The 54,843-nt window shown below is 71.6% G+C and carries 58 protein-coding genes and 1 riboswitch (1 of these 59 only partly in view); of the genes, 30 read left to right on the top strand and 28 right to left on the bottom strand.

Going from position 1 to position 54,843, the window contains the following annotated elements:
- The 3 genes in view from rsgA to ABZV94_RS11285 are tightly spaced (at most 28 nt apart) and all read right to left on the bottom strand, a layout consistent with a single transcriptional unit that may run on beyond the window.
- Positions 1-201 carry the 5' portion of a ribosome small subunit-dependent GTPase A gene (rsgA, locus tag ABZV94_RS11295; RefSeq protein ID WP_356339636.1) on the bottom strand. It extends 843 nt beyond the left edge of the window, so only the first 201 of its 1,044 coding nucleotides appear in the window; the start codon lies at positions 199-201; the stop codon falls past the left edge of the window.
- A gap of 9 nt (positions 202-210) precedes the next feature.
- The gene (aroA, locus tag ABZV94_RS11290) at positions 211-1,527 is read right to left on the bottom strand and encodes a 3-phosphoshikimate 1-carboxyvinyltransferase (protein ID WP_356339635.1); all 1,317 of its coding nucleotides are present in this window, start codon (positions 1,525-1,527) and stop codon (positions 211-213) included.
- Between the two features lie 28 nt (positions 1,528-1,555).
- Positions 1,556-2,278: a M50 family metallopeptidase gene (locus ABZV94_RS11285; RefSeq protein WP_356339633.1), complete on the bottom strand. Its 723-nt coding sequence runs from the start codon at positions 2,276-2,278 to the stop codon at positions 1,556-1,558.
- 48 nt (positions 2,279-2,326) lie between these two features.
- Here ABZV94_RS11285 and ABZV94_RS11280 point away from each other — a divergent pair, with 48 nt between their 5' ends.
- The 10 genes from ABZV94_RS11280 (at position 2,327) to ABZV94_RS11235 (ending at position 12,326) form a co-directional block, all read left to right on the top strand.
- Positions 2,327-3,142, top strand: a complete 816-nt coding sequence (locus tag ABZV94_RS11280) for an SOS response-associated peptidase (protein ID WP_356339631.1) — start codon at positions 2,327-2,329, stop codon at positions 3,140-3,142.
- 1 nt (position 3,143) lies between these two features.
- Positions 3,144-3,791: an alpha/beta family hydrolase gene (locus tag ABZV94_RS11275; RefSeq protein WP_356339629.1), complete on the top strand. Its 648-nt coding sequence runs from the start codon at positions 3,144-3,146 to the stop codon at positions 3,789-3,791.
- Positions 3,792-4,046: 255 nt separating this feature from the next.
- Positions 4,047-4,742: an RNA polymerase sigma factor SigR gene (sigR, locus tag ABZV94_RS11270; protein WP_356339627.1), complete on the top strand. Its 696-nt coding sequence runs from the start codon at positions 4,047-4,049 to the stop codon at positions 4,740-4,742.
- Positions 4,739-5,050, top strand: a complete 312-nt coding sequence (gene rsrA, locus ABZV94_RS11265; RefSeq protein WP_356339625.1) for a mycothiol system anti-sigma-R factor — start codon at positions 4,739-4,741, stop codon at positions 5,048-5,050. Before sigR ends, rsrA begins: the two co-directional genes overlap by 4 nt.
- 111 nt (positions 5,051-5,161) lie before the next feature.
- Complete coding sequence (locus ABZV94_RS11260; RefSeq protein WP_356339623.1) at positions 5,162-6,469, top strand: HD-GYP domain-containing protein; 1,308 nt, start codon at positions 5,162-5,164, stop codon at positions 6,467-6,469.
- Positions 6,466-7,749, top strand: coding sequence for a metal-dependent phosphohydrolase (locus ABZV94_RS11255; protein WP_356339621.1), 1,284 nt, complete (start codon positions 6,466-6,468; stop codon positions 7,747-7,749). The genes ABZV94_RS11260 and ABZV94_RS11255 overlap by 4 nt, the downstream gene beginning before the upstream one ends.
- A gap of 99 nt (positions 7,750-7,848) precedes the next feature.
- Complete coding sequence (locus ABZV94_RS11250) at positions 7,849-8,829, top strand: hypothetical protein (protein ID WP_356339620.1); 981 nt, start codon at positions 7,849-7,851, stop codon at positions 8,827-8,829.
- A 65-nt stretch (positions 8,830-8,894) separates the two neighbouring features.
- The gene (gene def, locus ABZV94_RS11245; RefSeq protein WP_356339618.1) at positions 8,895-9,545 is read left to right on the top strand and encodes a peptide deformylase; all 651 of its coding nucleotides are present in this window, start codon (positions 8,895-8,897) and stop codon (positions 9,543-9,545) included.
- Between the two features lie 292 nt (positions 9,546-9,837).
- On the top strand, positions 9,838-10,923 hold the full coding sequence (cyc1, locus tag ABZV94_RS11240) for an epi-isozizaene synthase (protein WP_356339616.1): 1,086 nt from the start codon (positions 9,838-9,840) through the stop codon (positions 10,921-10,923).
- A complete protein-coding gene (locus ABZV94_RS11235) occupies positions 10,920-12,326 on the top strand; it encodes a cytochrome P450 (protein ID WP_356339614.1) in 1,407 nt (468 codons plus the stop codon). Before cyc1 ends, ABZV94_RS11235 begins: the two co-directional genes overlap by 4 nt.
- Before the next feature lie 22 nt (positions 12,327-12,348).
- Here ABZV94_RS11235 and ABZV94_RS11230 read toward each other — a convergent pair whose 3' ends face one another.
- A complete protein-coding gene (locus ABZV94_RS11230) occupies positions 12,349-13,311 on the bottom strand; it encodes a helix-turn-helix domain-containing protein (RefSeq protein ID WP_356339612.1) in 963 nt (320 codons plus the stop codon).
- 92 nt (positions 13,312-13,403) lie between these two features.
- Here ABZV94_RS11230 and ABZV94_RS11225 point away from each other — a divergent pair, with 92 nt between their 5' ends.
- On the top strand, positions 13,404-13,619 hold the full coding sequence (locus ABZV94_RS11225; RefSeq protein ID WP_356339610.1) for a hypothetical protein: 216 nt from the start codon (positions 13,404-13,406) through the stop codon (positions 13,617-13,619).
- Positions 13,620-13,675: 56 nt separating this feature from the next.
- Positions 13,676-14,461 carry a hypothetical protein gene (locus ABZV94_RS11220; protein WP_356339608.1) on the top strand — a complete coding sequence of 262 codons (786 nt, stop codon included), beginning with the start codon at positions 13,676-13,678 and terminating at the stop codon, positions 14,459-14,461.
- A 7-nt stretch (positions 14,462-14,468) separates the two neighbouring features.
- Here the strand turns inward: ABZV94_RS11220 and ABZV94_RS11215 are convergent, their stop codons facing one another.
- The 8 genes from ABZV94_RS11215 to ABZV94_RS11180 all read right to left on the bottom strand — a co-directional run bounded on the left by ABZV94_RS11215 (position 14,469) and on the right by ABZV94_RS11180 (position 23,382).
- The gene (locus ABZV94_RS11215; RefSeq protein WP_356339606.1) at positions 14,469-15,482 is read right to left on the bottom strand and encodes a ribonucleotide-diphosphate reductase subunit beta; all 1,014 of its coding nucleotides are present in this window, start codon (positions 15,480-15,482) and stop codon (positions 14,469-14,471) included.
- The gene (locus tag ABZV94_RS11210; protein WP_356339604.1) at positions 15,482-17,839 is read right to left on the bottom strand and encodes a ribonucleoside-diphosphate reductase subunit alpha; all 2,358 of its coding nucleotides are present in this window, start codon (positions 17,837-17,839) and stop codon (positions 15,482-15,484) included. The genes ABZV94_RS11215 and ABZV94_RS11210 overlap by 1 nt, the downstream gene beginning before the upstream one ends.
- A 123-nt stretch (positions 17,840-17,962) precedes the next feature.
- A riboswitch (cobalamin riboswitch) is annotated at positions 17,963-18,117 on the bottom strand.
- A 22-nt stretch (positions 18,118-18,139) separates the two neighbouring features.
- Positions 18,140-18,646 carry a GNAT family N-acetyltransferase gene (locus tag ABZV94_RS11205; protein WP_356339602.1) on the bottom strand — a complete coding sequence of 169 codons (507 nt, stop codon included), beginning with the start codon at positions 18,644-18,646 and terminating at the stop codon, positions 18,140-18,142.
- Positions 18,647-18,719: 73 nt separating this feature from the next.
- Positions 18,720-20,348 (bottom strand): monocarboxylate uptake permease MctP, encoded by a 1,629-nt coding sequence (mctP, locus tag ABZV94_RS11200; protein ID WP_356339600.1) that lies wholly within the window; start codon positions 20,346-20,348, stop codon positions 18,720-18,722.
- Positions 20,345-20,608 carry a DUF3311 domain-containing protein gene (locus tag ABZV94_RS11195; protein ID WP_356339598.1) on the bottom strand — a complete coding sequence of 88 codons (264 nt, stop codon included), beginning with the start codon at positions 20,606-20,608 and terminating at the stop codon, positions 20,345-20,347. Before ABZV94_RS11195 ends, mctP begins: the two co-directional genes overlap by 4 nt.
- 137 nt (positions 20,609-20,745) lie before the next feature.
- Positions 20,746-21,507, bottom strand: coding sequence for a GntR family transcriptional regulator (locus ABZV94_RS11190; protein WP_356339597.1), 762 nt, complete (start codon positions 21,505-21,507; stop codon positions 20,746-20,748).
- 212 nt (positions 21,508-21,719) lie between these two features.
- A complete protein-coding gene (gene nagB, locus ABZV94_RS11185; RefSeq protein ID WP_356339595.1) occupies positions 21,720-22,505 on the bottom strand; it encodes a glucosamine-6-phosphate deaminase in 786 nt (261 codons plus the stop codon).
- A gap of 124 nt (positions 22,506-22,629) precedes the next feature.
- Positions 22,630-23,382 (bottom strand): SDR family oxidoreductase, encoded by a 753-nt coding sequence (locus ABZV94_RS11180; protein ID WP_356339593.1) that lies wholly within the window; start codon positions 23,380-23,382, stop codon positions 22,630-22,632.
- 93 nt (positions 23,383-23,475) lie between these two features.
- Between ABZV94_RS11180 and ABZV94_RS11175 the strand changes: the two genes are divergently transcribed.
- A complete protein-coding gene (locus tag ABZV94_RS11175; protein ID WP_356339591.1) occupies positions 23,476-24,105 on the top strand; it encodes a TetR/AcrR family transcriptional regulator in 630 nt (209 codons plus the stop codon).
- 325 nt (positions 24,106-24,430) lie between these two features.
- Positions 24,431-25,906: a PAS domain-containing sensor histidine kinase gene (locus ABZV94_RS11170; protein ID WP_356339590.1), complete on the top strand. Its 1,476-nt coding sequence runs from the start codon at positions 24,431-24,433 to the stop codon at positions 25,904-25,906.
- Between the two features lie 191 nt (positions 25,907-26,097).
- Here ABZV94_RS11170 and ABZV94_RS11165 read toward each other — a convergent pair whose 3' ends face one another.
- Positions 26,098-26,355 (bottom strand): WhiB family transcriptional regulator, encoded by a 258-nt coding sequence (locus tag ABZV94_RS11165; RefSeq protein WP_003992873.1) that lies wholly within the window; start codon positions 26,353-26,355, stop codon positions 26,098-26,100.
- A 321-nt stretch (positions 26,356-26,676) separates the two neighbouring features.
- Positions 26,677-27,645 carry a diacylglycerol kinase family protein gene (locus ABZV94_RS11160; RefSeq protein ID WP_356339588.1) on the bottom strand — a complete coding sequence of 323 codons (969 nt, stop codon included), beginning with the start codon at positions 27,643-27,645 and terminating at the stop codon, positions 26,677-26,679.
- A 136-nt stretch (positions 27,646-27,781) separates the two neighbouring features.
- On the opposite strand from ABZV94_RS11160, the gene ABZV94_RS11155 reads away from it, so the two are divergent.
- On the top strand, positions 27,782-28,252 hold the full coding sequence (locus ABZV94_RS11155; RefSeq protein ID WP_356339586.1) for a hypothetical protein: 471 nt from the start codon (positions 27,782-27,784) through the stop codon (positions 28,250-28,252).
- A 57-nt stretch (positions 28,253-28,309) separates the two neighbouring features.
- On the opposite strand, the gene ABZV94_RS11150 is transcribed toward ABZV94_RS11155, so the two are convergent.
- The 3 genes from ABZV94_RS11150 to ABZV94_RS11140 form a co-directional block, all read right to left on the bottom strand.
- A complete protein-coding gene (locus ABZV94_RS11150) occupies positions 28,310-29,419 on the bottom strand; it encodes an RNA polymerase sigma factor SigF (RefSeq protein WP_356339584.1) in 1,110 nt (369 codons plus the stop codon).
- 17 nt (positions 29,420-29,436) lie between these two features.
- Complete coding sequence (locus ABZV94_RS11145; protein WP_009190566.1) at positions 29,437-29,853, bottom strand: anti-sigma regulatory factor; 417 nt, start codon at positions 29,851-29,853, stop codon at positions 29,437-29,439.
- 377 nt (positions 29,854-30,230) lie between these two features.
- Positions 30,231-30,491, bottom strand: a complete 261-nt coding sequence (locus ABZV94_RS11140; RefSeq protein ID WP_356339582.1) for a UBP-type zinc finger domain-containing protein — start codon at positions 30,489-30,491, stop codon at positions 30,231-30,233.
- Between the two features lie 61 nt (positions 30,492-30,552).
- Between ABZV94_RS11140 and ABZV94_RS11135 the strand changes: the two genes are divergently transcribed.
- On the top strand, positions 30,553-32,136 hold the full coding sequence (locus tag ABZV94_RS11135) for a Na+/H+ antiporter (protein ID WP_356339580.1): 1,584 nt from the start codon (positions 30,553-30,555) through the stop codon (positions 32,134-32,136).
- On the opposite strand, the gene ABZV94_RS11130 is transcribed toward ABZV94_RS11135, so the two are convergent.
- Positions 32,133-33,053: a pyridoxal-phosphate dependent enzyme gene (locus tag ABZV94_RS11130; RefSeq protein WP_356339578.1), complete on the bottom strand. Its 921-nt coding sequence runs from the start codon at positions 33,051-33,053 to the stop codon at positions 32,133-32,135. The two genes, ABZV94_RS11135 and ABZV94_RS11130, sit on opposite strands and share 4 nt — an antisense overlap.
- 91 nt (positions 33,054-33,144) lie before the next feature.
- Entirely contained in the window at positions 33,145-33,777 is a 633-nt protein-coding gene (locus ABZV94_RS11125; RefSeq protein WP_356339576.1) for an N-acetylmuramoyl-L-alanine amidase, read from the bottom strand.
- 298 nt (positions 33,778-34,075) lie between these two features.
- Here ABZV94_RS11125 and ABZV94_RS11120 point away from each other — a divergent pair, with 298 nt between their 5' ends.
- The 4 genes from ABZV94_RS11120 to ABZV94_RS11105 all read left to right on the top strand — a co-directional run bounded on the left by ABZV94_RS11120 (position 34,076) and on the right by ABZV94_RS11105 (position 37,620).
- On the top strand, positions 34,076-35,482 hold the full coding sequence (locus ABZV94_RS11120) for a family 2B encapsulin nanocompartment shell protein (RefSeq protein ID WP_356339574.1): 1,407 nt from the start codon (positions 34,076-34,078) through the stop codon (positions 35,480-35,482).
- A 112-nt stretch (positions 35,483-35,594) separates the two neighbouring features.
- Positions 35,595-36,740, top strand: coding sequence for a family 2 encapsulin nanocompartment cargo protein polyprenyl transferase (locus tag ABZV94_RS11115; RefSeq protein WP_356339572.1), 1,146 nt, complete (start codon positions 35,595-35,597; stop codon positions 36,738-36,740).
- A gap of 200 nt (positions 36,741-36,940) precedes the next feature.
- Positions 36,941-37,252: a hypothetical protein gene (locus tag ABZV94_RS11110; protein WP_356339570.1), complete on the top strand. Its 312-nt coding sequence runs from the start codon at positions 36,941-36,943 to the stop codon at positions 37,250-37,252.
- Between the two features lie 35 nt (positions 37,253-37,287).
- A complete protein-coding gene (locus ABZV94_RS11105; RefSeq protein WP_356339568.1) occupies positions 37,288-37,620 on the top strand; it encodes a DUF952 domain-containing protein in 333 nt (110 codons plus the stop codon).
- A 181-nt stretch (positions 37,621-37,801) separates the two neighbouring features.
- Here the strand turns inward: ABZV94_RS11105 and ABZV94_RS11100 are convergent, their stop codons facing one another.
- The 3 genes from ABZV94_RS11100 to sodN all read right to left on the bottom strand — a co-directional run bounded on the left by ABZV94_RS11100 (position 37,802) and on the right by sodN (position 39,225).
- Positions 37,802-38,218 carry a VOC family protein gene (locus tag ABZV94_RS11100; protein ID WP_030657217.1) on the bottom strand — a complete coding sequence of 139 codons (417 nt, stop codon included), beginning with the start codon at positions 38,216-38,218 and terminating at the stop codon, positions 37,802-37,804.
- A 35-nt stretch (positions 38,219-38,253) separates the two neighbouring features.
- A complete protein-coding gene (locus tag ABZV94_RS11095) occupies positions 38,254-38,655 on the bottom strand; it encodes a helix-turn-helix transcriptional regulator (protein WP_356339566.1) in 402 nt (133 codons plus the stop codon).
- 174 nt (positions 38,656-38,829) lie between these two features.
- Positions 38,830-39,225 (bottom strand): superoxide dismutase, Ni, encoded by a 396-nt coding sequence (gene sodN / locus ABZV94_RS11090; RefSeq protein ID WP_014674929.1) that lies wholly within the window; start codon positions 39,223-39,225, stop codon positions 38,830-38,832.
- 145 nt (positions 39,226-39,370) lie between these two features.
- On the opposite strand from sodN, the gene sodX reads away from it, so the two are divergent.
- On the top strand, positions 39,371-39,805 hold the full coding sequence (gene sodX, locus ABZV94_RS11085) for a nickel-type superoxide dismutase maturation protease (protein ID WP_356339667.1): 435 nt from the start codon (positions 39,371-39,373) through the stop codon (positions 39,803-39,805).
- Here the strand turns inward: sodX and ABZV94_RS11080 are convergent.
- The gene (locus ABZV94_RS11080; protein WP_356339564.1) at positions 39,709-40,338 is read right to left on the bottom strand and encodes a CGNR zinc finger domain-containing protein; all 630 of its coding nucleotides are present in this window, start codon (positions 40,336-40,338) and stop codon (positions 39,709-39,711) included. The genes sodX and ABZV94_RS11080 overlap by 97 nt on opposite strands.
- Positions 40,339-40,438: 100 nt before the next feature.
- Between ABZV94_RS11080 and ABZV94_RS11075 the strand changes: the two genes are divergently transcribed.
- Positions 40,439-41,197, top strand: coding sequence for a class I SAM-dependent methyltransferase (locus ABZV94_RS11075; protein WP_356339562.1), 759 nt, complete (start codon positions 40,439-40,441; stop codon positions 41,195-41,197).
- 104 nt (positions 41,198-41,301) lie between these two features.
- Here ABZV94_RS11075 and ABZV94_RS11070 read toward each other — a convergent pair whose 3' ends face one another.
- Genes ABZV94_RS11070 through ABZV94_RS11060 form a run of 3 tightly spaced genes read right to left on the bottom strand, consistent with a single transcriptional unit; the run spans position 41,302 to position 44,034 of the window.
- Positions 41,302-42,054: an amino acid ABC transporter ATP-binding protein gene (locus tag ABZV94_RS11070; protein WP_356339665.1), complete on the bottom strand. Its 753-nt coding sequence runs from the start codon at positions 42,052-42,054 to the stop codon at positions 41,302-41,304.
- 50 nt (positions 42,055-42,104) lie between these two features.
- On the bottom strand, positions 42,105-43,037 hold the full coding sequence (locus ABZV94_RS11065; RefSeq protein ID WP_356118263.1) for an amino acid ABC transporter permease: 933 nt from the start codon (positions 43,035-43,037) through the stop codon (positions 42,105-42,107).
- 37 nt (positions 43,038-43,074) lie between these two features.
- On the bottom strand, positions 43,075-44,034 hold the full coding sequence (locus ABZV94_RS11060; protein WP_356339560.1) for an ABC transporter substrate-binding protein: 960 nt from the start codon (positions 44,032-44,034) through the stop codon (positions 43,075-43,077).
- Between the two features lie 565 nt (positions 44,035-44,599).
- Here ABZV94_RS11060 and ABZV94_RS11055 point away from each other — a divergent pair.
- The 4 genes from ABZV94_RS11055 (at position 44,600) to ABZV94_RS11040 (ending at position 47,963) form a co-directional block, all read left to right on the top strand.
- On the top strand, positions 44,600-45,823 hold the full coding sequence (locus ABZV94_RS11055) for an NADP-dependent malic enzyme (RefSeq protein WP_356339558.1): 1,224 nt from the start codon (positions 44,600-44,602) through the stop codon (positions 45,821-45,823).
- Positions 45,824-46,082: 259 nt separating this feature from the next.
- Complete coding sequence (locus ABZV94_RS11050; protein WP_030992977.1) at positions 46,083-47,048, top strand: quinone oxidoreductase; 966 nt, start codon at positions 46,083-46,085, stop codon at positions 47,046-47,048.
- A gap of 121 nt (positions 47,049-47,169) precedes the next feature.
- Entirely contained in the window at positions 47,170-47,379 is a 210-nt protein-coding gene (locus tag ABZV94_RS11045; RefSeq protein ID WP_014674937.1) for an HTH domain-containing protein, read from the top strand.
- Positions 47,379-47,963: a Clp protease N-terminal domain-containing protein gene (locus tag ABZV94_RS11040; RefSeq protein WP_356339556.1), complete on the top strand. Its 585-nt coding sequence runs from the start codon at positions 47,379-47,381 to the stop codon at positions 47,961-47,963. Before ABZV94_RS11045 ends, ABZV94_RS11040 begins: the two co-directional genes overlap by 1 nt.
- A gap of 81 nt (positions 47,964-48,044) precedes the next feature.
- Here the strand turns inward: ABZV94_RS11040 and ABZV94_RS11035 are convergent, their stop codons facing one another.
- Positions 48,045-49,091, bottom strand: coding sequence for a PadR family transcriptional regulator (locus tag ABZV94_RS11035; protein WP_356339554.1), 1,047 nt, complete (start codon positions 49,089-49,091; stop codon positions 48,045-48,047).
- Between the two features lies 1 nt (position 49,092).
- Positions 49,093-50,067: a DUF4097 family beta strand repeat-containing protein gene (locus ABZV94_RS11030; protein ID WP_356339552.1), complete on the bottom strand. Its 975-nt coding sequence runs from the start codon at positions 50,065-50,067 to the stop codon at positions 49,093-49,095.
- 227 nt (positions 50,068-50,294) lie between these two features.
- On the opposite strand from ABZV94_RS11030, the gene ABZV94_RS11025 reads away from it, so the two are divergent.
- From ABZV94_RS11025 to ABZV94_RS11010, 4 genes are all read left to right on the top strand, one after another.
- Positions 50,295-50,474, top strand: coding sequence for a DUF6104 family protein (locus tag ABZV94_RS11025; protein ID WP_356339550.1), 180 nt, complete (start codon positions 50,295-50,297; stop codon positions 50,472-50,474).
- A gap of 146 nt (positions 50,475-50,620) precedes the next feature.
- Positions 50,621-51,031: a CU044_2847 family protein gene (locus ABZV94_RS11020; protein ID WP_356339548.1), complete on the top strand. Its 411-nt coding sequence runs from the start codon at positions 50,621-50,623 to the stop codon at positions 51,029-51,031.
- A complete protein-coding gene (locus ABZV94_RS11015; protein ID WP_356339546.1) occupies positions 51,028-53,466 on the top strand; it encodes a trypsin-like peptidase domain-containing protein in 2,439 nt (812 codons plus the stop codon). The genes ABZV94_RS11020 and ABZV94_RS11015 overlap by 4 nt, the downstream gene beginning before the upstream one ends.
- A gap of 187 nt (positions 53,467-53,653) precedes the next feature.
- The gene (locus tag ABZV94_RS11010; protein WP_356339544.1) at positions 53,654-54,667 is read left to right on the top strand and encodes a MoxR family ATPase; all 1,014 of its coding nucleotides are present in this window, start codon (positions 53,654-53,656) and stop codon (positions 54,665-54,667) included.
- Positions 54,668-54,843 lie beyond the last annotated feature (176 nt).

Below are 54,843 nucleotides of genomic sequence, written 5' to 3'. Positions count from 1 at the left end.
GCGGCCCAGCTCGCGCGCCTTCATCGCCATCACGATCCGGTCCCCGACCAGGCAGGTCAGCCGCCCCCGGTCGACGGTGAGGACCATGCCCTCGGCCGCGTCCTCGTGCTTGGGCCGGATGTTGGTCCGCGGCCGGTTGCCCTTGCGGTTGGGGCGGCTGCGGATGTCGTCCTCGTCGGTGTGCTTGCCGTAGCGGCGCATGGCGTGTCCCTACTGCCCGAGCATCCCGGTCCACAGCTCGGGGAAGTCCGGCAGGGTCTTCGCCGTCGTCGCCACGTTCTCGATCCGCACGCCCGGCACGGCCAGGCCGATGATCGCACCGGCGGTCGCCATGCGGTGGTCCTCGTAGGTGTGGAAGGTCCCGCCGTGCAGGGCGCGCGGGCGGATGTGCAGGCCGTCGGCCGTCTCCGTGACGTCACCGCCCAGCTCGTTGATCTCCTTGGTGAGCGCGGCCAGCCGGTCCGTCTCGTGCAGCCGCAGATGGGCCACGCCCCGCAGGGTGGACGGGGAGTCGGCGAGCGCGGCCACCGCCGCGATGCCGGGGGTCAGCTCGCCCACGTCACCGAGGTCCACGTCGATGCCGTGGATCGTCCCCGAGCCGGTGAACTCCAGGCCGTACTCGGTCAGTTCGCAGGAACCGCCCATCTCGGTGAAGATCTCCCGCAGCCGGTCACCCGGCTGGGTGGTACGGGCCGGCCAGTCCGGGATCACCACCTTGCCGCCGGTGACCAGCGCCGCCGCCAGGAACGGCTGCGCGTTGGACAGGTCGGGCTCGATCGTCAGGTCCCGGCCGAGCAGCGCGCCCGGCGTCACCCGCCACACGTTCGGCTCGCCGCCCGACTCCGGCGTGTCCACCTGGGCGCCGACCGCGCGCAGCATGTCCACCGTCATCCGGATGTGCGGCATCGAGGGCAGGCTGGCGCCGGTGTGGCGGACCTCCACGCCCTGGTTGAAACGGGGGCCCGACAGCAGCAGCGCGGACACGAACTGTGACGAGGAGGAGGCGTCGATCGACACCGGGCCGCCGTCCAGGGCCCCGCCGCCGTGCACGGTCAGCGGCAGCGTGCCCCGGCCGTCGTCGTCGATCCGGGCACCGAGCACCCGCAGCGCGTCGATCACTCCGTTCAGGGGGCGCTCGTACGACCGCGGGTCCCCGTCGAACCGGACCGGGCCGTCGGCCAGCGCGGCCACCGGCGGCAGGAACCGCATCACCGTGCCCGCGTTGCCGACGTCGACCGTGGCCGGGCCGGACAGGCCCGTGGGCAGCACCCGCCATGCCTCGCCGGTGCCGTCCGGGCCCACGCCCTCCTCGATCTCCACGCCCATGGCGCGCAGGGCGCCGGCCATCAGCAGGGTGTCGCGGGACCGCAGCGGGCGGCGCAGCCAGCCGGGCTCGGAGGCCAGGGCCGCGAGGACCAGGGCGCGGTTGGTGACCGACTTGGACCCCGGCACGTGGACCGTCGCGTCGACGGCTCCGCTCGCGTGCGGGGCGGGCCAGAGGGCGGTGGAGGAGGTGTTCGGGGCCATGGGGCCACTTTATAAGGAGGGCCCGGTGTCAACCTTCCAGCAGCCAGCGGCCCCCGCCGATGAGCGAGCACACCGACACCGCGTGGAACAGGAACAGCCACAGGCCCGCCGGCACGTGCGTCAGCCGCGACAACTGGTCCGCGTCGGAGTCCCCGGCCCCCGACCGGGACCGCTTGGCCTGGAGCTCGAACGGCGGCCGTACCCCGCCGGCCAGCAGGAACCACACCACCGCGTACGCGAACGCGGCCTGCACCTGCGGCCCCGTCAGCCAGGACACCAGCAGGAAGGCCCCGCCCGCGAGCAGCACGGTCAGCACGCCGTACGCGTTGCGGATCATCACCAGCATCGCCACCAGCAGGGCGGTGGCCGCCCACAGCAGGACGGTGATGCGCCCGGCGGCCAGCAGCGCGGCCCCGCCGAGGCCCAGCAGGGAGGGGGCCGTGTACCCCGCGGCGGCCGTCAGGATCATGCCCAGTCCGTACGGCTTGCCCCGGCTCACGGTGAGCCCGCTGGTGTCGGAGTGCAGCCGGATCCCGGTGAGCTGCCGGCCGGTGAGCAGGGCCACCAGGCCGTGACCGCCCTCGTGCGCGATGGTGATCGCGTTGCGGGATATCCGCCACACCGGGTGCGGGACGACCACGGCGAGCGCGGCGGCCAGCGTGGCCAGCACCACCCACAGGTCGGGATCGGGCTGGGTTCCGGTGAGCCGGTCCCAGAGGTCGGGCAGCGCGGTGGCGGCGAGGCTGTCCATCGGTCGGAGTGGCTCCCTACTGGTACGGAGTCTGGCAGTGTGGCACGTATGTGCGGACGGTATGCATCGAGTCGTGGGCCCGAGGATCTCGCGGGAATCTTCGAAGTCGAGAAGTGGGAGCCCGAGGAGGGCTTGGAGCCCGACTACAACGTGGCGCCCACCAAGGAGGTCTACGCCGTCCTGGACCGCCCCCTGAAAGACGCGGACTCTCCGCGTCCGGTTCGCCAGCTGCGCACGCTGACGTGGGGACTGGTGCCGTCCTGGGCCAAGACCCCGGAGGGCGGCGCCCGGATGATCAACGCCCGCGCGGAGACCGTGCACGAGAAGCCCGCCTACCGGCGCGCCTTCGCCACCCGCCGCTGCATCCTGCCGGCCGACGGCTACTACGAGTGGGTCACCGGCGCGCAGGAACGCGACCTGGAGGTGGAGGGCAAGAAGAAGCGGCCGCGCAAGCAGCCGTACTTCGTGCTGCCCGCCGACGGCTCGGTGTTCGCGATGGCCGGCCTGTACGAGTTCTGGCGCGACCGGACCCTGCCCGACGACCACCCGCGGGCCTGGTGGGTCACCTGCTCCGTGATCACCACCGAGGCGGAGCAGACCCCGCTGGCCGTGGCCCCCGCCGAGGGCCCGGGCTCGCTCGCCGAGATCCACCCCCGGATGCCGCTGATGCTCACCCCCGACCGCTGGGACGCCTGGCTCGACCCCTCCCGCACCGACCCCGACGACCTGCGCGGGCTGCTCACCCCGCCACCGGCCGGCCTCATGCGCGCCTACCCGGTCTCCACCGCCGTCAGCAACGTCCGCAACAACGGCCCGGAGCTGCTGAAGGAGCTGGACGGACCGGAAGAGGGCACACTCTTCTGACGTGACCCACGTGACGGATGTGACCGCGCAGACGGTCGGTACGGACGCCGGGGACGCCCGGATCACCTGGCACCCGGCGAAGAAGGCACGGCTGGTGCTGGCCGTGAGCCACGGCGCCGGCGGCGGCATCGAGGCCCGCGACCTCCAGGCCCTCGCGGCCGCCCTGCCCGCCGACGGCGTGACCGTCGCCCTCGTCGAGCAGCCCTGGCGGGTCGCCGGCAAGAAGGTCGCCCCCGCGCCGAAGACCCTGGACACCGGGTGGCGGGGCGTGTGGCCCGCGCTCGCGGAACCCGGCCTGCCGGTGATCTCCGGGGGCCGCAGCGCCGGCGCCCGGGTCGCCTGCCGCATGGCGGCCGGGCTCGGCGCCCACGCCGTGCTCGCGCTGAGCTTCCCGCTGCACCCGCCGGGCAAGCCGGAGAAGTCCCGGGCCGAGGAGCTGCTGGGGGCCGGGGTGCCCACGCTGGTCGTCCAGGGCGGCAACGACCCCTTTGGCAGGCCGGCGGAGTTCCCGGAGGGTGACTTCCGGCTCGTCGAGGTGCCGTACGGCGATCACGGATTCGCCGTGCCCAAGCGCGCGGAGATCACCCAGGACCGGGCGCTGGAGATCGTCACCGGCGCGGTACGGGAGTGGATCGCGTCACTCGGGTGACCCGGGAATGCTGGGCGGCGGGCCGCTGTTGAGCCGGACGGAAGTGCCGACGGCTTCGGCACGGACGTCGTAGGAGAGGAAGTCCGCCGCATGGGTTCGACCATCTGCCCGGCCCGCAGCAGCCGCACTGACCTGGACTGGTCCGTGCTGCACGCGGCCAAGACCGCTCCTATTCGAGCGGCGGCAGGCACGGGTCGTGTTCTATCCTCCGAATCGAGTGGGATCGGTTTCGGTCCCGCCCGTGATCTTGAGGAGGTGGGTCCGGTCACCGGTACCGACGCAGGGACCGACAACGGCCAGGCGGAGCTGCCCGAGGGCCAGGGCATCAGCGCGGACGCGTCCGACGAGTCGACCGCGGCGCGCAGCGCGCGCTTCGAACGGGACGCGCTCGAATTCCTCGACCAGATGTACTCGGCCGCGCTGCGCATGACGCGCAACCCGGCCGACGCCGAGGACCTGGTGCAGGAGACGTACGCCAAGGCGTACGCGTCCTTCCACCAGTTCCGCGAGGGCACCAACCTCAAGGCGTGGCTGTACCGCATCCTCACCAACACCTTCATCAACTCCTACCGCAAGAAGCAGCGCGAGCCCCAGCGCTCCGCCGCGGAGGAGATCGAGGACTGGCAGCTCGCCCGTGCCGAGTCGCACATGTCGACCGGCCTGCGCTCCGCCGAGTCGCAGGCGCTCGACCACCTGCCCGACTCGGACGTGAAGGAAGCGCTCCAGGCCATCCCCGAGGAGTTCCGCATCGCCGTGTATCTCGCGGACGTCGAGGGGTTTGCCTACAAGGAGATCGCGGACATCATGGGGACACCCATCGGTACGGTGATGTCCCGGCTGCACCGGGGCCGCCGTCAGCTGCGCGGCATGCTGGAGGACTACGCCCGTGAGCGCGGGCTGGTCCCGGCCGGCGCCGGAGAGTCGAACGAAGCGAAAGGCTCGGGCTCATGAGCTGCGGAGAGCCGCACGAGACGGACTGCAGTGAGGTCCTGGACCACCTGTACGAGTTCCTCGACAGCGAGATGCCGGACGTCGATCGCGACAAGTTCCAGCACCACTTCGAGGAATGCTCGCCGTGCCTGGAGAAGTACGGCCTGGAGCAGGCCGTGAAGAAGCTGGTGAAGCGGTGCTGCGGGCATGACGACGTGCCCGCCGACCTGCGGGCCAAGGTCATGGGGCGGATCGAGCTGATCCGCTCCGGGCAGACCGTGCCGCAGCACGACGTGGCCAAGGCCCCGGCGGCGCAGCAGGAGTCCTGACACGCCGGGGCATATCACCCGAACGTGCTAATCCTCAGGTCATAGGCCCCACACCCCCCGATCCCCGCCCTAGGCTCCGAGCCTGGAGGAGGCACGGTCGGGGAGGGCGTGATGGACGCGGTACCGGCAAGGGCACGCGGCTATGTCACCGCCGTCGCCCTGTCGGCAGCCCTCTGCCTGCTGCCCCTGCCGGAGACGCACACCCCCTGGTGGGCGCTGGCCCTGCTCGCCGCGCTCTACGCGGCCTGCGAGCACGTCGTACGCCACCGCTTCGGCGGCACCTTCTACCCCGTGCTGCTCGCCGGTGCTTTCCTCCTGCCCCCGGCCGCCGCCGCGCTCGTCCCGGTGCCCGCCGCGCTGCTCTCCCCGGTGGAGCACCGGCCCGCCGTGGTCCGGCGCGTGTGGCGGGCCGCGCAGCCGGCGCTGGCCGTGTGGGCCGCGGCCCGGACACACCGCGCGCTCGGCGGCGAGGACGCCGTCGTCGGCGGCTCCGACTTCCCCTCCGCCCTGCTGCCCGCCGGCGCGGCCGTCCTCGCGTTCTGCCTGGTGCTCACCGCGCTCGACGGCGGTCTGCGCGCGGCGGCCGGGCTGGTGCCGCTGCGGCGGGCCTGGCGCGGACTGCTGGCGCGCTCGCTCGCCCCCGTCGCGGTGCACGGACTCGCCGGACTGATGATGGCCGTGCTCTGGCGCAGCCCCTACGGCCCGGTCGCCGCACTCCTCGTGCTGCTGCCGATGGGCGTCTCCTGGTGGGTCTTCGCGCAGTACCACCGCGAACGCGCCGCCCACCAGGCCACCATCCGCGCCCTCGTCCAGGCCGTCGACATCAAGGACGGCTACACCCGCGGCCACAGCGAACGCGTCGGACACGCCTCCGTGCTGATCGCCCGGGAACTCGGCATGGACGACGACCGCGTCGAGGTGCTGCGCTTCGCCGGCATCCTGCACGACGTCGGCAAGCTGGGCGTGCCCACCCGGCTGCTGCGCAAGGAGGGCCCGCTCACCCCGCAGGAGCGGCGGATCATCGAACTGCACCCCGAGTACGGCCACGAGATGGTCCGCGGGATCTCCTTCCTCGGCGAGGCCCGCGCGGCCATCCTCCACCACCACGAACGGCTCGACGGCAGCGGCTACCCGTACGGCCTGGCGGGCAGCCAGATCCCCGAGTGCGCCCGGATCGTCGCCGTCGCCGACGCCTTCGACGCCATGACCTCCACCCGCTGCTACAGCAGGGCCCGCCCGGTCGAGGCCGCCGTGGCGGAACTGGAGCGCTGCGCCGGGGCGCACTTCGACCCCCGCATGGTCGGCGCGCTCGTCCGCGCCCTGCGCCGCTCCGGCTGGCATCCGGCGGTCACCGCCGACGAACCCGGATACGGCACCCCGCCCGCGGAGCGGACCCCCAGCACCGGGGCGCCCCGATGACCGCCCTGCGGCTGATCCACGGCGCCACCGCCCTCGTCGCGGCCGGCTCCCTCGCCGTCACCCTCTGCACCGGCCTGCACGACCGGGGCGTCGCGCTCGCCTTCGGCGTGCTCATAGCCGTCGGCGAACTGACCCGCTGGAGCGACGAGCAGGGGCAGCGGCAGGCCGCGCCCCTCGGCGCCGCCGGCGCCCTGTCCTACGCCCTGCTGGGCGCCGACGCCGGGCGGCCCGGCCAGCACGGCGCCGCCCAGGTCGTCACCGTGGTCCTCGTCGCCACCGTGCTCGGCGCCGTCCCGCACATCTGGTCCGGCCACAGCCCCACCGCCGACCACCTCGCCCGCCGCGTCCTCACCGTGGGCTTCGCCGCGGTCTGCTTCCAACCCCTGTACGGCCAGGGCGTCTTCGCCCACTGGGGCGGCCCCGCCTACGCCCTCCTGCTGCTCACCCTGCTCGCCCTCACCTCCCTGTGCGGCGCGGTCCTGGGCGCCGCGCTCGCCCACTGCCGCACCCGCTGGCCGTTCGGCCCGCTGCTGCGCGAGGAGCTGCGCGGACTGCTCGGCATCGGCTCCGCCATCTGCGCGACCGGCGCGGTGATGGCACTCGCGGTCGCCGTCGTCGGCCTGTGGGCGCTGCCCGTGTTCTGCCTGCCCATGCTGCTCGTCCAGCTCTCCCTGCGCCGGTACGCGGCCGTCCGCGCCACCTACCGGCAGACCATCGCCTCCCTCGCCCGCGCCACCGAGATCGCCGGCTGCACCCCCGCCGGGCACGCCCGCCGCGTCGCCGCGCTCAGCCTCGCCGTCGGCCGGGACCTCGGCCTGACCGGGCCCGAACTGACCGTGCTGGAGTACGCGGCCCTGATGCACGACATCGGCCAGCTCAGCCTGGTCGACCCGGTCCCGGCCGGCGCCACCGCCGGCCTGCCCGCCGCCGAGCAGCGGCGCATCGCCCTGCTCGGCGGGGCCGTCGTCCGGCAGACCGGCGTGGACGCGGCCGTCGCCGTCGTCGTGGAGCGGCAGGCCGACCCCTACCGGGAGCAGCCGCTCGCCGCCCGGATCGTCCGGGCCGTGAACGCCTACGAGGAGAAGACCCGGGACGCCGGTCCCGACGGCCCGCTGCGCGCCCTGGAGGAGCTGCGCCTCGGCACCGCCGGCGACTACGCTCCCGAGGTCGTGGAGTCGCTCGCCCGGGTGCTGGCCAGGCATCCCGGCGTGCGGGAGCGCGTGCCGGTGCGGCGAACGGGACTGTCTGACCCCGCGCCCGGCTGGGTAACCCATGGGTAATGAGCGCCTTTCCCGCGGCACGTGGTTGGATGCGAGGGAGAGGGTGTCCGGGGGCACAAGCCAGCCCACAGCGGGAAATGGAACTGGCAGGCGGGAATCGTGAGGATCTTCGGCAAGGGACGGCACCGGCCCTCCGCCTCCTGGCGGCAGGCCACCGACCGCGCGTTCACACTCATCGGCGACGGCCGGTACGAGGACGCGGGCGAGCTGCTGACACGCGCCGCCGATCTGGAGCCCTGGCTGTCGGAGTCCTGGTTCAACCTCGCCCTGCTGCACAAGTTCCGGCACGACTGGGAGCAGGCGCGCGCGGCCGGGCTGCGCGCGGTCGCCCTGCTCGACCGGGAGACGGGGGCGCCGGACTGGTGGAACGTCGGCATCGCCGCGACCGCCCTTCAGGACTGGCCGCTGGCCCGCCGCGCCTGGCAGGCGTACGGGCTGAAGGTGCCCGGGGGCTCCGCGGCCGCCGCGGAGCCCGTCGGCATGGAGCTGGGCAGTGCGGCCGTGCGGCTCTCCCCGGAGGGGGAGGCCGAGGTGGTCTGGGGCCGCCGGCTGGACCCGGCGCGGATCGAGGTGCTGTCGATCCCGCTGCCGTCGTCCGGGCGGCGCTGGGGCGAGGTCGTGCTGCACGACGGTGTCCCGCACGGCGAGCGCACCACGTCCACCGGGCACTCCTACCCGGTCTTCGACGAGATCGAGCTGTGGGCGCCGTCGCCCGTGCCCACCTGGGTGGTCCTGCTGGAGGCGGCCACCGAGGCGGACCGGGACGCGCTGGAGCAACTGGCCGCGGACGCGGGGTTCGCGGCGGAGGACTGGTCGTCGTCGGTGCGGCTGCTGTGCCGGATGTGCAGCGAGTCGCGCATGCCGTCCGACGAGGGCGACGGAGTGCACCTGGACCCGCACGACCACAGCGAGCCGGGTCACCCCGGGCCGCTCGGGCACCGGACGGACGGGCAGCTGTGGGTGCCGGAGCGGGAGTGCGGCGTCGCGGCCCCGGCCTCGCTCGTGCGGGGGCTGCTCGACGGGTGGGTCGCGGACAGCCCGGACTCGCGGGACTGGCGCGATCTGGAAGAGGTCTGCTGACCAGGCGCCGTACCCTGTATCAGCAACATCTCCCCCCTGTTCTTTGAGGAAGGCGTACGTCGGTCATGGCGCAGCAGGACACCGATCAGCAGCACGCGGGCGTGCTCCCCGTCGACGACGAGGGCTATGTCGTCGACACGGAGGACTGCGAGGAGCGCGAGAGTGCCTGGCGCGAGCGCGGCACCTCCCGGCCGATCACGGTCGTCGGCAATCCGGTGCTGCACAAGGAGTGCAAGGACGTCACCGAGTTCGGCGAGGAGCTGCAGCAGCTGGTCGCCGACATGTTCGCCAGCCAGCGCACCGCCGAGGGCGTGGGCCTGGCCGCCAACCAGATCGGCGTCGACCTGAAGGTCTTCGTCTACGACTGCCAGGACGACGAGGGCGTCCGGCACGTCGGCGTGGTGTGCAACCCGAAGCTGGTCGACCTGCCCGCCGAGAAGCGCCGGCTGGACGACAGCAACGAGGGCTGCCTCTCCGTGCCCACGGCGTACGCGTCGCTCGCCCGGCCCGACTACGCCGAGGTGACCGGCCAGGACGAGCAGGGCAACCCGATCAAGGTCCGCGGCACCGGCTACTTCGCACGCTGTTTGCAGCACGAGACCGACCACCTCTACGGCTACCTGTACATCGACCGGCTGTCGAAGCGGGACCGCAAGGACGCGCTGCGGCAGATGGCGGAGAACGAGCCACGCTACCCCGTGGTCGCCAACGACTGACCAGGGCTGCGCGGTAGGGGCGCCCCGGCCGGGAACCTCCCTGGCCGGGGCGCCTTCGTGCTGCCGTGCTCCGCTCGTTCGTGCGTCGTACAACTGGTCCCCTTCTGGGCGCCTAGTGATCCTTAACCAGTCACGCAAGGGGAGATTCGAGGCAGCTTGGGGTGGTGAATGGAGCAAATCCGTTCCCACGGCGGTCAGTTGTGGTGCTGAATGGAAGTGCGGGATACGCAACGGCGCACGCCCGGCACAACGGGAGGGGTGTGCGCTCCTGGCGGCTGAGAGGGGTTTGTTCGTGCAAGCTTTCCCACACAGCACCACAGCGACGCAGACAGCGGTCGTAGTCCCACCGTCACTGGCACTCCCGGTGATCGAGTCCGCCTTTCCCCGGCAACTGCATCCGTATTGGCCGCGACTCCAGGAGAAGACCCGGCTCTGGCTCCTGGAAAATCGGCTCATGCCGCCGGCCAAGGTCCAGGAATATGCCGACGGCCTGTGCTACACCGACCTCATGGCGGGCTACTACACAGGTGCCGCCGACGAGGTCCTCCAGGCCATAGCCGACTACAGCGCCTGGTTCTTCGTCTGGGACGACCGCCACGACCGCGACATCGTGCACGGCCGGGCGGGCGACTGGCGGCGGCTGCGGTACCGGCTGCACGCGGCTCTGGACGCACCCAGGCACCATCTGGGCCACCCCGACCCGCTGGTGGCGGGCTTCGCGGACAGCGTCCTGCGGCTGTACGGCTTCCTGTCGCCCACCTGGAACCAGCGGTTCGCCCGGCACTTCCACGCGGTGATCGAGGCCTACGACCGTGAATTCCGCAACCGCACCGAGGGATACATACCCGGTGTCGAGGAATACCTCGCCCTGCGCCGGCTCACCTTCGCGCACTGGATATGGACGGACCTCCTCGAACCCAGTGCCGGATACGAACTCCCGGACGCCGTACGGAAAAACCCGGCGTACCGCCGGGCGGCCCTCCTCAGTCAGGAATTCGCCGCCTGGTACAACGACCTCTGCTCGCTGCCGAAGGAAATAGCGGGCGACGAGGTGCACAACCTCGGAATCAGCCTCGTCACCCACGCGGGGCTGACCCTCGAAGAAGCGGTGGACGACGTCCGGCGGCGCGTCGAGGAATGTGTCAGCGAATTCCTCGAAGCCGAGCGGGACGCCTTGCGGTTCGCCCGCGAGATCGACGACGGAACGGTCCGCGGAAAAGAGTTGAGCACCGCAGTCCAGGCCTGCGTCAGCAGTATGCGCAACTGGTTCAGCTCCGTCTACTGGTTCCACCACGAGTCCGGCCGGTACATGGTCGACAGCTGGGACGACCGCTCCACGCCCCCGTACGTCACGAACGAAGCGGCAGGTGAGAAATGACCGTCGAGTCGGTACAGCCCGCGAACGCCGGTACGCCCGGAACCCCCGGGACGCCCGGGAACCCCGAGACGCTCGACCTGCGGGAACCGCCCCTGGCCGGTGGTGCCGTACCGGTCCTCGGGCACGGCCTGAAACTGGTCCGCGACCCGCTCGCCTTCATGTCCCGGCTGCGCGACCACGGAGACGTCGTCCGCCTGAAGCTCGGCCCCAAGACGGTGTACGCCGTGACCACCCCGGCGCTCACCGGGGCGCTGGCCCTCAGCCCCGACTTCAAGATCGACGGCCCGCTGTGGGAGTCCCTCGAAGGCCTGCTCGGCAAGGAGGGCGTGGCCACCGCGAACGGCCCCCGGCACCGCCGGCAGCGGCGCACCATACAGCCCGCCTTCCGGCTCGACGCGATACCCGGCTACGGCCCGATCATGGAGGAGGAGGCGCACGCGCTGACCGACCGCTGGAAACCCGGCGGCACCGTCGACTGCACCTCCGAGTCCTTCCGGGTCGCCGTCCGCATCGCGGCCCGCTGCCTGCTGCGCGGCGACTACATGGACGAGCGCGCGGAACGGCTCAGCGTCGACCTCGCCACCGTCTTCCGCGGTATGTACCGCCGGATGGTGATCCCGCTCGGGCCGCTCTACCGGCTGCCGTTCCCGGCCAACCGAGAATTCAACCAGGCGCTGGCCGATTTGCATCTGCTGGTGGACGAGATCGTCGCCGAGCGGAGGGCATCTGGTCAAAAGCCGGACGATTTGCTGACGGCATTGCTGGAGGCGAAGGACGACAATGGCGACCCCATCGGGGAACAGGAGATCCACGACCAGGTCGTCGCCATACTCACCCCCGGCAGCGAAACAGTCGCGTCCACGATCATGTGGCTGCTCCAGGTCCTCGCCGAACACCCGGAACACGCCGAGAAGGTACGGACCGAGGTCGAATCCGTGACCGGTGGTCGACCGGTCGGATTCGAGCACGTCCGCTCACTCACACACACCAACAATGTCGTCGTCGAGGCCATGCGACTCCGGCCCGCCGTATGGATATTGACGCGGCGCGCGGTGACCGACACCGCGCTCGGCGGCTATCGCATTCCGGCGGGGGCGGACATCGTCTACAGCCCGTACGCCATCCAGCGCGACGCCCGCTCCTACGCCCGGCACCTCGACTTCGACCCCGACCGCTGGCTGCCCGAGCGGGCCAAGGAGGTGCCGAAGTACGCGATGAGCCCGTTCAGCGTGGGCAACCGCAAGTGCCCCAGCGACCACTTCTCCATGACCCAGCTGAGCCTGATCACCGCGGCGATCTCCGCGAAGTACCGCTTCGAGCAGGTCAGCGGGTCCGACGACACCACCCGCGTGGGCATCACCCTCCGCCCGCAGAACCTGCTGCTGCGGGCGATGCCCTGGTAGGCCACCTGGTACCGGCGCGCGCTCAGGCGGCCTGCGGGCCCCGGAACGCGCGCCGGTAGGCGTTCGGGGTCGTCCCCAGCGCCCGGACGAACTGGTGGCGCAGCGCGGCGGCGGTACCGAACCCGGTGCGCCAGGCGATGGCGTCCATGGTCTCGTCCGTGCCCTCCAGCAACTCCTGTGCCAGCAGCACCCGTTGGCGAAGGATCCACCGGTACGGCGTGGTCCCGGTCTCCTGCTGGAAGCGCCGGGCGAAGGTGCGCGGCGCCATATGGGCGCGGGCGGCGAGCTGCTCGACGGTCACCTCCTGGTCGAGGTGGGCCTCCATCCACGCGAGCACCTCCCCGACCGTGTCGCAGGGCGCCTTCGGCAGGGGCCGCTCGATGAACTGCGCCTGCCCGCCGTCCCGGTGCGGGGGCACCACCATCCGGCGGGCGATCTTGTTGGCCACCTCCGGTCCCTGCTCCTTGCGCACGATGTGCAGACAGGCGTCGATCCCGGCGGCGGTGCCGGCGGAGGTGATCACGGGGTCCTCGTCCACGTACAGCACGTCCGGCTCGACCGTGAGCCGCGGATAGCGCCGGGACAACTGCTCGGCGTTGTGCCAGTGCGCCGCGCACCGCCGCCCGTCCAGCAGCCCCGCCGCGGCCAGCACGAACACCCCGGAGCAGACGCTGAGCACCCGGGTGCCCCGGTCCACGGCGCGCCGCAGCGCCGCCAGCAGCTCCGGCGGATACTCGCGCTCCGTATAGGTCTCACCGGCCGGCACGGCGATCAGATCGGCCTCTTCCAGCCGTTCCAGTCCGTGCGGCGTGGACACGGTGAACCCGCAGTGGGTGCTCAGGACGGGCCCCTCCGCCGACACCACGGCGAAGTCGTACACGGGCAGCCCGTCGTCGCTGCGGTCGATGCCGAACACCTCGCACACGACACCCAGCTCGAAGGGATGCACCCCGTCCAGCAGCACGGCCGCCACGTTCTTCAGCATGCTGCCAGTGTGCCTCGACAGTGGCAGGAATTCGAGGCTCTACGGCAGTCCTGCCACTCCCGGTAAGGCGTGTCCGGCGCGACAGTGGTGTCATGAACGGAAACCAGATTGAAGGCCTGATCGGAATGCTCGCCACCCTCGGGATCCTGGTCCTCCTGGTCCTCCCGTCCGTGCTCGGCATCGTGCGCGACCGGCGCATCGACCGCCAGCTCAAGGCGGCCGAGCGGCCGGCGACACCCCGGCCCACCCAGCCGGCGCAGGAGCCCGAGCCCCGCAGGAGGCGCCACGGCGCGGCCCACCCCGCCTGACGAGCCCTGCCCACCCGCTGTGTAACCTCGCCTCCCACACCACAAGGGGAGGGAACATGCGAGGCAGAACGGCCGGGAAGGCCTGGGCCCTGGCGGGCGGGGCCGCGGCCCTGACGCTGCTGACCGCGACGGGCGCCCACGCGGAGGGCAGGGGAGACATCCGCGTCGTGAAGACCGTCGTCAACAAGGGCGGGAACGTGATCGTCGGGACGTCGAAGAAGGTCACGTTCCCCATCGACCTCACGATCAAGGACAACTCCGGCGTGAAGGGGGTGACCGATGCCGGCACTCTCAACACGACCTACGGCTGGGGCTTCTTCGAGTGGACCGGGACGTCCTGCGTGAAGAAGTCGCACACCACGTCGGTGTGCACGGTCACGATGACGGTCGCCCCGGCCTGGATCCGCGACAGCGATGACATGGACAGCAACAAGCTGGCCGGCGTCTGGCAGGTCGACGCCACCGTCAAGGCGAACGACGGCGACTACTGGATCTCCGACCGGATCGCCGAGTACAAGGTCAAGCGGGCCTCGCGACTGACCACGGACGCCTCGCCCGAGCCCGTCGCCAAGGGCGCCAAGCTGACCGTCACCGGCAAGCTGTCCCGGGCGAACTGGGAGGACCTGAAGTACCACGGGTTCGCCGGGCAGAACGTGCAGCTCCAGTTCAAGGCGGACGGCGCCGCCCACTACCGCACGGTGAAGACCGTGCGCACGGGCGACGCCGGAAAGCTCAGCACCAAGGTCACCGCCACCGCTGCGGGCAGCTGGCGCTGGTACTTCCCCGGCACGACGACGACCGCGCGGGTCGTGTCGGCCGGGGACGCGGTGAAACTGAAGTAACGGCCCGTCAGAAGTCCTCGTCCAGGTCGACCGTGCCCTCCACGGCGACCTGGTACGCCGACGGACGGCGCTCGAAGAAGTTCGTCAGCTCCTGGACGCCCTGGAGCTCCATGAAGGAGAAGGGGTTCTCGGAGCCGTACACCGGGGCGAAGCCGAGGCGCGTGAGGCGCTGGTCGGCGACGCACTCCAGGTACTGGCGCATGGACTCGGTGTTCATGCCGGGCAGGCCGTCACCGCACAGGTCGCGGGCGAACTGGAGCTCGGCTTCGACGGCCTCGCGCAGCATGTCGGTGACCTGCTGCTGGAGTTGGTCGTCGAAGAGGTCGGGTTCTTCTTTGCGGACGGTGTCGACGACGTCGAAGGCGAAGCTCATGTGCATGGTCTCGTCGCGGAAGACCCAGTTGGTGCCGGTGGCCAGGCCGTGCAGGAGGCCGCGGCTGCGGAACCAGTAGACGTAGGCGAACGCGCCGTAGAAGAAGAGTCCTTCGATACAGGCGGCGAAGCAGATCAGGTTGAGCAGGAAGCGGCGGCGGTCGGCCCTGGTCTCCAGGCGGTCGATCTTCTCCACCTCGTTGATCCACTTGAAGCAGAACTCTGCCTTCTCGCGGATGGAGGGGATGTTCTCGACGGCGGCGAAGGCGGCGGCGCGGTCGTCGGGGTCGGGGAGGTAGGTGTCCAGGAGGGTCAGGTAGAACTGGACGTGGACGGCCTCCTCGAACAGCTGGCGCGACAGATACAGCCGCGCTTCCGGCGAGTTGATGTGCTTGTAGAGGGTGAGCACGAGGTTGTTCGCCACGATGGAGTCGCCGGTGGCGAAGAACGCCACCAGGCGGCCGATGAGGTGCTGCTCCTCCGGTGTCAGCCTGGCGAGGTCGGCGACGTCGGAGTGGAGGTCGACCTCCTCGACGGTCCAGGTGTTCTTGATGGCGTCCCGGTAGCGTTCGTAGAAGTCGGGGTAGCGCATGGGGCGCAGGGTGAGTTCGAAGCCCGGGTCGAGCAGGTTGGCGTTACGGGTGGTCATTACTGGCAGGCCTCGCAGGACTCGGGGTTTTCCAGGGAGCAGGCGACGGCTTCTTCGGGTGCCGGCTGCTGTACGGGGACGGTGGCTCGGGCGGCGCGGGCGATCCTCGTCGCGGGGCGCGAACGCAGGTAGTACGTGGTCTTCAGGCCCTGCTTCCAGGCGTAGGCGTACATCGAGGAGAGCTTGCCGATGGTGGGCGTCTCCATGAAGAGGTTGAGGGACTGGCCCTGGTCGAGGAAGGGCGTGCGGGCGGCGGCCATGTCGATCAGGCCGCGCTGGGGGATCTCCCAGGCGGTGCGGTACAGCTTGCGCACGTTGTCGGGGATCCAGGGGAAGTCCTGGATCGAGCCGTTGGAGTCGCGCAGGGCCTCGCGGGTGCGGGCGTCCCAGACGCCGAGGTCCTTCAGGTCCTGCACGAGGTAGGAGTTGACCTGGAGGAACTCCCCCGAGAGGGTCTCGCGCTTGAACAGGTTGGACACCTGCGGCTCGATGCACTCGTACACCCCCGCGATCGACGCGATCGTGGCCGTCGGCGCGATCGCGAGCAGCAGCGCGTTGCGCATGCCCGTCTCCGCGATCCGCTCGCGGAGGGCGTCCCAGCGCTCGGGCCAGCTCGGCTCGACGTCGTAGTGGTCGGGGTGGAGGACGCCCCGGGCGGCGCGGGTCTGGTCCCAGGCGGGCAGCGGGCCGTTGCGTTCGGCGAGGTCGGCGGAGGTCTCGTAGGCGGCGAGCATGATCCGCTCGGCGATACGGGTCGACAGGGCCTTGGCCTCGGCCGAGTCGAAGGGGAGGCGGAGTTTGAAGAAGACGTCCTGCAAGCCCATCGCCCCCAGGCCGACCGGGCGCCACCGGGCGTTGGAGCGGCCCGCCTGCTCGGTCGGGTAGAAGTTGATGTCGACCACGCGGTCCAGGAAGGTCACGGCCGTGCGGACCGTCTCGTCCAGCCGCTCCCAGTCGATGTCCCCCGTCGCCGCGTCCACGAACGCGCCGAGGTTGACGGAGCCGAGGTTGCAGACGGCTGTTTCGCCGTCGTTGGTGACCTCCAGGATCTCGGTGCAGAGGTTGGAGGAGTGGATGACGTTGCCGGGCTCGGCGGTCTGGTTGGCGGTGCGGTTGGCGGCGTCCTTGAAGGTCATCCAGCCGTTGCCGGTCTGGGCGAGGGTGCGCATCATCCGGCCGTACAGCTCCCGCGCCGGGATGGTCTTCTTCGCCAGGCCCGCCGCTTCGGCCCTGCGGTAGGCGGCGTCGAACTCCTCGCCCCACAGGTCGACCAGTTCGGGCACGTCGGCGGGGGAGAACAGCGACCACGGCCCGTCGGCGTCGACCCGGCGCATGAACTCGTCCGGGATCCAGTGCGCGAGGTTGAGGTTGTGGGTGCGTCGGGCGTCCTCGCCGGTGTTGTCCCGCAGCTCCAGGAACTCCTCGATGTCGGAGTGCCAGGTCTCCAGGTAGACCGCCGCCGCGCCCTTGCGCCGGCCGCCCTGGTTCACCGCCGCGACCGAGGCGTCCAGGGTCTTCAGGAACGGCACGATCCCGTTGGAGTGCCCGTTCGTCCCCCGGATCAGCGAACCGCGCGAGCGGATGCGCGAGTAGGACAGGCCGATGCCCCCGGCGTGCTTCGACAGCCGGGCGACCTGGTGGTAGCGGTCGTAGATGGAGTCCAGCTCGTCCAGCGGCGAGTCGAGCAGGTAGCAGGACGACATCTGCGGGTGGCGCGTACCGGAGTTGAACAGGGTGGGGGAGGACGGCAGGTAGTCCAGGCGGCTCATCAGGCCGTACAGCGCGGCCACTTCGTCCACGGAGCGGGTCGTGTCGTCCTCGGCGAGACCGCTCGCCACGCGCAGCATGAAGTGCTGCGGGGTTTCCACGACCTTGCGCGTGATCGGGTGACGCAGCAGGTAGCGACTGTGCAGGGTGCGCAGGCCGAAGTAGCCGAACCGGTCGTCCGCCGCACGGTCGACCAGTGCGTCGAGGCGCTCGGCGTGCAGCCGTACGAACTCGGCGGTGCGGTCGGCGATCAGGCCCTCGCGGTGGCCGACCGCGATCGACTCGGTGAAGGACGTCACGCCCTGCGAGGCGGCCTCGTCCCGGATCGCGCGGGTCAGCAGCCGGGCGGCCAGCTTCGAGTACGCGGGGTCCTCGGAGATCAGACCGGCGGCGGCCTCCGTGGCCAGCTCCCGCAGCTCCGCCTCGTCGGCCCGGGCGGACCGGCCGCGCAGCGCGGCGGCGGCGACCCGGCCCGGGTCGGCGTCCGGCAGGTCGGCGGTCAGCTCGGTCAGGGTCCGCAGCAGCGCGGCACCGGGACCGTCGGTCTCCGGCTCGCTGACGGAAGCCGGGTCGGCTGGCGCGATGGTCACGTGGGGCACTCCCTCGCTCGGCACAGGGCCTGGCGGAGGGCAGGGGGCAGCCACGAGCGCGCACGGCGTCGCGTCCACCGGCCCACTCCACGAGGCCCGGACGTCAGAACCACCCGGGCCTGGACGGCCGGGTGCACCGCCGGCAGGTCTTCGGACTCGACAGGCGTGCGGAGGCACGCGAGTACACCGTTGCGGGACAGTTCCGGATTGGCACCGGATTCCCCTGCGACGACAGCGAGGATGAGCATACATCTAGTGCCGGGCTGCCACATCACCCCCAGATGTAGTGTCGGCCCGGTCTCAGAGGGGCAACTCGTACGCGAGGAGGGTGAGGTCGTCCCGGCCCGGCAGGGGATTCCAGTCCCGCTCGGGGGCGCGGACGAAACCGAGGCGGGCGTAGAGGCGGTGGGCGGCGTGCATCGTCCGCTGGGTCGAGAGGACCACGCGGACACAGCCCTCGGTGGCCCGCGCCCGCCCGACGCAGGCCCGCACCAGCGCCTGGCCGGCACCCTGGCCCCGGGCCGCGGGGGCGACCGCGAGCATGCGGATCTCCGCCTCCCCCGGCCCCGCTATGTCGGTCATGGGGCCGCCGGAGCGGGCGAAGGTGACCCCGCCGAGGAGGACGCCGTCGCGGACGGCCACGAGGACGTCCGCGGCGGCGGCCCGCTTGGCCACGTCACGCAGCTCGCCGAGGTACCAGCCGCTCTCGTCGAAGGCGAGCAGGCCGTCGCCGCGGTAGGCCTGGGCGGTGATCTCGCCCAGGTCGCCGTACTCGTCGGGAGCGGCCTTCCGGATCACGAGGTCCATGACGCCGAGTGTGCCGGACGGGTACGACAACGGGCCGCCGGATCCCCTCCGGCGGCCCGTCGAGCGACGCTGCCTAGTGACCGGCGCCCGCGGTCGCCGGCGGCAGTTCCACCTGGACACCGGGGTCGCCGGCGTCCGCCGTGTAGTCCTCCGGCCTCGTCTCGTCGACGCCCTCAGGGGCCTTCACGGCCTTCAGGACGAAGGTGAGGACCACGGTCACCAGGAGGTTCAGGACGAACGCCGTCAGACCGATGTAGCCGATCTCCCCGATGCCGGGGATCTCCTTGGCGTTGCCGCCGAAGTGCTTCTGCGTCGGCGAGGCGATGCCGTAGGCCGCGACCGTGCCGTAGACCATGCCGACCGCCCAGCCGGCGAGCAGCGCCCAGCGGTGGAACCAGCGGGTGAACAGACCGCCGACCAGGGCCGGGAAGGTCTGCAGGATCCAGATGCCGCCCAGCAGCTGGAAGTTGATCGCGACCGTCTTGTCCATGGTGAGGACGAAGACCAGCGCGCCCACCTTCACCAGCAGCGAGACCAGCTTGGAGACGCGGGTCTCCTGCTCCGGCGTCGCGTCGGGCTTGATGAAGTCCTTGTAGATGTTGCGGGTGAACAGGTTCGCCGCCGCGATGGACATGATCGCCGCCGGGACCAGCGCGCCGATACCGATCGCCGCGAACGCCACGCCCGCGAACCAGTCCGGGAACATGTCCTCGAACAGCTGCGGGATGGCCAGCTGGCCGTTGGTGACCTTCACGCCGGCCGCGATCGCCATGAACCCGAGCAGCGCCAGCAGGCCCAGCATGAGGGAGTACAGCGGCAGGATGGTGGTGTTGCGGCGGATCACCTCACGGCTCCTGGCGGACAGGGTCGCGGTGATCGAGTGCGGGTACATGAACAGCGCGAGCGCGGAGCCGAGCGCCAGCGTGGCGTACGTCCACTGGTTCGCCTCCCCCGGCGCCAGCGCCCCGCGCGGCTTGCCGGTGGCCGGATTCACCTGGCTGAACGCCTCACCCGCCTTGGCGAAGATGTCGTCGAACCCGCCCAGCTTGATCGGGATGTAGATGATCGCCACCGCGATGACGATGTAGATCAGGGTGTCCTTGACGAACGCGATCAGCGCCGGGGCACGCAGTCCGGAGGAGTAGGTGTAGGCCGCCAGCACGCCGAAGGCGATGAGCAGCGGCAGGTCCTTCACGAACCAGTTGGTGTTCTCGCCGCCGCCGACGCCCATCACGTCCAGCACCGCCTGGATGCCGACGAGCTGGAGCGCGATGTACGGCATCGTCGCCAGGATGCCGGTCACCGCCACCGCCAGCGACAGGCCCTTCGAGCCGAACCGGCCGCGCACGAAGTCGGAGGTGGTCACGTAGCCGTGCTTGTGCGAGACCGACCACATGCGCGGCAGGAACGTGAAGATCAGCGGGTACACCAGGATCGTGTACGGCACCGCGAAGAACCCGGCCGCGCCCGCCGCGTAGATCGCCGCCGGGACGGCGACGAAGGTGTAGGCCGTGTACAGGTCGCCACCGAGCAGGAACCAGGTGATCCAGGTGCCGAAGGACCGGCCGCCCAGACCCCACTCGTCCAGCGAGTGCTCGTTCTCGGCCCTGCGCCAGCGCGCGGCCAGGAAGCCCATGACCGTGACGGCCAGGAAGAAGAAGATGAAGACGCCGAGCGCGACGCCGTTGACGCCGTCCTTCACTGCGCGGCACCCCCCTTCGTGTCCTTGCGGGAGCGCTGGTCACGCTGCCAGAGCTTGTACGCCAGCATGGTGAGCGCGGTGGAGATCAGCACCCAGAGCATCTGGTACCAGTAGAAGAACGGGATCCCGATGAACGCGGGATCCGTCTTGGCGTACGAGCCGACCCACAGCATCGCCACGAAGGGCGCGACGAGACACAGGGCGATGATCACCCTGGCCGGTGTCACCACCGGTGGTCTCACTTCAGGCGTTTCGGACATGCCACGGCTCCGTCCCCTCGCTGATCACCTGTGTAATGCGCAGGCAATCTAGGTGACGGTGTCGGCGGAGAGGAAGACCTCGTCCGCATATCGGTATATCGATTCAGCGAACGTGCCGGGCTCCGGCCGGCCGGCGCCTAGTCCGCAGGCCGCTTGAGCCGGGCCACGAACTTGTACCGGTCCCCGCGGTACACCGACCGCACCCACTCCACCGGCTTGCCCTCGCGGTCCAGCGAGTGCCGGGAGAGCATCAGCATCGGCAGGCCCACGTCGGTCCCGAGCAGCCCGGCCTCACGCGGCGTGGCCAGGGAGGTCTCGATGGTCTCCTCGGCCTCGGCGAGGTGGACGTCGTAGACCTCGGCGAGCGCGGTGTACAGGGACGTGTACTTCGCCAGCGAGCGCCTGAGGGCCGGGAAGCGCTTGGCCGACAGGTGAGTGGTCTCGATGGCCATCGGCTCGCCGTTGGCCATGCGCAGCCGCTCGATGCGCAGCACCCGCCCGCCGGCCGTGATGTCGAGCAGCTCGGCGAGCCGGTCGTCGGCGGTGACGTACCCGATGTCCAGCAGCTGCGAGGTCGGCTCCAGCCCCTGCGCGCGCATGTCCTCCGTGTAGGAGGTGAGCTGCAGCGCCTGGGAGACCTTGGGCTTGGCCACGAAGGTGCCCTTGCCCTGGATGCGTTCGAGCCGGCCTTCCACGACCAGTTCCTGAAGGGCCTGGCGCACCGTGGTGCGGGAGGTGTCGAACTCGGCGGCCAGCGTGCGCTCGGGCGGGACCGGGGTGCCCGGCGCCTGCGTGTCCGTCATGTCGAGCAGGTGCTTCTTCAAGCGGTAGTACTTCGGCACGCGCGCGGTACGGGTGGTGCCGGCCTCGTTCTCCGCACTGCTGACGTCGGTGCTCATGCTCTGCCTTCCCGGCTCCGAATGCCGAAAGCGACCGACATCCCCATCGGCCACGGCTCACATCGTGGCACGGGTTGTCGTGTCAGCACTCCACCCGCACGCTCCGTGATCTCCTCTATATACCGTTGCGCCCGCTGTTGGTCTAGTCCATCGGGAGGGTGAGCCCGGCGGCCCCGCGCGGCCGGGGCCGCCCCCTGCCGGGCCCCCGGGTTCTAGATCCCCTGCCAGTCCGGCTTGTTGGCGTACGTGTGCCGGAAGTAGTCCGCCAGCTTCAGCTTGGACGCGGCGGCCTCGTCGGCGACCACCGTGGCGTGCGGGTGGAGCTGGAGCGCGGAGGCCGGGCAGACGGCCGCCACCGGGCCCTCGACGGTCGCGGCGACCGCGTCCGCCTTGCCCTCGCCGGTCGCCAGCAGCACCAGGTGGCGGGCTTCCAGGATGGTGCCGATGCCCTGGGTGATGACGTGGTGCGGCACCTGCTCGATGTCACCGTCGAAGAAGCGGGCGTTGTCGATGCGCGTCTGCTCCGTCAGCGTCTTGATCCGGGTGCGCGAGGCGAGCGAGGAGCACGGCTCGTTGAACCCGATGTGCCCGTCGGTCCCGATGCCGAGCAGTTGCAGGTCCACACCGCCGGCCTCGGCGAGCGCCCGGTCGTACGCCTCGCACGCCGCCTGGACGTCCTCGGCGGTGCCGTCCGGACCCATGAACGCCTCCATGCCTATGCCCAGCGGCTCCAGCACCTCGCGGCGCAGTACCGAGCGGTAGGACTCGGGGTGGTTCGCGGGCAGTCCCACGTACTCGTCGAGCTGGGCGATCCGCGCCCGTGAGGCGTCCACCACGCCCGAGCGCACCTTGGCGGCCAGTGCCTGGTAGACGGGCAGCGGGGTGGAGCCGGTGGCCACGCCGAGCAGGGCGTCGGGCTTGCGTCGCAGCAGCTGGGCCATGGCCTCGGCGATCAGCTCGCCGCCCGCCGCGGCGTCCGGAACGATGACAACTTCCACGCTGGGCCTGCCGTTCTGGAGAGGGCTCTGTGCGTCTCTATGTGGTTTAGACCAATCTAACAGAATCGGCCTTCGAGAGCGCGTGGGGCGTGGAAGACGGGCGGGGGCGCGGGGCGGGGATTCCTCAGGTGAGGGAGCCTCCCGTCGCGTCCAGCCAGTGCCCGGTCACCCACCGGCCGTCCTCCGAGACCAGGAAGGCCACCACGTCGGCGATGTCCGCCGGCGCGCCCACCCGGCCCAGGGCCGAGTAGCCCGCCGCCCGCTGCCACGCCTCGTCGCTCGCGCGCAGCCAGGAGGCGTTGACGTCCGTGTCCACGATGCCGGGCGCCACCGAGTTCACCGTGATCCCGCGGGGGCCGAGCACCTTCGACAGGTCCCGGGTGAAGACGTCCAGAGCCGCCTTCGTCATCGAGTACGCCATGAGGTCGGGCATGGCGGCGGTCCGGGAGAGGCCGGACGATATGGTCACCACCCGCCCGCCGTCCCGCAGGCGCTCCGCCCCGAGCCGGGTGAGGAAGAACGGGGCCTTCACGTTCACGGCGAAGAGCCGGTCGTACTCCTCCTCGCCGATCTCCGCGAACGGGTGGGCGGTGCCGATGCCCGCGTTGTGCACGAGGATGTCCAGTCCGTCCGCGTGCCGGTCGAACTCCGCCCACAGCCGCTCGGCGTCCCCGGGCGTCCCCAGCTCCACCCCGAGCGCGAACGCCGAGCCGCCGGCCGCCTCGATCGCCGCGACCGCCTCCTTCGCGGCGGTCTCGTTGCGCCCGTAGTGCACCGCCACCCTCGCCCCGTCGCGTCCCAGCCGTTCGGCGATCGCCCGCCCGATGCCCCGGCTTCCGCCCGTGACCAGTGCCGTCTTCCCCGTGAGCACGCCCATGTCTGCACCTCCGGAATTTCCTAACGGTCGCTACAGAAAGACCGTACCGCACCGTGGCGACAATTTTCTAGGAGGCGCTATAAAATAATCCCCATGACGACGGGCCAGGACACGCGGGCGCAGGGCGGCACGGGCCGGACGCGGGGAAGGCCGCGCTCCTTCGACCGGGCCACCGCCCTGGAGAAGGCGCTGATGGCCTTCTGGGAGCACGGGTACGAGGCCACCTCGGTCTCCGACCTCACCCGGATCATGGGCATCGGAGCGCCCAGTCTCTACGCGGCCTTCGGCGACAAGCGGACCCTCTTCGACGAGGTCGTCCGGGTCTACACCGGCTCGCACGGCGCCTTCACCGACCGCGCCCTCGCCGAGGAGCCCACGGCACGGGCGGGCGTCGCCCGCATGCTCCGCGAGGCCGCCGCCGAGTACACCGACCCCGCCCACCCGCACGGCTGCCTGATCATCCACGCGGCCACCAACTGCACCAGCCCCGAGGTGGAGGCGCTGCTGCGGGACATGCGCAACGCCAACATCGCCACCCTGGAAGCCCGGATCCGGGCGGACGTCGCGGCCGGACTGCTGCCGGCCGGCACCGACGCCGCCGCCCTCGCCCGGTACGCGGGCGCGGTGCTCCAGGGCATGTCCCAGCAGGCCCGCGACGGCGCACGCCGGGAGGAACTGGAAGCACTCGCGGAAATTGCCATGACCATCTGGCCCCACGATTGACCCGAGCGGGCTAGGCTGCGTGGCATCGCGTGCCGGTGCCCCTGGCGGCGCCGACGCCTCCGCCACCATGGACACGCCGTCGTGGTCTAGTCCACAATCGAGAACAACACGCTTCCGTCTTCCCCGCACAGGAAGGCGGATCGAGGAACCGGCGCTCTCTGCCCTGACTGCCCCGGTTCCTCGGCCTTCGGCCGACCGGGACCGCACACCCCACGGCCGATGATGCTCCGGGCTGCGGTGCCGGGAGGGTTGAGGGTCCCTTCCAGGCGCCGCGGCCCGCGGGTGTTTTTCGGCCACTCGGCAGGCCCCGGGTACGCTCGCAGACGTGCCCTCCATGAACGAACTCGTACGCCAGCACACCGCCCTCGACGACTCCGACCTCGAGTGGCTCCACCTGCTGGTCTCGGAGTGGCAGCTGCTCTCCGACCTCTCCTTCGCCGACCTGGTGCTGTGGGTCCCCACCCGGGACGGCACCCGGTACGTCTCGGTCGCCCAGATGCGCCCCAACACCGGCCCGACCTCCTACCAGGACGACATGGTCGGCCACCTGGTGCCGCGCGGCCGGCGGCCCATGCTGGACGCGGCCCTGGACGAGGGCCGGATCGTGCGGGAGGGCGACCCGGAGTGGCGCGAAGAGGTCCCCGTGCGGGTCGAGTCCATCCCCGTACGGCGTGAGGGCCGCGTCCTCGGCGTGATCGCCAGGAACACCAATCTGCTCACCGTGCGCACCCCGAGCCGCCTGGAGCTGACCTACCTCCAGAGCGCCTCCGACCTCGCGCAGATGATCGCGGCCGGTGCCTTCCCCTTCCCGAACCAGCAGGTCGACATGGACGCGTCCCCGCGCGTCGGCGACGGGCTGATCCGGCTCGACGCGGACGGCATCGTCCAGTACGCCTCCCCGAACGCCCTGTCCGCCTACCACCGGCTCGGCCTCGCCGCCGACCTCGTCGGCCACCACCTCGGACAGACCACCGCCGAACTCGCCCCGACCCGGGGGCCGGTGGACGAGGCGCTGGCCAAGGTGGCCAGTGGCTGGGCGCCGCGCGAGTTCGAGATCGAGGCCCACGACGGGGTCATCCAGTTCCGGGCCATCCCGCTCAAACCCAAGGGCACGCGCATCGGTTCGCTCGTGCTGCTCCGGGACGTCACCGAACTGCGGCGGCGCGAGCGCGAGTTGATCACCAAGGACGCCACCATCCGGGAGATCCACCACCGGGTGAAGAACAACCTCCAGACGGTCGCCGCCCTGCTCCGCCTCCAGGCCCGGCGCATCGAGTCCGAGCGCGGCCGGGAGGCCCTGGAGGAGGCGGTCCGCCGGGTCGGCTCCATCGCCATCGTCCATGAGACGCTGTCTCAGAACCTGGACGAGCGCGTGGAGTTCGACGACATCGCCGACCGGGTGCTGGCGATGGTCGCCGAGATCTCGCCGGGCAAGGTGACCGGTCGGCGCAGCGGCCGGTTCGGCATACTCGACGCCGAGGTCGCCACCCCGCTGTCCATGGTGCTCACCGAGGTTCTGCAGAACGCCCTGGAGCACGGCTTCCGTGAGGGCGACACCGGCACGGTCGAGGTCTCCGCGGTGCGTGGCGGCACCACCAAGGAGGCCCGGCTGCTGGTCACCGTCCAGGACGACGGGGTCGGACTGCCCGAGGACTTCGACCCGCACCGCTCCGGCAACCTCGGCCTTCAGATCGTACGGACGCTCGTGGAGGGCGAGTTGGGCGGCTCGTTCGACATGGTGCCGGCACCGGAGCGCGGGACGCGGGTGATCCTCGACATCCCGGTGCGGGCGCAGAAGTGAGCCGGCGGGCCCACCGGGGAGCGGGCACAGCAAAAAGCCCCGGACCGTCGTCGGTCCGAGGCTGATGCTCGTTGCTGCTCTGCTTGTATCGCTAAGCGCATCGGGGGAACTGCGCGCTGCGGCTCGGGGGCGGGAGATGCGTACGTGCTGTGCGCGCCGCCAAGCTCAGGCTGTCAGCAGGGGTGGGTATGTCAGGCGGAGGCCTGACGGGCCCGGTTGCGAGCGGCGCGGCGCTTCATGGCGCGGCGCTCGTCCTCGCTGAGACCACCCCAGACGCCGGAGTCCTGGCCGGACTCGAGCGCCCACTGCAGACACTGCTCGATCACCGGGCAGCGACGGCAGACGGCCTTGGCTTCCTCGATCTGCAGCAGCGCAGGACCGGTGTTGCCGATGGGGAAGAAGAGCTCGGGGTCTTCCTCGCGGCAAACGGCGTTGTGACGCCAGTCCATGGCTGCTACCTCTCCTTGGTATTACGTGCAGGTTGCTTGTGAATGTGAACGCTTTCACGAATCCCTCAACAAGTGAAGGGCCGACCGCCGAGTCTTCACCCGGCGTGGTCCTGTGTTTGAAGAGGGGTTCTGGTGATCAGTGGAGGCCGGTGTTGCGGGCCGTCCCGATCGCCACGTAGAGACTCGCAAACCTCAGCGGCGGATACAACCCCTTCCGGGAAGTTTTTTTGGATTCCTCGGTGTCGACTAGGTCACAGCCGTACTTCCATGGGGTGGACCCTGGCCTAAACGTTCGAGTGAAAGGACTTTCGCCCTTTCCGCTCACACAATCACACGCAGTGCACGGCGTACGCCTGTGAACGTCACGCTCGTACGCAGTCCGAGGTGGTCACCGTCCATCTGAAGGGGCAGAGGCACCTTCGAATGCAAGGTGAACCGGTCCAGATCGTGCAGGGAGACGGCGTGCTTCCCTTGCGGTCCCCGCTCGGGGGACGAAGTGAGCAACTGGGTGCCATACCGGGCAACCGCGGCCGTGGACAGCCGGCTGAGGCCCAGCACGTCGATGCCTGTATCGAACGACGCCTTAGGCGACGTGTACATCGGGCGATTGCCGAGATACGTCCACGGGGACGTGTTCGAGACTATGGCGACGACAAGGTCCTCGATCGGGTCCGCGCCGGGCTGTTCGAGCGTGATCGTGCCGTGCCGGCGGTTCGGCTCGCCGAGGAACTGCCGGACCACCTGACGGACGTAGAGCGCGTGCGTCGACTTCTTCCCGCGCTCGCGCTGCTGCTCGACCCGGCCCACCACGCCCGCGTCGAAGCCGAGCCCGGCGTTGAACGTGAACCAGCGGGCCGGCACCGCCTCGTCCTCGGTACCCGGCGTGCCCGAGGTCAGGCCGAGGCCGACGACCCGCTCGGTGCCGTCGCGCAGCGCGTCCAGCAGCGCTCCGGTGGCCTCGACGGGATCGTTGGGCAGCCCCAGGGCGCGGGCGAAGACGTTCGTGGAGCCGCCGGGGACGACGGCGAGACCGGGGAGGCGGTCCGGGTCGGGGCCGGCGTGCAGGAGGCCGTTGACGACCTCGTTGACGGTGCCGTCGCCGCCGAGCGCCACCACCAGGTCGATGTCGTCGCTCTCGGCCGCCTGCCGGCCGAGGTCGCGAGCGTGGCCGCGGTACTCGGTGGTGACCGCCTCCAGCTTCATCTCGCTCGCCAGCGCGTGGATCAGTACGTCACGTCTGCGGGCACTTGTGGTGGTAGCCGCCGGATTGACCACGAGGAGTGCACGCATGCATGGCAGCGTACCTACTGGGGGGTACCGGGCCCAGACCGAGTTAGGGATCCGGTAAGAGACCGGGGCGTGAGCCTGGACACTCGGGGCCGCGGGCAGCGGCGGCGCGCCGGACGGGGAGGGCTACCCTGCTGAGGTGAGCAGTCAGCAGAATCCCGCCCCGGACACCGCCCAAGCCGCCACGGCCGACGCAGCCGGCCCGGCCGCCGGGCCGCGCCCGCGCCAGCTGACGTACGCGGCGGCGCTGGCCGCGCTGGAGGGCACGGCGCTGGTGGCGGGCGGCCTGTGGGTGCTCGTCCTCGGGCTCACCGGTGCCCCGGACGACCGGCAGCAGGCCGTGACCCTGGGGATCACCCTGGTCGTCCTCGCGCTGCTGCCCCTGCTCGCCGCACGCGGTCTGCTGCTGCGGCGCGGCTGGAGCCGGGGCCCCGCGCTGATCACCCAGCTCATGGCCCTTCCCGTGGCCTACAACCTGCTCCGGGCCGACAGCATCGCCATCCCGGCCGGCATCGTGCTGGGAGTGGTCGCTCTGGTGGCGCTCGTGCTCCTCGTCAACGGCGAGACGACCCGGGCCCTCGGGATCAAGGGACCGGGCCGGGGCGAGTAGGCGCACCGGGCGGGGCCTCTTCGAGGGGAGCCCCGACGAGCGGGGCCCCCGCCCCGCTCACTCCTCCACGAGGAGCTTCTCGCGGAGCTGGGCCAGGGTGCGGGCGAGCAGACGGGAGACGTGCATCTGGGAGATGCCGACCTCCTGCGCGATCTGCGACTGGGTCATGTTCCCGAAGAAGCGCAGCAGCAGGATCCGCTTCTCCCGCGGCGGCAGGTCCTCCAGCAGCGGCTTGAGGGACTCGCGGTACTCCACGCCCTCCAGCGCCTCGTCCTCGGCGCCCAGGGTGTCGGCGACCGCCGGTGACTCGTCGTCCGTGTCGGGGACGTCCAGGGAGAGCGTGGAGTACGCGTTCGCGGACTCCAGGCCCTCCAGGACCTCCTCCTCGGAGATGGCGAGCTTCTCGGCCAGCTCGTGGACCGTCGGGGACCGCCCGTGCAGCTGGGACAGCTCGGCCGTCGCGGTGGTCAGCGCGAGCCGCAGCTCCTGGAGCCGGCGCGGCACGCGGACCGCCCAGCCCTTGTCGCGGAAGTGCCGCTTGATCTCGCCGACGACGGTCGGCGTGGCGTACGTGGAGAACTCCACGCCGCGCTCGGGGTCGAACCGGTCGACGGACTTGATGAGACCGATCGTGGCGACCTGGGTGAGGTCGTCCAGCGGCTCGCCGCGGTTGCGGAACCGGCGTGCCAGGTGCTCCACGAGCGGCAGGTGCATACGGACCAGCTGGTTGCGCAGCTCCGCGTACTCCGTGCTGCCCTGCGGCAGCGTGCGCAGCTCGACGAACATCGCCCGCGCCCCGCTGCGGTCCGGGGCGTCGTGCTGGACGGCCTGCGCGGCCTCCGTGCCCAGCGCGTCGTCCTCGGCGTTTCGCTCGTGCTCGCTCATCGTCCCGCCCGTAGCCCTTCCCCGAGCCCTGGCCCCCGCGCGGACAGTGGGTCCGGCGCCGCCGCGTGCCTTCGGTGGCGTGCCCGTGGCCTCGTCACCGCCGGCCCGCGCGGAGTCGTCCTCCGGGTGCGGTCTGGCCTGCTCGGGGATGCCGTCGATGCCGTCCGCCATGCGCCGGGACCCGTCCCGGGGACCCGCCCCGGAGGTCTCGGCGTCGCCCGACCAGGAGGCACCCCCGTCCCCGGTCGGCAGCTCCCGTGTGCCGCGCTCTTCGTCCCGCACCGGCCCGTCCCCGTTCTTCACGCCGGCCCGGGGCCGGCGCCACGCTGTTTGTAGAGGCTGATCGACACCGTCTTGTCCTCGTCCACGGCGGACGAGACCTTGCCCGCGAGGGCCGACAGCACGGTCCAGGCGAAGGTGTCCCGCGAGGGGGCGTGGCCGTCCGTGGTCGGCGCCGACACCGTGACTTCCAGTGAGTCGTCGACGAGCCGGAAGACGCAGCTGAGGACCGAGCCGGGCACGGCTTGCTGGAGCAGGATCGCGCAGGCCTCGTCGACGGCGATGCGCAGGTCCTCGATCTCGTCCAGGGTGAAGTCCAAGCGGGCCGCGAGACCGGCCGTGGCCGTCCGCAGCACCGACAGGTAGGCACCCGCAGCCGGCAGCCGGACTTCCACGAAGTCCTGGTTCGCCGCGGGTTCGCCTGCGATCTGGGACACCCTCACCTCCATGGTGGTACAAGCTTTACGGGGCCGAGGGTCGCCCCCCGGTGTAACGCGTACGTGGTTCAAGCGGTGACGCTATCGCGCTCCGAACGTTTCTGTCCCCGGGACCCCAACCCCCTGGCGTCACTCACAGTAAAGCTGTGGATACGCTCCGTGTCTAGAGGGTGTGCGGGCCCAAATGGGAAGAGCGCGCGCCGGGTTGACGTACCCAGACGTCAGACGCTCGAACCGTCGTGCGGCAGCCGCCGCATGCAGTGTCACACGAGAACCCGGTCGGACGGGACGCTCTCGCGGAGAACGCTCTCAGGGACGTGCCAGAAGGGCGGTCCGGGACGGTGCCGAAGCGGTCGCGGAAGCGGTCGGGGGAAGGCTCAGACGAGCACGTGGTCCACGAAGCACCACCGCCAGTCCTCGCCGGGTTCGAAGGTCCGCATCACCGGATGACCGGACTCCGCGTGGTGGCCCGTAGCGTGCCGTCCCGGCGAGGAGTCGCAGCAGCCGACGTGGCCGCAGGTGAGGCACAGCCGCAGCTGGACCGGGTTCGTGCCGTCCCGCAGGCACTCCGGACAGGTCTCGTCGAGCGGCTCCGGTTCCGGGTGCGGCAGCGCGTCGGCGTGCGTGCACTGTTTCATGATTGCCAGATTACGACGGTTGTGCGGGTTGCCGCGCGAAAGACGAGGGTGGGCGAGGACCATGGACGTGATGCCCCTGCTGTTGCTGGTGGCGGGCAGTGCGGCGGTGGCCGCGGCGGCCCGGCGTACTCCCGCGCCGGCGCCCCTGCTGCTCGTCGCGGCCGGTCTGGCGGTCTCCTACATCCCCGGCGTGCCGTCCTACACCCTCGATCCGCACATCGTCCTGCCGCTGCTGCTGCCCCCGCTGCTGTACACCTCGGCGAGCGACAGCTCCTACCTCGACCTGCGGGCACAGCTGCGACCGGTGGCGCTGCTGTCGGTGGGATACGTGCTCTTCGCGACCGTCGTCGTCGGCTGGGCCGCCCATCTGATCATCCCCGGGCTGCCGCTGACCGCCGCCCTGGTGCTGGGCGCGGTGGTGGCACCGCCGGACGCGGTCGCCGCCACGGCGGTCGCGCGCCGGGTGGGTCTGCCGTCCCGGATCACCACCATCCTCCAGGGCGAGTCCCTGCTGAACGACGCCACGGCGATCACCGCCTACAAGGTGGCGCTCGGCGCCGCCGTGGGGGAGGGGGCGACCTGGGCGGGCGGGATCCGGGAGTTCGCGCTCGCCGCCGTCGGCGGTGTCGGGATCGGCCTCGTCCTCATGGCGCCCCTGCACTGGCTGCGCACGCACCTGACCGAGCCGCTGCTGCAGAACACGCTCTCCCTGCTCATCCCGTTCGTCGCCTACGGGGTCGCCGAGCAGGCGCACGCCTCCGGGGTGCTGGCGGTGGTGGTCGTGGCCCTCTACCTCGGCCACCGCGCGTGGGAGGTCGACTTCGCCACCCGTCTCCAGGAGGGCGCGGTGTGGAAGATGGTCGCGTTCGTGCTGGAGTCCGCGGTGTTCGCCCTGATCGGCCTCCAGCTGCCCATCGTCCTGAAGCGGCTCGGGGAGTACGAGGGCACCTCCGCCGCCTGGTACGCGGTCGCCGTCTTCCTGGTCGTGGTGGTGGCCCGGTTCGTCTGGGTCTACCCGGCCACCTTCCTGCCCAGGGTCCTGTCGGCGCGCATCAAGGAGCGCGAGCAGAACCCCACCTGGCGGGGCGCGATGGTCACCTCGTGGGCGGGCATGCGCGGCGTCGTCTCCCTGGCCATCGCCTTCGCCATCCCGCCGTCCATGCCATCCGGCCCGCGCAACCTGATCCTCTTTCTGACCTTCACCACCGTCATCGGGACCCTCGTCGTGCAGGGCGTGACGCTGCCGCCGCTGATCCGGCTGCTGAAGTTCCCCGGCCGCGACCGGCAGGCCGAGACGCTCGCCGAGGCCAACGCCCAGGCCCAGGCCTCCCGCGCCGCCGAGGCCCGGCTCGACGAACTCCTCGCCGACGAGCGCAACGCGCTGCCGCAGCCGCTCGCCGACCGCCTCCGCATGGTCCTGGAGCGCCGCCGCAACGCCGTCTGGGAACGGCTCGGGCAGGTCAACCCGATCACCGGCGAGTCCGTGGACGACACCTACCGCCGGCTGTCCCGCGAGATGATCAGCGCCGAGCGCGAGGTCTTCGTCAGGCTCCGCGACCTGCGCTACATCGACGACGAGATGCTGCGCTCCCTGCTCAGACGCCTGGACCTGGAGGAGGCGGCGGCCTACCGGGAGGCCGGTTAGCGCTCCGGGGCCGTCGCCGCTTGGTCCGGGAACGGCCGCCCCGTGACGACGGCGGCGATCGCCGTCCCGCGCGCGAAGACGCCCTCTTCCGCCAGGGCGGCCAGTGCGAACAGCAACTTGGCGACATAGAGGCGCTCCACGGGCAGCCCGTGCCGCTGCTCGAAGTCCCGTGCGAACGCCTCCAGTTCCGGGGTCGTGCGGGCGTAGCCACCGCAGTGGAAGCGGTCGTCCAGGGACCAGGTGCCGCTGCGGGCGCCGAAGGCACGTTCCTGCAGGGCCTGTACGTCGGCCTCCAGGAAGCCGCCCTTCAGCACCGGGATGCCGAGCGCGCGCTGGCCGGCCGCGAGACCGGCGGCGAGGCCGGCGAGGGTACCGCCGGTGCCGCAGGCGACCGCGGCGACGTCGGCCCGGCCGCGCAGTTCCGTGCCGAGGGCACGGCAGCCGCGTACCGCCTCGGCGTTGCTGCCGCCCTCGGGCACGACGTACGCGTCCTCGGCACCGGCCCCGCGCAGGATCCCGGCCAAGGCCTCCGGCTCGGTCTTGCGGCGATATGTCGACCTGTCGATGAAGTGCAGCCGCATGCCGTCGGCCGCGCACCGCGCCAGGGACGGGTTGAGGGGACGGCCGGCGAGCTCCTGGCCGCGGACCACGCCCGTGGTCGGTACGCCCAGCAGGCGGCCCGCCGCTGCCGTGGCCCGCAGGTGGTTGGAGTAGGCCCCGCCGAAGGTGACCAGGGCGCGGCCCCGGGCCGCCGCGATGTTCGGCACCAGCTTGCGCCACTTGTTGCCGACCAGCTGCGGGTGGATGAGGTCGTCCCGCTTGAGCAGCAGCCGCAGCCCGCGGCGCTCGAACCGGCCGTCCCGCACCTCCTGGAGGGGCGACGGGAGGCGGGGGCTGAGCGGGCCGGCGCTGGTCACCGCTCCATTGTCGCCGGGAGCGGCAGGCCGGGCCGGGCCGGGTCCGCCCGCCCGCGCCGGCGGGGTGCCGATTTCGTTCGGATCAGGCGGATCAGTCCCCGCGAGCCCGGCATGATCCGAACGAGAGGCCCTCGTCCTTCAGCCGTTCCCGCACCCGCTCCCTCAGCCAGGACATCTCGAAGCCCCGGGGATCCACCTTCCCCGGCTGCCACTCCCGGTGGCCGATGACCGAGCGTTCCGTCCACCCGTGGTGCCGGCACAGCGCCGCGGCGGCCCGCTCGATCGCCTCCAGCTGCTCCTGCGGCCACGGGTCCTCCCCGTCACCGAGGTTCTCGCACTCGAAGCCGTAGAAGTGCCGGTTGCCGTCGGTGTTCGCCTCGTTGTCCGGCGGCAGCCCCTTCTCGGCGATCACCGCGCGCAGCACCTCGTCGTCGCCGAGCCCGGCGTGGTTGGCGCGGCCGTAGCCGACCAGGTGGACCGTGCCGTCCTTGGTGATCACGCCGTGGCACAGCGGCCCCGGCAGGTCCGGGTGGCCGTCCCGGCAGATCTCCACCGTGCGCGCGCTGCCCTTGGTCACCGTGTGGTGGATCATCACGCCGTGGACGGGACCCCAGGGGCCCTTGTGATTGCGGTTGTGGTGCCGCCAGTCGCCGACCTCGACGACCGTGACGCCCTCCGCCCTGAGCGCGTCCAGGAAACCGCTCGCCGACATGGGTGGGGCCATGCCCGACTCCTTCGTGCCGTGCCCGTGCGGCCGCCGGTCGCGCCCGCCGGATGTCCTTCCCGCTTCTACCGAAACCGGACGTCCCCTGACACGTCGTTCGTACGGTGTGCGAGCCGATCCGGACAGACGGGGCATGCCGTACGGGCCGGGGCGAGGTCCCCCATCGTGCCCAGTGATCCGATGATCCATTCCCCCTCTTTCGGGTAATGGCGCACCTACGCTCCGTGCTGGGACGCTCGATGCGAGACCGGTGCCCGGCGCTCTTCGGCACCGGGCATACATGGGAGGGCATTTCTCTATGTCGGTAGGCGAAGAGGTCCGCACGGATCAGGGCAGGCCGCAGCAGTCCCTCGGGACGGCGGCCGCGCGGAACCTGGCCACCACCACCAAGTCCGTTCCGCAGATGCAGGAGATCAGCTCCCGCTGGCTGCTGCGCACGCTTCCCTGGGTGGACGTCCAGGGTGGCACGTACCGGGTGAACCGGCGTCTGACGTACGCCGTCGGCGACGGCCGGATCACCTTCGTGAAGACCGGCAACCAGGTGGAGGTCATCCCGGACGAGCTGGGCGAACTCCCGGCGCTGCGGTCGTACGAGGACCATGAGGTGCTGACGGAACTGGCCCGCCGCTGCCGGCAGCGCGACTTCGCGCCCGGCGAGGTGATCGCCGACTTCGGCAACCAGGCGGACGAGGTCTACCTGCTCGCCCACGGCCGGGTGGAGAAGGTCAGCACGGGTCCCTACGGCGACGACGCCGTCCTCGGTGTCCTCGCCGACGGCGCCTACTTCGGCGACCAGGCGCTGGTCGACCCCGAGGCGATCTGGGAGTACACCGTCCGCGCGGACACCTCGACCACGGTGCTGATCCTCAGCCGCCAGGACTTCCAGCAGGTCGCGGAGCGCTCCGACTCGCTGCGCGCGCATCTCGAACGGCTGCGCTCCATCCCCGCGCAGCGGACCAACAAGTACGGCGAGAAGGAGGTCGAGCTGGCGGCCGGCCACTCCGGCGAGCCCGACATCCCGCACACCTTCGTGGACTACGAGCCACGGCCCCGCGAGTACGAACTGAGCATCGCCCAGACCGTGCTGCGCATCCACTCGCGCGTGGCCGACCTCTACAACCAGCCCATGAACCAGACCGAGCAGCAGCTGCGGCTCACGGTCGAGGCGCTGAAGGAGCGCCAGGAGCACGAGCTGGTCAACAACCCGGAGTTCGGCCTGCTCAGCAACTGCGAGTACGACCAGCGGATCCAGCCGCACGACGGCGTGCCGAGCCCGGACGACCTGGACGAGCTGCTCAGCCGCCGCCGCGGCACCAAGCTCCTCCTGGCCCACCCGCGTGCCATCGCCGCGATCGGGCGCGAGCTGAACAAGCGGGGACTGGTCCCGGAGACCATCGACATCGCCGGAAACCGCATCCCCACCTGGCGCGGGGTGCCGATCTACCCGTGCAACAAGATCCCGATCAGCGAGGCCCGTACGACCTCCATCATCGCCATGCGTACCGGAGAGGCCGACCAGGGCGTCATCGGCCTGAGGCAGTCCGGCATCCCGGACGAGATCGAGCCGAGTCTGTCCGTCCGGTTCATGGGCATCAACGAGCAGGCCATCATCAAGTACCTGGTGACGGCGTACTACTCGGCCGCTGTCCTGGTCCCCGACGCGCTCGGCGTGCTGGAGAACGTCGAGATCGGTCGATGGAGGTGACGTTTCCGCACGTCCCGGCCGTGTCCCCGCCCCCCGGGGCGGGTAGGCCCTCGGGGTACGCGTCCGGCCGGGCCGGTGACGCCGTACTCCGCGGACCTGGCGAGGGGGAGGCATGGCCGAGTTCATGACGGAGACCGAAGAGCGTTCCCCCGGTGTGCCGCGTCCCGGCACACCGGGACAGCCACCGGAGCAGACCGGCGACGGCGGTGCCGGTCCGCTCGACGGACAGGAGGCCGCGGCCCAGCTGGAGCGCGCCCGGGCGCTGGTCGACCCGGAGCTGCGGGTGGCCGTGGAGTCGCTGCCCGGCTCCATGCGCCGGATCGCGAGCTACCACTTCGGCTGGCGGCACGCCGACGGCACCCCGGCGGCGGGCAACGCGGGCAAGGCGATCAGACCGGCGCTCGTGCTGGCGGCCGCCGCCGCGCTCGGCGGCCCGGCGGCCAGGACGGCGGCCGTCCCGGCGGCAGCGGCGGTCGAACTGGTCCACAACTTCACGCTGTTGCACGACGACGTGATGGACCGGGACACCACCCGCCGCCACCGGCCGACGGCGTGGACCGTGTTCGGCGACGCCGACGCGATCCTCGCCGGGGACGCCCTCCAGGCGCTGGCCCTGCGGCTGCTCGCCGAGGACCCGCACCCGGCCGCCGTGCCGGCCGCGGCCCGGCTCGCGGCCTGTGTCGTGGAGCTGTGCGAGGGCCAGCACGCCGACACCGACCTGGAGCGGCGCGCGCCGGACGCGGTCACCCTGGAGGAGGTGCTCGCGATGGCCGAGGCCAAGACCGGCGCCCTGCTGGGCTGCGCCTGCGCGCTCGGCGCGCTGTACGCGGGCGCGGGCGCGGAGGAGGTGGCGGCGCTGGACGGCTTCGGCCGGCAGGCCGGGCTCGCCTTCCAGCTCATCGACGACGTCATCGGCATATGGGGGGACCCGCGGCACACCGGCAAGCCGGCCGGCGCGGATCTCGCCGCCCGCAAGAAGTCCCTGCCGGTGGTGGCGGCGCTCACCTCCGGCACCCCGGCGGCGGCCGAGCTCGCCGCGCTGTACGGGACGCCGTACCGCGAGGAGGAGGCGGAGGCCGGGGAGATCGCGCGTACGGCGCTGGCGGTGGAGCGGGCCGGCGGCCGGGACTGGGCGCAGGCCGAGGCGGCCGACCGGATGGCCCGGGCCATGCAGGAGCTGGCCCGCGCGGTCCCCGACCCGGAGGCGGCGGGCGGTCTGCTGGCGCTCGCCGAGTTCGTGACCCGGCGCTCCCACTGAGGGCCGCCCGTCCCGGCGGCCGAGCAGGACCCGGAGTCCCCGGGCCCGTGCGGCTCCTGACCCCGCGCGGTCATCGGGGACTCCGGTCAGGCGGCCCCCGCACGCCCCCACGGTGTGCGGGGCCGCCGATTCCCCCGGCGACGGGCAAGAGGTCGCCGCGGCAAGGAGCGCCGACGGAGTCACCGACCTACCCTGAGGACATGGACAGCGAGGGACACGTCTGTCCCGTCTGCGGACAGCCCGTGGAAACGGTCGTCAAGCGGCACAAGACCCTGGGCGCCTGGGTGCCGGTCTGGGGCCCGGGCCCCTGCCGCGACCCCGGCTGCGCGGCGTACGCCGAGCCCGGCCGCCCCGCGGACCCGGGCCGATCCGCCGAGACCGGCCGGTCCGTCAAGGCCGGCCCCCGGCCCGCCGCGCGCGAGCGGTCCGCCGGTGCGCAGGCCCGGCCGGGCGGTGGCGGCAGCGTCCCGGACGGCCCGCCGGCGGCCGGTGCCGAGGACGGCGTCGTCTGAACACGGGGGCGGGCGGGGCACCGTAGCGTGGGCGCATGCCGAAACTGCCGTACATCCTGCACATCACCGAGCGTTCCCTGTGGGAGGCGGCGCGCGAGCGCGGCACCTACGAGATGTCCACCCGGGGCCGCACCCTCCAGGAGGAGGGCTTCATCCACTGCTCGACCCGTGAGCAGCTGCCGCGCATCGCCGACTTCCTCTACGGCGGCTACGACGGCCCGGACGAGCTGGTCGTGCTGGTCGTGGATCCGGCGCGGGTCGGGGTGCCGGTGCGGTACGAGTCCGTCGAGCCGGGCGGGGAGGAGTTCCCGCACGTGTACGGGCCCGTCCCGGTCGGGGCGGTGGTGGACGTGGAGCCGTGGGGCTGAGGCGGGAGTCGGGGCAGGCGGACCACCGGACGGCGGTGACGTCCGCGCAGGCCAGGCCGAGGTGGGCGGAGGCCGGGCGGTCGGCGAGGGCGTACGTCCAGCGGATCGTCATCCGGGGAATCGGGGTGGATCGGCGACTGAACGGGTCGATAGGCGGCGGGAGTTCAGCGGTGGCACGGGTTCACCCCGTGGGGCGTTCGATGAAGCGGAGCTGGTTGCCGGCCGGGTCCCGGAAGGCGCAGTCACGCACTCCGTACGGCTGGTCCATCGGCTCCTGGAGGACGTCGGCGCCGGACTCGCGCACCCGCTCGTACAGGGCGTCGCAGTCGGGCGTGGTGAAGATGACCCCGCGCAGCAGGCCCTTGGCGAGGAGTTCGTTGAGCGCCTGCTTGTCGGCGGGGGAGGCGTCGGGACTCGCGTCCGGCGGCTCCAGGACGATCTCCACGTCGGGCTGGAGCGGGGAGCCGAGGGTCACCCAGCGCATCCCCTCGAAGCCCACGTCGTTGCGGATCTCCAGACCGAGTACGTCGCGGTAGAAGGCGATGGCCTTGTCGTGATCGTCCACCGCGAGGAAGCACTGCGCGAGTTTCACGTCCATGGACTCACCCTAGAACCCGGGGGGAGGGTCGCGCCTCAGTACGGGCGGCGGCGCGGCCGGGTCAGCCTGCGCGCGACGCAGGGCGGGATCGCCGCGGTCTCCTCGTGGTCGCGGGCGCGGTAGGCGCTCGGCGTCTCGCCGACCAGCTCGGTGAAGCGGGAGCTGAAGGAGCCGAGCGAGGTGCAGCCGACGGCGAGGCACACCTCGGTCACGGTGAGATCGCCGCGGCGCAGCAGCGCCTTGGCCCGCTCGATCCGCCGGGTCATGAGGTAGCCGTACGGCGTCTCCCCGAACGCCTTGCGGAAGCTGCGCTGGAAGTGGCCCGGCGACATGAGGGCGTCACGGGCCAGCTCGGTCATGTCGAGGGGCTCGGCGTACTCGCGGTCCATGCGGTCGCGCACGCGCCGCAGCCGTCTCAGGTCCTCCAGGGCGGTCACCCGCCCAGCTTCGCACGGGACCGCCCCACCCGGTCCAGCTGTGGAGCGGAGATCGCTGAAAGACGACCGCACCCGGCCCGACAGGGACGCCGTGTTCGGCGGCCTGCGGACCGGGTGCGGTCAGGGAGACGCTGCAATTCAAAGAAACCGCAGGTCAGAAGGCCCAAGAAACGATCAGGCCTTCTTGGTCTCCCAGAAGATCTTGTCGATCTGGGCAATGTAGTCCAGCGCCTTCTGGCCCGTGGCCGGGTCGGTGGACGCCTTGGCGGCCGAGAGGGCCTTCAGGGTGTCGTTGACCAGCTGGTGCAGCTCCGGGTACTTCTCGAAGTGCGGGGCCTTGAAGTAGTCGCTCCAGAGCACGGAGACGTGGTGCTTGGCCAGCTCCGCGCGCTGCTCCTTGATGACGGTGGCGCGCGCCTGGAAGTGGGGGTCGTCGTTGCCGGCCATCTTCTCCTGGACGGCCTTCACCGACTCCGCCTCGATGCGGGCCTGGGCCGGGTCGTACACGCCGCAGGGCAGGTCGCAGTGGGCGCTGACCTTGACCTTGGGGGCAAACAGGCGGGAAAGCATGGAGCATTCCTTCCTCGTGATCGTCTTCTCAGGTGCGACATTACTCCCTGGGGAAGGCGATTTCTCGGGTGCCCCCTAGGGCTTAGGACAAAAGTCCAGGGTGAGACTGAGACTGGTGGAGGAACGGACCGGGGAGGTGCCGGGGATGCCGGAGCTGTCGCAGGAGACCGAACGGGGGAGGGCCGTGGCGCCCTTCGGACTGGCCGAGGTGACCGGCCCGTCCATGGTGCCCACGCTGCACCACGGGGATCAGCTGCTCGTGCGGTACGGGGGTGCGGTCCGGCCCGGGGACGTCGTGGTCCTGCGTCATCCGTTCCAGCAGGACCTGCTGGTCGTCAAGCGTGCGGTGGAGCGTCGCGAGGGCGGCTGGTGGGTGCTCGGGGACAACGCGTACGCGGGCGGGGACAGCACGGACTACGGGGTCGTGCCCGACGAGCTGATTCTCGGGACGGCCTGGTTCCGCTTCCGCCCGCTCCGGGCCGGTCAGCGCTCGCCGCTCGCGCTGCTGCGCTGGGCGCTCTCGGCGGCGAGGCCGCTGCTGCCCGACCGGTCGGCCTCCAGGCGCTTGCGGGCCCGGTAGGCGGCGACGTTGGCGCGGGTGGCGCAGCGGTCCGAGCAGTAGCGGCGGGAGCGGTTGGTCGAGGTGTCCAGGTAGGCGTTGCGGCACGGGGCGGCTTCGCACAGGCCGAGCCGGTCGACGCCGTACTCGGTGAGGTGGAAGGCCAGGCCCATCGCCGCGATCGCCGCGTAGCCGGCGGTGGCGTTGGACGGGTGGTCGGCCAGGTGCATGTGCCACAGCGGGCGGCCGTCCTCGTCCCGGTGGTCGTGCCCGGAGATCTGCGGGCTGACCGGGAACTCCAGCAGCAGGGAGTTCAGCAGGTCGACGGCCAGCGTCTCGTCGCCCCGGTCGGCTGCCTCGAAGACCCCGCGCAGCCGCGCCCGGACCGAGCGGAAGCGCGTGACGTCGGCGTCGGTGGCGCGGCGGGCCGCCGACGCGTTGTCGCCGAAGAGATCGCGGACGGCCTCGACCGTGGTCAGGGTGTCCCTGCCCCGGGCCGGTTCCTCGCTGTTCACGAGACGTACGGCGTAATCCGAGTAATAGGCCAGTTCCACTTGTAGTCCTTACGGAGGCGCTTTATCGTCGGGTCTGCGGTCGGGTAACAGCCGGTCGTGCTTCCAGGGTATTACGCGAACCGAGGGGAGTCGGTGTTCCATGACGACGAGTACCGGAACCGACTGGGCGGCCTGGCAGGAGAGCTGGGACCGGCAGCAGGAGTGGTACATGCCGGACCGCGAGGAGCGCTTCCGGATCATGCTCGACATGGTCGAGGCGTTCGTCGGTACGGCCCCGCGCGTGCTGGACCTCGCGTGCGGCACCGGCAGCATCACCGCCCGGCTGCTGCGCCGCTTCCCCGACGCCACCAGCACCGGCGTCGACCTCGACCCGGCGCTGCTCGCCATAGCGCACGGCACCTTCGCCGGCGACGACCGGGTCCGCCTCGTCACGGCCGACCTCAAGGACCCCGACTGGCCGGCCCGGCTGCCGTACGACTCCTACGACGCCGTACTGACCGCCACGGCCCTCCACTGGCTGCACAGCGAACCCCTCGCGGCCCTCTACGGTCAGGTCGCGGGGCTGGTCCGCGACGGCGGTGTCTTCATGAACGCGGACCACATGATCGACGACACCACGCCCCGGATCAACGCGGCCGAGCGCGCCCAGCGCCACGCCCGCATGGATCAGGCCAGGCGGGACGGCGCCCTGGACTGGGCGGACTGGTGGCGACTGGCCGCCCAGGACCCGGTCCTCGCCGAGCCGACCGCCCGCCGCTTCGAGATCTACGGCGAACACGCGGACGGCGACATGCCGTCGGCGGCGTGGCACGCGCGCACCCTGCTCGCCCAGGGCTTCGGCGAGGCCCGGCCGGTGTGGTGCTCGCCCTCCGACACCCTGCTGCTCGCCCTCAAGTAGCCGCCGCCGGGGCGGCCACCCCGTCCGGGGACGGCCCGTGACACGGCGAAGGGCGGTACGGGGAGCCGTACCGCCCTTTCGCCGTGCGGAGCGTCGGCGGAGCGTCAGAGGACCTTCGACAGGAACGACTGCGTCCGCTCGTGCTGCGGGTTCGTCAGGACGTCCCGCGGGTGGCCGGATTCCACCACCACACCGCCGTCCATGAACACCAGGCTGTCGCCCACCTCGCGGGCGAAGCCCATCTCGTGGGTGACGACGACCATGGTCATGCCGGACTCGGCCAGGTCGCGCATGACGTCCAGGACGTCACCGACCAGCTCCGGGTCCAGGGCCGAGGTCGGCTCGTCGAACAGCATCAGCTTCGGGTCCATCGCCAGCGCCCGGGCGATCGCCACGCGCTGCTGCTGGCCGCCGGAGAGCTGCGAGGGGTAGTGCCCGGCCCGGTCGGCCAGGCCCACGCGCTCCAGCAGGTCCATGGCGCGTTCCCTGGCCTGCGTCCGGCTCACGCCCTTGACCTGCACCGGCGCCTCCATGACGTTCTCCACGGCCGTCATGTGCGGGAACAGGTTGAAGCGCTGGAAGACCATGCCGATGTCCCGGCGCTTCATCGCGACCTCGCGGTCGCGCAGCTCGTACAGCTTGTCGCCCTGCTGGCGGTAGCCGACCAGCTCGCCGTCGACGTACAGCCGCCCGGCGTTGATCTTCTCCAGGTGGTTGATGCACCGCAGGAAGGTCGACTTGCCGGAACCGGAGGGGCCGATGAGGCAGAACACCTCGCCCGGCTTGACCTCCAGGTCGATGCCCTTGAGCACCTCGACATGGCCGAAGGACTTGTGCACGCCCTGCGCCCTGACCATCGGGACGGTGGTCCGCGGCCGGCTGTCCTGCGTCTTGCTCAGCTTGTCGGTCATGCCGTGACCTTCCTGCTCGACAGGGTCGTCAGGTGGGCCCTGACCTTCTGCCACGGGGTCGGCGGGAGGCTGCGGCTGGAGCCGCGGGCGTAGTACCGCTCGATGTAGTACTGGCCGACGCTCAGCACCGAGGTCATGATCAGGTACCAGGCCGCGGCGAGGAAGTACATCTCCACCGGGGCACCGGAGTTCTGGCCGATGTCCTGGGCGTAGCGGAACAGCTCGGGATACTGGACGGCCGCCACGAGCGAGGTCGTCTTCAGCATGTTGATCACTTCGTTGCCCGTCGGCGGCACGATCACGCGCATCGCCTGCGGGATGACCACCCGGCGCAGGGTCTTGCCGTGGCTCATGCCGAGCGCGTGGGCCGCCTCGGTCTGGCCCTCGTCCACCGCGAGCAGGCCCGCCCGGCAGATCTCGGCCATGTACGCCGCCTCGTTCAGACCCAGGCCGAGCAGCGCCGTCAGCAGCGGCGTCATGAAGTTCGACCAGTAGTCCTTGTAGAACGGCATCAGGTTGATGTACTCGAAGACCAGGCCCAGGTTGAACCAGAGGAACAGCTGGACCAGGACCGGGGTGCCGCGGAAGAACCAGATGTAGAACCAGGCGATGGACGAGGTCACCGGGTTCTTCGACAGCCGCATCACCGCGAGGACGATGCCGCCGACGATGCCGATCAGCATCGACAGGACCGTCAGCAGGAGGGTCTTGCCGACACCGGTCAGGATCCGGTCGTCGAAGAAGTAGTCCGGTACCGCGTGCCAGTTGATCCTGCCCTGGCCGAACGCGTAGATGATCGCGACGAGGAGCGCGATCGCGATGACGGCGGAGACATAGCGTCCGTAGTGCCGGACCGGAATGGCCTTGATGGCCTCCGCGCCGGCCGGGGGCGTGTCCACCGGCCCCGCCGTCTTGTCGATGTCAGTCACGGGAATTGCCTCTCAGCGGCCGCTTGGTTCTCGCGGGTCACTTGCCGCCGTTGATCACGGACTCCTTGACGGCGCCGTCCTGCGCGCCCCACTTCTCGAGGATCTTCTGGTACTCGCCGTTCTTGATGATCGCGTTCATCGCGGCCTGGAGGGCGTCGCGCAGCTGCGTCTCCTTCTTGGAGACCGCGATGCCGTACGGGGCCGCCTCGACCTGGTCGCCGACGATCTCGAAGTCCTTGCCGCCGCCGGAGGTCTTCACCGCGTAGGCCGCCACGGGGAAGTCGGCGGAGACGGCGTCCGCGCCGCCCGAGCGCAGCCGGGTCTGGGCCTGCTGGTTGTCGTCGAAGGCCTCGATGGCGAGCTTCTTGCCGCTCGGACACTTCTTGGCCTGCTGCTTGGCCAGGTCCTCCGAGGTGGTGCCGCGCTGGACGGCGAGCTTCTTGCCGCACAGGTCGTCCCAGGACGTGATGCCCTTGGTGTCGCCCTTGCGGGTGTATATCGAGACACCGGCGGTCAGGTAGTCGACGAAGTCGACACCCTCACCGACCTTCTTGCCGGTGTCCGGGTCGACGCCCTCCTGACGGTTCTTGTTGTCCGTCATGGCCGACATGGCGATGTCGTAGCGGTCCGAGCGCAGACCGGTGAGCAGGGCGTCGAAGGTGCCGTTCTGGAAGTCGAACGTCACCCCGAGCTGCTTGCCGAGGGCCGCCGCCAGGTCGGGGTCCAGGCCGACGACCTTGCCGGCGGAGTCCTTGTACTCCACCGGGGCGTACGCGATGTCCGAGCCGACCCGGATCTTGCCCTTGCTCCGGATGTCCTGCGGGAGCTTGTCGGCGAGCGGGGCGCTGCCCGCGGAGGCGCTGCCGGAGTTCTCGTTCTTGTCCTTGGTCTGGTCACCGCAGCCGGTGAGCAGCAGGGCCCCTGCGACCGCGATCGCACCGGCCGCGGCCAGACGGGAGCGCGCTGCGGTCGTACGACGGGTGGAGCTTGCGGTCATCGTGGTTCCTCCGGCGGATGGGAAGAGTTGCCGATGGGTCGACGGAAACACACACCTTCGGGTGTCGCGACCTCGTGGGTTTACGGCATCTTGCCATTCGGACTACGCCATTCAGGGGCGTCGCTATGTCAAAATCGGATAACGGGTGACCCCCGAACCGCATCAGGTCGGTACATCCTTGGTCCATAGCCCCCGAACATCTGCGGGAATCCAGCGCTCCGGCCGGAAAATCTTCGGCGTGTCTCAGGATGTGGTCACTCCTCCGCCCGCCTCATCGGTCGGTCTTGGGCGTTTTCGGGCCATTCCGATCCGTTGGTCGCGCGTCATCTGCGTGTCGCCTTCAGGTTCCGGGATGTGACCTTGCACCTAATGGACTCGTCGCGGGCGCCGTCCGTCCGGTAAGAAGGTTCTTTACACCCCTCATCCGGGGCTCAGGGCGCGTGTGCGGCGCGCCCGTCGCGTATGAGCTCGTACGTATCCGCAATCGAGCCGTACGCGGTGCCCGCCCACCCCTCACCAGGAGTGGTCGACCCTCAAACCATGCATACCTAAGGGGTAAAACAAAGTGGCAGCGGAGATCGTCAATCCTCGCAGCGACGGCACAACGGACCAGGACGGCGGGGCGGAGCCCCTCGATTCCTTCGATCCGGCGTTCGCGCTGCACCGCGGCGGCAAGATGGCCGTGCAGGCCACCGTGCCGGTCCGCGACAAGGACGACCTTTCCCTCGCGTACACGCCCGGCGTCGCGCGCGTGTGCACCGCGATCGCGGAAACGCCGGAGCTGGTCAACGACTACACATGGAAGTCCAACGTGGTCGCCGTCGTCACCGACGGTACGGCCGTGCTCGGACTCGGGAACATCGGTCCCCAGGCCTCCCTCCCCGTGATGGAGGGCAAGGCCATCCTGTTCAAGCAGTTCGGCGGCGTCGACGCGGTGCCGATCGCGCTCGACTGCACCGACGTGGACGACATCGTCGAGACCGTCGTCCGGCTCGCTCCCTCCTTCGGCGGAGTGAACCTGGAGGACATCTCGGCGCCCCGGTGCTTCGAGATCGAGCGCCGGCTCCAGGAGCGCCTCGACATCCCGGTCTTCCACGACGACCAGCACGGCACGGCCGTCGTGACGCTCGCGGCGCTGCGGAACGCGGCGCGGCTCAGCGGGCGCGAGATCGGTCAGCTGCGGGCCGTCATCTCCGGCGCGGGAGCGGCCGGTGTCGCCATCGCCAAGATGCTGGTCGAGGCCGGCATCGGGGACGTGGCGGTGGCCGACCGCAAGGGCGTCGTGTCGGCCGACCGGGAGGACCTGACCCCGGTCAAGCGCGAACTGGCCGGCTTCACGAACAAGGCCGGCCTCACCGGCTCGCTGGAGGACGCCCTCGCGGGTGCCGACGTCTTCATCGGCGTCTCCGGCGGTACGGTCGCGGAGGACGCCGTCGCCTCCATGGCCGAGGGCGCCTTCGTGTTCGCGATGGCCAACCCGAACCCCGAGGTGCACCCGGACGTCGCGCACAAGTACGCCGCCGTCGTCGCCACCGGGCGCTCGGACTTCCCGAACCAGATCAACAACGTGCTGGCCTTCCCCGGGATCTTCGCGGGCGCGCTCCAGGTGCGGGCCACGCGGATCACCGAGGGGATGAAGATCGCCGCCGCCGAGGCGCTGGCCTCGGTGGTCGGTGACGATCTCGCCGCCGACTACGTGATTCCGTCCCCGTTCGACGAGCGGGTCGCTCCCGCCGTCACGGCGGCGGTCGCCGCTGCCGCGCGGGCGGAGGGCGTCGCCCGTCAGTGACGCGCGCCGAGCTGTGCTGAACGGCCCCGTCCGGCTTGGACGGGGCCGTTCTTCTGGATCCAGTCTTCTGGATCCAGTCTTCTGGACCCAGTCTTCTGGACCCACGGCACGTCCGCCCGGGTGCTCGGACGGCGCGGTGCGGAGGTGTCGCCCGGGGGTGCCGGTGCTCGTGCGCCGCACGGGTGCCGTTGCGCAAGAGGGCATGTGTCACAGGGGGGCCTGGTTCCGCCGGCTGCGCCGCGCACCTATCGTCGGCAGCATGTTCGCTGTCTACGCCGCCCGAATCGACCGCGACCAGCCGCTCACCGGCCTCGAGTTGGGGGAGCGCCCGGCTCCCGAGGCCCGTCCCGGCTGGAGCACCGTCACGGTGCGGGCCGCTTCCCTCAACCACCACGATCTCTGGTCCCTGCGGGGCGTCGGCCTCCCGGAGGACCGGCTGCCCATGATCCTCGGCTGCGACGCCGCCGGGGTCGACGCGGACGGCAACGAGGTCGTCCTGCACTCCGTCATCGGCCAGACCGGCCACGGCGTCGGCCCCGACGAGCCGCGCTCCATCCTCACCGAGCGGTACCAGGGCACCTTCGCCGAACAGGTCGCCGTGCCGACCTGGAACATCCTGCCCAAGCCGAAGGAGCTGTCCTTCGCCGAGGCGGCCTGTCTGCCGACCGCCTGGCTGACGGCGTACCGGATGCTGTTCACCAACGCCGGCGTGCGACCCGGTGACTCGGTCCTCGTGCAGGGCGCGGGCGGAGGTGTCGCCACGGCCGCGATCGTCCTCGGCAAGGCCGCCGGGCTGCGGGTCTTCGCCACGAGCCGGGACGAGGCCAAGCGGAAGCGGGCCCTGGAGCTGGGCGCGGTGGAGGCCGTGGAGCCGGGGGCGCGACTGCCGCAGCGGGTTGACGCCGTCATCGAGACCGTGGGCGCCGCCACCTGGTCCCACTCCGTGAAGTCCCTGCGGCCCGGCGGGACGCTCGTCATCTCCGGTGCCACCAGCGGGGACCGGCCCTCGCACGCCGAGCTGACCCGGATCTTCTTCCTGGAACTGAAGGTGGTCGGCTCCACCATGGGCACCAAGGACGAGCTGGAGGACCTGCTCGCCTTCTGCGCCGCGACGGGGGTACGGCCCGTCATCGACGAGGAGCTGCCGCTGGACCGGGCCCGCGAGGGCTTCGAACGGCTGGCCTCCGGAGAGCAGTTCGGGAAGATCGTGCTCACCAACTCCTGAGGTCGTAGGGGCTGTCGGGCTGAGTGGGCGAAGGCGGGTCCGGGGTTCCGGGCCCGCCTTTCGCGTGGCCTGTTTGTCAACCAAGGTTGACGACCGCTCGCTGTCAACCTAGATTGACATCATGAGTGAGGCAACCGATCTCGCCGAGCGCGCCGGTGACCGTGACCCGCGGGTCGGACTGCGGGCCGTGGCCGCGCTGCGCCGGCTGCTGGAGCAGCTGGAGGCGGTACAGGTGCGCAGCGCGCGCAATCAGGGCTGGTCGTGGCAGGAGATCGCCGCGGAGCTGGGTGTCAGCAGGCAGGCCGTGCACAAGAAGTACGGGAGGCATTGATGTTCGAGCGGTTCACGAAGGACGCCCGGGCGGTCGTCGAGGGGGCGTCGGCGTACGCGGAGGAGAGCGGGGCGCGGTCCGTGGATGCCGAGCATCTGCTGCTCGCGCTTCTCGACCGCGAGGGCAGCCGGGCCTCCTTCGCGCTGGCTGCCCTCGGGCTCGCCGAGCCGGAGGCGCGGGAGCGGGTACGGCGGGCCGTGGCGGAGGCCCGGCGCCGGGCCGGGCTGACCCGGGCCGACGCGGATGCGCTGGCCGGGCTGGGCATCGACGTGTCGGAGATCGTGGCGCGGGTGGAGGAGGCGCACGGCGTCGGAGCGATGTCCGGCGACCGGGTGCGGGGCGGGGGCCGGCGGGCGTGGCCGTCCGCCGGGCGCCGGCCCGGCTTCGGCCGGGGGGCGAAGGAGGTGCTGGAGCGGGCGTTGCGGGTTGCGCTGGCCCGGCGCGACCGGGGCATCGGCGATGAGCATCTGTTGCTGGCGCTCACTGTGCTGCCGGGGGTGGCCGGGGAGGTGCTGGCGGATCACGGGGTGACCTTCGAGGGCGTGTCGAGGGTCTGCCCGGCGACCCGGCCGGCCGGCGGGTGAGCGTCGGCTCCGCCGCGGCGGTGTCTTCCGTTCCGCCCACCCGCCGGCCCGGCCCGTCCGTCCGGCTGACCGGCTGGGGTGTCAGCGCTTCGGGGCGTGGAGCAGGGCCGAGATGCGGGCCGCTGCCGTGGAGAGGTGGTGGCGGGCCTCTTGGAGCTGGGTGGGGGTGACACCGTGGTCGCGGGCCGCGTCGCGGATGTCGTCGCGGAAGCGGTCCAGGAGGCGGTCCAGGTCGCGGGCCGGGTCGCCGGTGGTGTCCTCGTGGGCCCAGGAGGGTTCGTAGTCGGCGGGGAAGTCCTCCCCGGGGGACGTGTGATGCGGTTCTTCGGCGGGGCGGGAGAAGGCCCAGTCCGTGCCGGAGTCCCTCCCGCGATCCTTCCCGAAGTCCTTCCCGAAGTCCCCGAGCTCCTTGGCCAGTTCCGTCAGGCCCTCGCGGACGCCGGTCGGCCAGTCGCCGCGTGTGAAGTGGTCCTGGACGCGGTCCTGGACCCGGCGGGCGATGCGCTGCACCTCCTCCTGCGCCTGGGCCCGTGCCCGCGCCTGCGCCTCCTGGGCCTGGCGGCGGGCCCGCTGGGCCTCCTCGCGGGCCCGGCGGCTCTCGTCCTTGGCGCGCCGCGCCTGCTCCTTCCATTCCTGCTTGACCCGGCGCATCTCCTCCTTGGCGGTCTTCCAGGCCTCCTTCTCGCCGGCCTCGCCGTTCTCCCCGAAGGAGTACCCGGCCCCGGACGCCTTCGTGCCCCGGCGGGCCTCGGACGCGGCGGCGCGCACCTCGCGGCGCAGGTCGCCGGCCGCGCCGCGCACGTCGGCCCTTATCTCGGCGGCCAGCTCCGCGACCGACTCGCGGATCTCCAGCTCCAGGTCGGCCAGCTCGCCGCTGCGGTCGGCCAGTTCGGCGCGGCCCGCGTCCGTGATGGCGTACACCTTGCGGCCGCCCTCGGTGGTGTGCCGGACCAGGCCCTCCGCCTCCAGCTTGGCCAGGCGGGGGTAGACCGTGCCCGCCGAGGGGGCGTACAGGCCCTGGAAGCGCTCCTCGAGAAGCCTGATCACCTCGTATCCGTGACGCGGGGCCTCGTCGAGCAGCTTGAGCAGGTACAGGCGGAGGCGGCCGTGGGCGAAGACGGGAGGCATGTCAGAGCACCTTCTTGTCGGTCGTGCCGTCGGCCGGGTCGCCGGTGGAAGCGGTGGGGCCGGTGGGGTCCCCGGTGGCGTCCCGGCCGGAGACGGAATTGTCTCCCGGCGTGGCGGGGGAAGGGCCGGCCGGGTGGGGCTCGGTGTCCCAGTGGGCGCTCTCGTCGTCGTCCCGGGGCGGGCGGCGCAGCAGGGCGATGGAGCCGGAGACCGTGGTGGCGCGCAGCTTGCCGGTGCCGGCGCCGAGGCGACCGGTGATCTTGTGCGCTCCCCACTGCCCGTGCACCCGCAGGCCGTCGAAGGCGTTGGAGATCGTGCCGCTCGCGGTGTTCGCCTCCACCTCGGCGTCGGCCGGGTGCGGCAGGCGGATGGCGATCTCGCCCGAGACGCTGGTGAGGCCGATGTCCGTGGGGCCGTCCGGGTCCAGGTCGACGATCATGGAGCCGCTGACGGTGTCGGCGCGCACGGACGGGCCGGAGCCCTCGACCACGGTCAGGTCGCCCGAGACCGAGTGGTACCGCAGGTCGCCGGTGACCGCCTGGGCCTCCAGGTTCCCCGAGACGGTGTCCGCGCGGACCTGGCCCGAGACCCCGACCAGGGTGGTGTCGCCGGTCACTCCCTTGATCACCGCGGGGCCGCGGATGCCGGAGACGACCGCGGCGGCGCCGACCACGCCCACCTCGACGCGGGTGTCGGCGGGCACGGCGAGGGAGACGACGGCGCTGCGGCGCCAGCCCTTCCGGTCGAGCCACTTGAGGAAGCCCTTCCAGGGCAGGTCCTCATAGGCCACGGTGAGCGTGGTGCCGTTCTGGGTGACGACCAGGGGCGGGCCTTCCAGCTCCGAGACCTCCAGGCGGGCGGAGCCCTCGTCCGTGCCCACCACGTTCACCGTGCCGTTGACGATGCGGACCTGGAGGTCGCGCACGGGGGTGTCGAAGGTCAGTTTCTGGGGTTCGGTGACGGACCACTCGGACATGGGGCCTCCTCGGCCGGGCGGGGCACGTGTCGCGACACGCCATATCGCGTTCTCTGAGACTCACGATATATCGTGCCTCCCGGAAGTCAAGGCGCTCGTTCGGGGGACCCGCGACCCGCCCGCACGCCCGCGACCGCGGCCCGCCCGCCGCCCGGACGGGCCCCGGCGGCGGCATAGGCTGGTGGGAGTTGTTGTCAGGCTGACGTTTCTGCTGGAGATGGGCACCGATGTACTTCACCGACCGCGGTATCGAGGAGTTGGAGAAGCGGCGTGGCGAGGAAGAGGTCACCTTCGAGTGGCTGGCCGAGCAGCTGCGTACGTTCGTGGACCTGAACCCGGACTTCGAGGTGCCCGTGGAGCGGCTGGCGACCTGGCTCGCGCGGCTCGACGACGAAGAGGAAGAGTAGGCGAGCGCGAGCGCGCGGGGGACCAGGAGAACCAGCGGGCGAGCAGGGGCGATCATCGGCCGTATCCCGCGCCGGCACCCCTCTTCCCCTCCCCCTCTCCCTCCCCGGGAGTTAGCCTTCTCCTCCCATCGGCGAACGGGGGCGTCATGGCCGGAGGAATCGAACGTGTACGCCTGGACGACGGAACCGTCGTCTGGGCCAGGATCAGCGCCGCCGCCGAGGAGGCGCTGGACGAGGGCGGCTACTGGGACACCGGGCTCGGCGACCGGGTCATCGACATGGCGGGGGGACTGGCCGGCACGGTCGGTGGCGTCGTGCGCTCCCTGCGCGCCGGTCTGGACACACCGGCCCCCGTCGAGGTCTCCGTCAGCTTCGGGATCGAACTGACGGCGCAGTCCGGCAAGATCGTGAGCGCCATCGCCGAGGGCGGCGGCACCTCCTCCCTCACCGTGTCCCTGACCTGGACCGAACCGGCCACGGCGGCGGACGGCGCCGGCCCGGCGGCGGCGGGCGGCGCGGTCGTACCGTCGCAGTCCCCGGCCCCCGGCACCGTATGAGCGCCTTCGACGAGATGGTGCGCCCCTCCCTCGCGCGCATCGGCGCGTGGGGTGACGGGTATGCAACGGACCGTGACGCGTACTGGGGGTCGGGGTTCTTCGTCGCCCCGGGTTGGCTGTTGACCTGCGCCCACGTCGTGGGAAAGGGGGGAGCCGCGGTGTGCCGAGGGGAGAGCGCCCTGAGCGTGACCTGGCAGGAGCGCACCGCCGACGGCGCCTGGGAGCCGCGCGGTGGCACCGGGACGGCCGTCGTCGTCGCGCCCCGGCCCGAGACCGGGCGACCGGCGCGGGATCCGTGGCCGTTCCCCGACCTCGCGCTCGTCCGGGTGACCGGTGCCGACGAGGTGCGCTGCCTGTGGCTCGGCGACCGGGAAGCCGGCCCGCTCACCCCGCTCGGGCTCTACGGCTGGTCGGTGCAGACGGGCGAGCTGGGCATCCGGCAGGGCAGCGGCGAACTCGCCGGTTCCGACGCCCGCGCCCTGCTGCTGACCGGCATCCTGCCCATCGGGGGACTGTCCGGCGGACCGGTGCTCGACCTGCGCCACGGCTCCGTCATCGGCGTGATCAAAGGGCGCCGGCGGGAGGAGGGCGTCGCCGTCCCGGTCACCGCGCTGTACGAACTGCTGGACTCGCGCGAGGCCGGGCGCGCGGTGCGCGAGGTGCTGCGCGCCCACGACCTCCATCACGCGGGCCTCCTCGGCACCCCCTCGCCGTACCCGCACTGGACCGCCGTCCAGGCCGCCCTGCCCGGTCACGCGCCCTCCGTCTCCGGGATCACCACGGAACTGCGCACACGGCTCTACGGCCATCTCGCGCACCTGCCGCCGCCGGCCGGAGCGGGTGAGGTCGTGCATCTCGTGGAGGACGTGAAGGAGCAGGTGCGGGGCGAACGGCTGCCGTCGCTGGTGCTGCGGAACGTCCGCACCTGGCGCGAGGGCGCCGCGCTGCTGCACGGGCTGCGCATGCTGGACCCCGCCGGCGGCGGTGGAACGCTCGTCGACCTGGACGCCGTACTGCTGTACGCGGCCCGGGTGGCCCGCAAGACCGCGCGCGAGCACGCGGGGGAGGTGGAGGCGGAGCGGCTGCGGGCGTTCACCGCGTGGATAGCCGGGCAGGCCGCCGGCCACCGGCACTGGGCGGTCGGCGAGGCCATCCGCGCGCTGCTGGAGGGCGCCGAGGGAGCGGTACGGGCCGGCGGTCCGTCCGACGCGGTTCCCGTGTTCGACGGAACGGCCGTGACCGCGGCGCAGGCCGTCGCGGCACAGGGCGGAGCCGTCGACGTGCCGACGCCGGTCGGCGCCGCCGAAGCGCCGCCCGCCGCCGAAACTCCGTCCGCCGTCGAAGCGCCGCCCGCCCTGGAAGCGCTGTCCGCCGCCGAAGCGCCGTCCGCCCCGGAGCGCCTCGGCACGCCGTCACCCACCGAGCCCGGCACGGCCTCGCTTGCCACCGGGTCCGTCCACCCGCCCGGGGGCGGCCACGCGGTCCAGCCGCGCGTCACCGTCCCCTCCCTCCTCGCCCCGTCCCCGGACACCCGCACCGACGTCCTCGTCACGGTCGGCCCGGCCACCTACGGCCGGCACCCCTGGAGCGTGCAGCTGATCTACGGCGGGCAGGACGTCACACCGGTCGAGGGGGACGACCGGGGGGTGCGGGCCGAGGAGCTGGCCCAGGTGCTGCGGGAGCCGCTGGCCAAGGCCCTGAACCAGGGCGACCACGGAGAGCACCTCGCCGCCATCGAGGTCTTCCTGCCCCGCAAGCTGTTCGATCTCCCGGTGGACGACTGGCAGTTGCTCCCCGATCCGTGCGCCACCCCGGGCGACGAAGACGACGAAGACGACGAAGACGACGACTACGTGGACGAGCGGGCCCTGCCGCTCGGGATGCGGCGGACCGTCGTCGTCCGGGACGTCCGGCGCAACGGCCTGCCGCCCTCCCCGGAGTGGCGCCGCCGCTGGAAGGGCGTCCTGCGCGGACCGCTGGCACACGGGACGCTGCACGGACGGCCCGCCGCCGAGGGGCATCCGCCGGGGGTCCGGGCCGGGGGCAGGTTCCCGTACTACGGCGCCCTGTCGGCGATGAGCGACGCGTCCGTGCCCGTCTACTGCGGTCCCGTCGGCAGCGGCGAGGGCTACGCGGCGATGCGGGACGCGCTGCGCTCCGGGCACTCGGTGGTGCTCTGGCGCCGCGATCTGCATGATCACGACGAGTGCGGGGACTTCCACCGGCAGGCCGCCGACCTGCTGGGCCTCGCCGGGCACGCGGACGGACTGCACGGGCCGGTCCGCGACCTGCGCATCCGCCTGGCCGACCCGGACACCGCCCGGGCGCACGGCCTGCGCGGCAAGATCGCCGTACTGTTCGATCCGCCGCCGGACCGGCCGCCGTACGGGACGGAGAGCATGCGACCGCCGCCGCTCGCCGCGCCCGGGGGCTGACCCGTCGGCGGCCCGCCGCTCCCGCAGGACGCCCTGTCAACTCTGTTGAGTTGTACGGATGTTCGCGGGAACGGGGGAGGGGGTGGCATACGCCGCGAACCTCGGCGGGCGCGGCCGGCGGGCGGTAGCCTCGTACGTCGGACGGCCGGGCCCGCTGCATGATCACCAGAGCCGGGAGGAGCCCAAGGTGAACGACTGGCGGATCTACCGCGGAGTGGGTCAGCCGCACGACGGCATGCGACGGTTGCCGGCGCCGCCGCCCTGGCGTGACTTCGCCGCCTCCCGGGACGGCGCGGACAGCGGTCCGGAGGACCCCAGCAGCGCCCGCCGGCTCGGCGTGCGCCGCCGTCTGGTCGAGAACTACGCGCCCCGGCCCGCCGAGGTCGACGCGGTCAACGCGGCCCTCTATCTGCGCCGGCCCCTGCTGGTGACCGGCAACCCGGGAACCGGCAAGTCGACCCTGGCGTACGCGATCGCCCATGAACTCGGCCTGGGCAAGGTGCTGCGCTGGCCCATCGTCAGCCGCACCACCCTCCAGGACGGCCTGTACCGGTACGACGCTATAGCCCGCCTCCAGGACGTCCAGCTGGAGCGCGCCCGCGGCGACGACCGGGGTGCCGCGGCCTCCGGGATCGGCTCCTACATCCGCCTCGGACCGCTCGGCACCGCGCTCCTGCCCGCCGAGCAGCCCCGCGTCCTGCTCATCGACGAGCTGGACAAGAGCGACCTCGACCTGCCCAACGACCTGCTGAACACCCTGGAGGAGGGCGAGTTCTCGGTCCCCGAGCTGGAACGCCTGGCCGACCGGGAACCCGTCGTCGAGGTGCTCACGCACGACGGCGACCGGGTGTCCGTGCGCGGCGGGCGCGTCGCGTGCACCGCGTTCCCGGTGATCGTGATGACCTCCAACGGCGAACGCGACTTCCCCGCCCCGCTGCTGCGCCGCTGCGTCCAGCTGGAACTGGACCCGCCCGGCGAGGAGCAGCTCACCGCCATGGTCGAGGCGCACCTCGGCACGGACGGCGTCGCCGCCGGCAGCGATCTCGTCCGCCGCTTCCTGGAGCGGGAACCCGGCGAGGTGCTCGCCGCCGACCAGCTCCTCAACGCCCTGTTCCTCACCCAGCACGATCCGCACGCGCAGGGCCTCACCCGGGAGCGGATCGCCGAGATGCTGATGCAACCGCTCGACCGTACGAGGTGAGAGGCGGATGCCGGGGATGCGCCTGGACGAGCTGATCGGCAAGCTGCGCCAGGGCGGGCTCCAGCCGACCGCCGAGGACGTGGCCGACGCGCTCTGGCTGGCCCGGCGGCTGGGCACGGCCGCGCCCGGCGACCCCGACGGCACCCCCGGCACCGGCCCCGACGGCCCGCCCGGTC

The organism is Streptomyces sp. NPDC004658, from assembly GCF_040609555.1.
In the GTDB taxonomy this organism is placed as follows: Bacteria; Actinomycetota; Actinomycetes; order Streptomycetales; family Streptomycetaceae; genus Streptomyces.
Note: the sequence above shows the minus strand (reverse complement) of the source record. Positions and strands in the feature narration are given on the sequence as shown.

Bases quoted from the DNA above. Each gene is read 5' to 3' on its own strand.
- ABZV94_RS11025 (WP_356339550.1), top strand. From the start codon at position 50,295: ATGTACTTCACCGACCGCGGTATCGAGGAGTTGGAGAAGCGGCGTGGC.
- ABZV94_RS11045 (WP_014674937.1), top strand. From the start codon at position 47,170: ATGAGTGAGGCAACCGATCTCGCCGAGCGCGCCGGTGACCGTGACCCG.
- ABZV94_RS11035 (WP_356339554.1), bottom strand. From the start codon at position 49,091: ATGCCTCCCGTCTTCGCCCACGGCCGCCTCCGCCTGTACCTGCTCAAG.
- ABZV94_RS11225 (WP_356339610.1), top strand. From the start codon at position 13,404: ATGAACGGAAACCAGATTGAAGGCCTGATCGGAATGCTCGCCACCCTC.
- ABZV94_RS11220 (WP_356339608.1), top strand. From the start codon at position 13,676: ATGCGAGGCAGAACGGCCGGGAAGGCCTGGGCCCTGGCGGGCGGGGCC.
- ABZV94_RS11280 (WP_356339631.1), top strand. From the start codon at position 2,327: ATGTGCGGACGGTATGCATCGAGTCGTGGGCCCGAGGATCTCGCGGGA.
- ABZV94_RS11235 (WP_356339614.1), top strand. From the start codon at position 10,920: ATGACCGTCGAGTCGGTACAGCCCGCGAACGCCGGTACGCCCGGAACC.
- ABZV94_RS11105 (WP_356339568.1), top strand. From the start codon at position 37,288: ATGCCGAAACTGCCGTACATCCTGCACATCACCGAGCGTTCCCTGTGG.
- def (WP_356339618.1), top strand. From the start codon at position 8,895: ATGGCGCAGCAGGACACCGATCAGCAGCACGCGGGCGTGCTCCCCGTC.
- rsrA (WP_356339625.1), top strand. From the start codon at position 4,739: ATGAGCTGCGGAGAGCCGCACGAGACGGACTGCAGTGAGGTCCTGGAC.
- ABZV94_RS11015 (WP_356339546.1), top strand. From the start codon at position 51,028: ATGAGCGCCTTCGACGAGATGGTGCGCCCCTCCCTCGCGCGCATCGGC.
- sodX (WP_356339667.1), top strand. From the start codon at position 39,371: ATGCCGGAGCTGTCGCAGGAGACCGAACGGGGGAGGGCCGTGGCGCCC.
- ABZV94_RS11160 (WP_356339588.1), bottom strand. From the start codon at position 27,645: ATGCGTGCACTCCTCGTGGTCAATCCGGCGGCTACCACCACAAGTGCC.
- ABZV94_RS11255 (WP_356339621.1), top strand. From the start codon at position 6,466: ATGACCGCCCTGCGGCTGATCCACGGCGCCACCGCCCTCGTCGCGGCC.
- ABZV94_RS11100 (WP_030657217.1), bottom strand. From the start codon at position 38,218: ATGGACGTGAAACTCGCGCAGTGCTTCCTCGCGGTGGACGATCACGAC.
- ABZV94_RS11260 (WP_356339623.1), top strand. From the start codon at position 5,162: ATGGACGCGGTACCGGCAAGGGCACGCGGCTATGTCACCGCCGTCGCC.
- ABZV94_RS11050 (WP_030992977.1), top strand. From the start codon at position 46,083: ATGTTCGCTGTCTACGCCGCCCGAATCGACCGCGACCAGCCGCTCACC.
- ABZV94_RS11175 (WP_356339591.1), top strand. From the start codon at position 23,476: ATGACGACGGGCCAGGACACGCGGGCGCAGGGCGGCACGGGCCGGACG.
- ABZV94_RS11215 (WP_356339606.1), bottom strand. From the start codon at position 15,482: ATGACCACCCGTAACGCCAACCTGCTCGACCCGGGCTTCGAACTCACC.
- ABZV94_RS11135 (WP_356339580.1), top strand. From the start codon at position 30,553: ATGGACGTGATGCCCCTGCTGTTGCTGGTGGCGGGCAGTGCGGCGGTG.
- ABZV94_RS11205 (WP_356339602.1), bottom strand. From the start codon at position 18,646: ATGGACCTCGTGATCCGGAAGGCCGCTCCCGACGAGTACGGCGACCTG.
- ABZV94_RS11230 (WP_356339612.1), bottom strand. From the start codon at position 13,311: ATGCTGAAGAACGTGGCGGCCGTGCTGCTGGACGGGGTGCATCCCTTC.
- ABZV94_RS11180 (WP_356339593.1), bottom strand. From the start codon at position 23,382: ATGGGCGTGCTCACGGGGAAGACGGCACTGGTCACGGGCGGAAGCCGG.
- ABZV94_RS11120 (WP_356339574.1), top strand. From the start codon at position 34,076: ATGTCGGTAGGCGAAGAGGTCCGCACGGATCAGGGCAGGCCGCAGCAG.
- ABZV94_RS11165 (WP_003992873.1), bottom strand. From the start codon at position 26,355: ATGGACTGGCGTCACAACGCCGTTTGCCGCGAGGAAGACCCCGAGCTC.
- ABZV94_RS11040 (WP_356339556.1), top strand. From the start codon at position 47,379: ATGTTCGAGCGGTTCACGAAGGACGCCCGGGCGGTCGTCGAGGGGGCG.
- aroA (WP_356339635.1), bottom strand. From the start codon at position 1,527: ATGGCCCCGAACACCTCCTCCACCGCCCTCTGGCCCGCCCCGCACGCG.
- ABZV94_RS11195 (WP_356339598.1), bottom strand. From the start codon at position 20,608: ATGTCCGAAACGCCTGAAGTGAGACCACCGGTGGTGACACCGGCCAGG.
- ABZV94_RS11125 (WP_356339576.1), bottom strand. From the start codon at position 33,777: ATGGCCCCACCCATGTCGGCGAGCGGTTTCCTGGACGCGCTCAGGGCG.
- ABZV94_RS11285 (WP_356339633.1), bottom strand. From the start codon at position 2,278: ATGGACAGCCTCGCCGCCACCGCGCTGCCCGACCTCTGGGACCGGCTC.
- ABZV94_RS11030 (WP_356339552.1), bottom strand. From the start codon at position 50,067: ATGTCCGAGTGGTCCGTCACCGAACCCCAGAAACTGACCTTCGACACC.
- sodN (WP_014674929.1), bottom strand. From the start codon at position 39,225: ATGCTTTCCCGCCTGTTTGCCCCCAAGGTCAAGGTCAGCGCCCACTGC.
- ABZV94_RS11075 (WP_356339562.1), top strand. From the start codon at position 40,439: ATGACGACGAGTACCGGAACCGACTGGGCGGCCTGGCAGGAGAGCTGG.
- ABZV94_RS11020 (WP_356339548.1), top strand. From the start codon at position 50,621: ATGGCCGGAGGAATCGAACGTGTACGCCTGGACGACGGAACCGTCGTC.
- ABZV94_RS11190 (WP_356339597.1), bottom strand. From the start codon at position 21,507: ATGAGCACCGACGTCAGCAGTGCGGAGAACGAGGCCGGCACCACCCGT.
- ABZV94_RS11060 (WP_356339560.1), bottom strand. From the start codon at position 44,034: ATGACCGCAAGCTCCACCCGTCGTACGACCGCAGCGCGCTCCCGTCTG.
- ABZV94_RS11070 (WP_356339665.1), bottom strand. From the start codon at position 42,054: ATGGTCAGGGCGCAGGGCGTGCACAAGTCCTTCGGCCATGTCGAGGTG.
- ABZV94_RS11115 (WP_356339572.1), top strand. From the start codon at position 35,595: ATGGCCGAGTTCATGACGGAGACCGAAGAGCGTTCCCCCGGTGTGCCG.
- ABZV94_RS11140 (WP_356339582.1), bottom strand. From the start codon at position 30,491: ATGAAACAGTGCACGCACGCCGACGCGCTGCCGCACCCGGAACCGGAG.
- ABZV94_RS11110 (WP_356339570.1), top strand. From the start codon at position 36,941: ATGGACAGCGAGGGACACGTCTGTCCCGTCTGCGGACAGCCCGTGGAA.